55 protein-coding genes (2 of these 55 only partly in view) are annotated in these 56,125 nt (G+C 64.0%); 27 read left to right on the top strand and 28 right to left on the bottom strand.

Translation table 11 applies throughout. From position 1 onward, the window contains the following. From F0185_RS19140 to F0185_RS19120, 5 genes are all read right to left on the bottom strand, one after another. Positions 1-14, bottom strand: the start of a protein-coding gene (locus F0185_RS19140) for a hypothetical protein (protein WP_167227068.1). 391 nt of this gene lie to the left of the window's left edge; only the first 14 of its 405 coding nucleotides appear in the window; the start codon lies at positions 12-14; its stop codon lies off the left edge, out of view. Positions 15-123: 109 nt separating this feature from the next. Then, positions 124-477, bottom strand: coding sequence for a hypothetical protein (locus tag F0185_RS19135; protein ID WP_167227066.1), 354 nt, complete (start codon positions 475-477; stop codon positions 124-126). Positions 478-722: 245 nt separating this feature from the next. Next, positions 723-878, bottom strand: a complete 156-nt coding sequence (locus F0185_RS19130) for a hypothetical protein (RefSeq protein ID WP_167227064.1) — start codon at positions 876-878, stop codon at positions 723-725. Between the two features lie 161 nt (positions 879-1,039). After that, entirely contained in the window at positions 1,040-3,061 is a 2,022-nt protein-coding gene (locus tag F0185_RS19125; protein WP_167227062.1) for a hypothetical protein, read from the bottom strand. Between the two features lie 148 nt (positions 3,062-3,209). Continuing rightward, positions 3,210-5,195 (bottom strand): hypothetical protein, encoded by a 1,986-nt coding sequence (locus F0185_RS19120; RefSeq protein WP_167227060.1) that lies wholly within the window; start codon positions 5,193-5,195, stop codon positions 3,210-3,212. 157 nt (positions 5,196-5,352) lie between these two features. Here F0185_RS19120 and F0185_RS19115 point away from each other — a divergent pair, with 157 nt between their 5' ends. Beyond that, a complete protein-coding gene (locus F0185_RS19115; protein ID WP_167227058.1) occupies positions 5,353-6,033 on the top strand; it encodes a hypothetical protein in 681 nt (226 codons plus the stop codon). Here F0185_RS19115 and F0185_RS19110 read toward each other — a convergent pair. The 6 genes from F0185_RS19110 to F0185_RS19085 all read right to left on the bottom strand — a co-directional run bounded on the left by F0185_RS19110 (position 6,002) and on the right by F0185_RS19085 (position 15,020). Next, on the bottom strand, positions 6,002-6,688 hold the full coding sequence (locus tag F0185_RS19110; protein ID WP_167227056.1) for a hypothetical protein: 687 nt from the start codon (positions 6,686-6,688) through the stop codon (positions 6,002-6,004). The two genes, F0185_RS19115 and F0185_RS19110, sit on opposite strands and share 32 nt — an antisense overlap. Next, positions 6,685-7,893 carry a GAF domain-containing sensor histidine kinase gene (locus tag F0185_RS19105; protein WP_167227054.1) on the bottom strand — a complete coding sequence of 403 codons (1,209 nt, stop codon included), beginning with the start codon at positions 7,891-7,893 and terminating at the stop codon, positions 6,685-6,687. Before F0185_RS19105 ends, F0185_RS19110 begins: the two co-directional genes overlap by 4 nt. Before the next feature lie 69 nt (positions 7,894-7,962). After that, complete coding sequence (locus F0185_RS19100; protein WP_167227052.1) at positions 7,963-11,646, bottom strand: EAL domain-containing protein; 3,684 nt, start codon at positions 11,644-11,646, stop codon at positions 7,963-7,965. A 271-nt stretch (positions 11,647-11,917) separates the two neighbouring features. Further along, positions 11,918-12,868 carry an esterase/lipase family protein gene (locus tag F0185_RS19095; RefSeq protein WP_167227050.1) on the bottom strand — a complete coding sequence of 317 codons (951 nt, stop codon included), beginning with the start codon at positions 12,866-12,868 and terminating at the stop codon, positions 11,918-11,920. Next, positions 12,865-14,502, bottom strand: coding sequence for a GMC family oxidoreductase N-terminal domain-containing protein (locus F0185_RS19090; RefSeq protein ID WP_167227048.1), 1,638 nt, complete (start codon positions 14,500-14,502; stop codon positions 12,865-12,867). Before F0185_RS19090 ends, F0185_RS19095 begins: the two co-directional genes overlap by 4 nt. Continuing rightward, positions 14,499-15,020, bottom strand: coding sequence for a hypothetical protein (locus F0185_RS19085; RefSeq protein WP_167227046.1), 522 nt, complete (start codon positions 15,018-15,020; stop codon positions 14,499-14,501). The genes F0185_RS19090 and F0185_RS19085 overlap by 4 nt, the downstream gene beginning before the upstream one ends. A gap of 322 nt (positions 15,021-15,342) precedes the next feature. On the opposite strand from F0185_RS19085, the gene F0185_RS19080 reads away from it, so the two are divergent. The 6 genes from F0185_RS19080 to F0185_RS19055 all read left to right on the top strand — a co-directional run bounded on the left by F0185_RS19080 (position 15,343) and on the right by F0185_RS19055 (position 20,585). After that, positions 15,343-15,942, top strand: coding sequence for a CDP-alcohol phosphatidyltransferase family protein (locus tag F0185_RS19080; protein ID WP_167227044.1), 600 nt, complete (start codon positions 15,343-15,345; stop codon positions 15,940-15,942). Positions 15,943-16,014: 72 nt separating this feature from the next. Then, complete coding sequence (locus F0185_RS19075; RefSeq protein ID WP_167227042.1) at positions 16,015-17,793, top strand: bifunctional alpha/beta hydrolase/class I SAM-dependent methyltransferase; 1,779 nt, start codon at positions 16,015-16,017, stop codon at positions 17,791-17,793. Beyond that, positions 17,794-19,113: a phosphatase PAP2/dual specificity phosphatase family protein gene (locus F0185_RS19070; RefSeq protein WP_167227040.1), complete on the top strand. Its 1,320-nt coding sequence runs from the start codon at positions 17,794-17,796 to the stop codon at positions 19,111-19,113. Beyond that, positions 19,106-19,525, top strand: coding sequence for a hypothetical protein (locus tag F0185_RS19065; RefSeq protein ID WP_167227038.1), 420 nt, complete (start codon positions 19,106-19,108; stop codon positions 19,523-19,525). The genes F0185_RS19070 and F0185_RS19065 overlap by 8 nt, the downstream gene beginning before the upstream one ends. A 38-nt stretch (positions 19,526-19,563) precedes the next feature. Continuing rightward, positions 19,564-20,262, top strand: a complete 699-nt coding sequence (locus F0185_RS19060) for a DUF8198 family protein (RefSeq protein WP_167227036.1) — start codon at positions 19,564-19,566, stop codon at positions 20,260-20,262. 98 nt (positions 20,263-20,360) lie between these two features. Continuing rightward, on the top strand, positions 20,361-20,585 hold the full coding sequence (locus F0185_RS19055; RefSeq protein ID WP_167227034.1) for a hypothetical protein: 225 nt from the start codon (positions 20,361-20,363) through the stop codon (positions 20,583-20,585). A 44-nt stretch (positions 20,586-20,629) separates the two neighbouring features. Here F0185_RS19055 and F0185_RS19050 read toward each other — a convergent pair whose 3' ends face one another. The 4 genes from F0185_RS19050 to F0185_RS19035 form a co-directional block, all read right to left on the bottom strand. Then, positions 20,630-21,958 carry a hypothetical protein gene (locus tag F0185_RS19050; RefSeq protein ID WP_167227032.1) on the bottom strand — a complete coding sequence of 443 codons (1,329 nt, stop codon included), beginning with the start codon at positions 21,956-21,958 and terminating at the stop codon, positions 20,630-20,632. Between the two features lie 113 nt (positions 21,959-22,071). After that, positions 22,072-23,484 carry a hypothetical protein gene (locus tag F0185_RS19045; RefSeq protein WP_167227030.1) on the bottom strand — a complete coding sequence of 471 codons (1,413 nt, stop codon included), beginning with the start codon at positions 23,482-23,484 and terminating at the stop codon, positions 22,072-22,074. A gap of 287 nt (positions 23,485-23,771) precedes the next feature. Further along, a complete protein-coding gene (locus F0185_RS19040) occupies positions 23,772-24,491 on the bottom strand; it encodes a hypothetical protein (RefSeq protein WP_167227028.1) in 720 nt (239 codons plus the stop codon). Positions 24,492-24,711: 220 nt separating this feature from the next. Next, complete coding sequence (locus F0185_RS19035; RefSeq protein WP_167227026.1) at positions 24,712-25,467, bottom strand: RNA methyltransferase; 756 nt, start codon at positions 25,465-25,467, stop codon at positions 24,712-24,714. 178 nt (positions 25,468-25,645) lie between these two features. Here F0185_RS19035 and F0185_RS19030 point away from each other — a divergent pair, with 178 nt between their 5' ends. Continuing rightward, positions 25,646-26,425: an inositol monophosphatase family protein gene (locus F0185_RS19030; RefSeq protein WP_167227123.1), complete on the top strand. Its 780-nt coding sequence runs from the start codon at positions 25,646-25,648 to the stop codon at positions 26,423-26,425. A 245-nt stretch (positions 26,426-26,670) separates the two neighbouring features. Further along, positions 26,671-28,050 carry a DEAD/DEAH box helicase gene (locus F0185_RS19025; protein ID WP_167227024.1) on the top strand — a complete coding sequence of 460 codons (1,380 nt, stop codon included), beginning with the start codon at positions 26,671-26,673 and terminating at the stop codon, positions 28,048-28,050. A gap of 239 nt (positions 28,051-28,289) precedes the next feature. Here F0185_RS19025 and F0185_RS19020 read toward each other — a convergent pair whose 3' ends face one another. Then, positions 28,290-28,874, bottom strand: a complete 585-nt coding sequence (locus tag F0185_RS19020) for a hypothetical protein (RefSeq protein ID WP_167227022.1) — start codon at positions 28,872-28,874, stop codon at positions 28,290-28,292. A 179-nt stretch (positions 28,875-29,053) separates the two neighbouring features. Between F0185_RS19020 and F0185_RS19015 the strand changes: the two genes are divergently transcribed. Then, entirely contained in the window at positions 29,054-29,500 is a 447-nt protein-coding gene (locus F0185_RS19015; RefSeq protein WP_167227020.1) for a MarR family winged helix-turn-helix transcriptional regulator, read from the top strand. A gap of 4 nt (positions 29,501-29,504) precedes the next feature. Further along, positions 29,505-30,794 (top strand): MFS transporter, encoded by a 1,290-nt coding sequence (locus tag F0185_RS19010; RefSeq protein ID WP_167227018.1) that lies wholly within the window; start codon positions 29,505-29,507, stop codon positions 30,792-30,794. Between the two features lie 26 nt (positions 30,795-30,820). On the opposite strand, the gene F0185_RS19005 is transcribed toward F0185_RS19010, so the two are convergent. Then, positions 30,821-31,246: a DUF2442 domain-containing protein gene (locus F0185_RS19005; protein ID WP_167227016.1), complete on the bottom strand. Its 426-nt coding sequence runs from the start codon at positions 31,244-31,246 to the stop codon at positions 30,821-30,823. Continuing rightward, positions 31,233-31,481: a DUF4160 domain-containing protein gene (locus F0185_RS19000; protein WP_167227014.1), complete on the bottom strand. Its 249-nt coding sequence runs from the start codon at positions 31,479-31,481 to the stop codon at positions 31,233-31,235. Before F0185_RS19000 ends, F0185_RS19005 begins: the two co-directional genes overlap by 14 nt. Positions 31,482-31,567: 86 nt before the next feature. Here F0185_RS19000 and otnI point away from each other — a divergent pair, with 86 nt between their 5' ends. The 4 genes from otnI (at position 31,568) to F0185_RS18980 (ending at position 34,324) form a co-directional block, all read left to right on the top strand. Then, the gene (gene otnI / locus F0185_RS18995; RefSeq protein WP_167227012.1) at positions 31,568-32,344 is read left to right on the top strand and encodes a 2-oxo-tetronate isomerase; all 777 of its coding nucleotides are present in this window, start codon (positions 31,568-31,570) and stop codon (positions 32,342-32,344) included. Between the two features lie 147 nt (positions 32,345-32,491). Next, positions 32,492-33,346 carry a hypothetical protein gene (locus tag F0185_RS18990; protein ID WP_167227010.1) on the top strand — a complete coding sequence of 285 codons (855 nt, stop codon included), beginning with the start codon at positions 32,492-32,494 and terminating at the stop codon, positions 33,344-33,346. An 18-nt stretch (positions 33,347-33,364) separates the two neighbouring features. Then, the gene (locus tag F0185_RS18985) at positions 33,365-33,808 is read left to right on the top strand and encodes a hypothetical protein (protein WP_167227008.1); all 444 of its coding nucleotides are present in this window, start codon (positions 33,365-33,367) and stop codon (positions 33,806-33,808) included. A gap of 153 nt (positions 33,809-33,961) precedes the next feature. Continuing rightward, positions 33,962-34,324, top strand: coding sequence for a TraR/DksA family transcriptional regulator (locus F0185_RS18980; RefSeq protein ID WP_167227006.1), 363 nt, complete (start codon positions 33,962-33,964; stop codon positions 34,322-34,324). 68 nt (positions 34,325-34,392) lie between these two features. On the opposite strand, the gene phbB is transcribed toward F0185_RS18980, so the two are convergent. Beyond that, on the bottom strand, positions 34,393-35,139 hold the full coding sequence (gene phbB / locus F0185_RS18975; protein ID WP_187362589.1) for an acetoacetyl-CoA reductase: 747 nt from the start codon (positions 35,137-35,139) through the stop codon (positions 34,393-34,395). 136 nt (positions 35,140-35,275) lie between these two features. Between phbB and F0185_RS18970 the strand changes: the two genes are divergently transcribed. The 3 genes from F0185_RS18970 (at position 35,276) to F0185_RS18960 (ending at position 37,408) form a co-directional block, all read left to right on the top strand. After that, the gene (locus F0185_RS18970; RefSeq protein ID WP_167227004.1) at positions 35,276-36,121 is read left to right on the top strand and encodes a universal stress protein; all 846 of its coding nucleotides are present in this window, start codon (positions 35,276-35,278) and stop codon (positions 36,119-36,121) included. A gap of 442 nt (positions 36,122-36,563) precedes the next feature. Further along, positions 36,564-36,938, top strand: a complete 375-nt coding sequence (locus F0185_RS18965) for a Rap1a/Tai family immunity protein (protein ID WP_167227002.1) — start codon at positions 36,564-36,566, stop codon at positions 36,936-36,938. After that, positions 36,935-37,408 carry a T6SS effector amidase Tae4 family protein gene (locus F0185_RS18960; RefSeq protein ID WP_167227000.1) on the top strand — a complete coding sequence of 158 codons (474 nt, stop codon included), beginning with the start codon at positions 36,935-36,937 and terminating at the stop codon, positions 37,406-37,408. The genes F0185_RS18965 and F0185_RS18960 overlap by 4 nt, the downstream gene beginning before the upstream one ends. A gap of 89 nt (positions 37,409-37,497) precedes the next feature. Here F0185_RS18960 and F0185_RS18955 read toward each other — a convergent pair whose 3' ends face one another. Together F0185_RS18955 and F0185_RS18950 are read right to left on the bottom strand one after the other, a co-directional pair. Beyond that, positions 37,498-37,887 carry a hypothetical protein gene (locus tag F0185_RS18955; RefSeq protein ID WP_167226998.1) on the bottom strand — a complete coding sequence of 130 codons (390 nt, stop codon included), beginning with the start codon at positions 37,885-37,887 and terminating at the stop codon, positions 37,498-37,500. 231 nt (positions 37,888-38,118) lie between these two features. Then, the gene (locus tag F0185_RS18950; protein WP_167226996.1) at positions 38,119-38,676 is read right to left on the bottom strand and encodes a hypothetical protein; all 558 of its coding nucleotides are present in this window, start codon (positions 38,674-38,676) and stop codon (positions 38,119-38,121) included. A 209-nt stretch (positions 38,677-38,885) separates the two neighbouring features. On the opposite strand from F0185_RS18950, the gene F0185_RS18945 reads away from it, so the two are divergent. The 6 genes from F0185_RS18945 to F0185_RS18920 are packed head-to-tail and all read left to right on the top strand — an operon-like array spanning position 38,886 to position 45,995. Continuing rightward, positions 38,886-41,441, top strand: a complete 2,556-nt coding sequence (locus tag F0185_RS18945; protein WP_167226994.1) for an EAL domain-containing protein — start codon at positions 38,886-38,888, stop codon at positions 41,439-41,441. Next, positions 41,438-41,794, top strand: coding sequence for a hypothetical protein (locus tag F0185_RS18940; RefSeq protein ID WP_167226992.1), 357 nt, complete (start codon positions 41,438-41,440; stop codon positions 41,792-41,794). The genes F0185_RS18945 and F0185_RS18940 overlap by 4 nt, the downstream gene beginning before the upstream one ends. Then, on the top strand, positions 41,791-42,642 hold the full coding sequence (locus tag F0185_RS18935) for an HDOD domain-containing protein (protein WP_167226990.1): 852 nt from the start codon (positions 41,791-41,793) through the stop codon (positions 42,640-42,642). The genes F0185_RS18940 and F0185_RS18935 overlap by 4 nt, the downstream gene beginning before the upstream one ends. Positions 42,643-42,671: 29 nt before the next feature. Next, a complete protein-coding gene (locus tag F0185_RS18930) occupies positions 42,672-44,138 on the top strand; it encodes a PAS domain-containing sensor histidine kinase (protein ID WP_167226988.1) in 1,467 nt (488 codons plus the stop codon). After that, the gene (gene nosR / locus F0185_RS18925; RefSeq protein ID WP_167226986.1) at positions 44,135-45,466 is read left to right on the top strand and encodes a response regulator c-di-GMP phosphodiesterase, NosR family; all 1,332 of its coding nucleotides are present in this window, start codon (positions 44,135-44,137) and stop codon (positions 45,464-45,466) included. Before F0185_RS18930 ends, nosR begins: the two co-directional genes overlap by 4 nt. A gap of 1 nt (position 45,467) precedes the next feature. After that, positions 45,468-45,995 (top strand): response regulator, encoded by a 528-nt coding sequence (locus F0185_RS18920; protein ID WP_167226984.1) that lies wholly within the window; start codon positions 45,468-45,470, stop codon positions 45,993-45,995. Positions 45,996-46,081: 86 nt separating this feature from the next. On the opposite strand, the gene F0185_RS18915 is transcribed toward F0185_RS18920, so the two are convergent. From F0185_RS18915 to F0185_RS18900, 4 genes are all read right to left on the bottom strand, one after another. Beyond that, a complete protein-coding gene (locus F0185_RS18915; RefSeq protein WP_167227119.1) occupies positions 46,082-47,404 on the bottom strand; it encodes an ATP-binding protein in 1,323 nt (440 codons plus the stop codon). Positions 47,405-47,474: 70 nt separating this feature from the next. Then, complete coding sequence (locus F0185_RS18910) at positions 47,475-48,377, bottom strand: M90 family metallopeptidase (protein ID WP_167226982.1); 903 nt, start codon at positions 48,375-48,377, stop codon at positions 47,475-47,477. A gap of 96 nt (positions 48,378-48,473) precedes the next feature. Beyond that, positions 48,474-49,226 carry a glutathione peroxidase gene (locus F0185_RS18905; RefSeq protein WP_167226980.1) on the bottom strand — a complete coding sequence of 251 codons (753 nt, stop codon included), beginning with the start codon at positions 49,224-49,226 and terminating at the stop codon, positions 48,474-48,476. A 304-nt stretch (positions 49,227-49,530) separates the two neighbouring features. Next, positions 49,531-50,142 carry a winged helix-turn-helix domain-containing protein gene (locus tag F0185_RS18900; RefSeq protein ID WP_229421934.1) on the bottom strand — a complete coding sequence of 204 codons (612 nt, stop codon included), beginning with the start codon at positions 50,140-50,142 and terminating at the stop codon, positions 49,531-49,533. Between the two features lie 338 nt (positions 50,143-50,480). Between F0185_RS18900 and F0185_RS18895 the strand changes: the two genes are divergently transcribed. The 3 genes from F0185_RS18895 to F0185_RS18885 all read left to right on the top strand — a co-directional run bounded on the left by F0185_RS18895 (position 50,481) and on the right by F0185_RS18885 (position 53,048). Further along, positions 50,481-50,789 carry a collagen-like protein gene (locus tag F0185_RS18895; RefSeq protein ID WP_167226979.1) on the top strand — a complete coding sequence of 103 codons (309 nt, stop codon included), beginning with the start codon at positions 50,481-50,483 and terminating at the stop codon, positions 50,787-50,789. Positions 50,790-51,018: 229 nt separating this feature from the next. Further along, positions 51,019-52,050: an OmpA family protein gene (locus tag F0185_RS18890; RefSeq protein WP_167226977.1), complete on the top strand. Its 1,032-nt coding sequence runs from the start codon at positions 51,019-51,021 to the stop codon at positions 52,048-52,050. Positions 52,051-52,115: 65 nt separating this feature from the next. Further along, positions 52,116-53,048, top strand: coding sequence for a YihY/virulence factor BrkB family protein (locus F0185_RS18885; protein WP_167226975.1), 933 nt, complete (start codon positions 52,116-52,118; stop codon positions 53,046-53,048). A gap of 141 nt (positions 53,049-53,189) precedes the next feature. Here the strand turns inward: F0185_RS18885 and F0185_RS18880 are convergent, their stop codons facing one another. The 3 genes from F0185_RS18880 to F0185_RS18870 all read right to left on the bottom strand — a co-directional run. After that, a complete protein-coding gene (locus F0185_RS18880; RefSeq protein ID WP_167226973.1) occupies positions 53,190-54,530 on the bottom strand; it encodes a hypothetical protein in 1,341 nt (446 codons plus the stop codon). Between the two features lie 227 nt (positions 54,531-54,757). After that, positions 54,758-56,017 carry a lipoprotein-releasing ABC transporter permease subunit gene (locus F0185_RS18875; RefSeq protein ID WP_167226971.1) on the bottom strand — a complete coding sequence of 420 codons (1,260 nt, stop codon included), beginning with the start codon at positions 56,015-56,017 and terminating at the stop codon, positions 54,758-54,760. Positions 56,018-56,023: 6 nt separating this feature from the next. Beyond that, positions 56,024-56,125 carry the 3' end of a polysaccharide deacetylase family protein gene (locus F0185_RS18870; RefSeq protein WP_167226969.1) on the bottom strand. Its footprint extends 846 nt past the window's final position, so 102 of the gene's 948 nt are visible here — the last part of the coding sequence; its start codon lies off the right edge, out of view — the gene reads right to left on this strand; its stop codon occupies positions 56,024-56,026.

Genomic DNA, 56,125 nt, shown 5'->3' with positions numbered 1-56,125 from the left:
CCGATTTTCTTCATGTTATCCATCGTCCAAAAATTCAATTTTGTCGAGGCGCCAGCATGCCAGGGCATGTTTTCCAAAGCGCCGCTCGCATCGCTATTGCCTGTTGCCGCTCTCCCAGTCGCTCTAGGAAGGACGGTATACATTCCGAAGAATTTCCAGGCGCGTCTTGGCGATTCCGGGCGCCGTCGCCGCGAGCAGGTCTTCGATTTCCTTGAACCGCGCCGCGCGCAGGCTGCGGTCCTGGTTGCGAATCCTGGAAAGCAGCGTGACCGCCTGGGAGCCCAGCTTGTCTTCGTAACAACGCGAAGGTCCAGTCAACGGCTGACGAAGAAGCTGCTCCAGACGCGCCGGCGTGAGGTTGGCAAAGGCGCTCCCGCACCCCTCTTGCACGGCCGATGGCTCGCCATGGGCAGCGAGAGGAAACAACGCAAGCATTGCGATGCCGGACGAACGTCGTATATCTTGGGCGAATGTCATTGCGTCGCTTTCTGCGGTAAATAGGAGGACTGGCCGTACCGGGTCGACTTGCCGGCGAGATTTCCCGTAAGCATCGATTATATCCGGCCAACACGAGCCGGTCGGTCCGGTCAGCGTGCCGGCGCCCTGTCGAAGGGGGGCCGGGCGTCAATATCCTCCGGCAACAGCGGCACAATCCGGCGGGCGCGCCGGCCTGCTTTATCACGACCGGCCAGCGTGCCTGGCCGCGATCAGGGTCATTGTCGTCATTCTGCGCAGCGCGAGAATGTTCCCGCGCCGAGGTTGGCGTAACGTAGCGCAAACGCGCCATCGTTATCGCTGCCGGGGCCGACCTCCACAGTGACGGTTTGCAGGTTCATGCGCGCCGGGGCGTGGGCATCGGGCACCGGCCATGGCGTCATGATACAGGTTCAGGCGGGTCTACTTTTCCTGACGGACTTGCATGGCCCGCGTGCGGGCGCATCAGCCAGGTCGTGACCTCGGGCGCCGCCAGCGACGCACCGCGCAAAAATCGATTTCTCATCGGGGTGACATGCGCTTGCGGGCGGCGGAAAAGCAGAAATCAGTCTTCCATCATGATCGGCGGCGCCATCTCGTTCATGCTCCTTTCGTACCCGGTCCAGTCAAACAGGCGCCGCAGTCGCTCCAGGCGCTTGCGCGTCAGGCCGGGTGGCGTGTTCGCCAGCAGCGCATCGACTTGCCTCACACGCATGGGGCGCTTTCCGTACTCCTGGTTTCGCAACGCCTCAAGCGCCTCCCTCGCCCGCATATGGGCACGCACGCACGGCCCCGCATAGACCCGCATCAGCCAGGTCGTGACCTCGGGCGTGGTCAGTCCGAGCGTGTCGACGCGCTTGACCACCAGCGCAAGTCGGGCGCAGGCGGGCGTGTCGCTCGCCACTTGCGTCTCGTCCAGGCCGGCCCGGTCCTGGTCGACCGACTCCGTCCATGGCAAGGTCAGCAAGCCCGGCACCACCCGCGCGCGGTATTGCGCCAGGAACTCGCTCGCTTGCGGCACGCGCAGGAGCGATTCGACCACATCGCGCCGTTCATCGCGCAAGCCATCGATCTCGCGCCGTATCGTTGGCAAGAGCAGTCCCACATTGTTCTTCAGCGGCTGCATCAGCATGCGACGCTCCTCCTCGGATCTTTTCGAAAATAGTTGCTCGTAGAGGAACTCGACAGCGGAACGGCTCCCGCTGTTGGCGATGATGTCGCCCACCGCGCGAACGCAAGCGGGAGCGTCCGTACCGGCCGTGTCGGCATAGGCGCGCTTGAGCATGGGCAGATACGCGGGCCCCAGCGGCGCCGCCTGCGCCAGGACCGCCCCCGGCAAACATGTGCCGCGCCCGGCGCTGCCCAGCTTCGTGCGGCGGTTGAGCGCCAGATCATGTTGCAGTCCGGCCAGCAGAAACGGTTGGGGAATCGTCGCTTGCCCGTCGGTCGCGCTGAGCGCTTGGAGCAGTAAATCGCGCCGCGCCAGATCATCCTTGCCGCTTGCCAGCAGTAATGCCACCAGGCGCGGGTGGGCTTGCGGCGCGGGTCGCCGCAGGCTGATGAAGATGCGCAAGGTACTGTCGACCTCGGACGGGATGTCCAACCTGGTGGCCAGGTACTCCATGGTGCGCCGGGAATGGATGCCTGTTTTTTCCATCAACTCGAGCACGGTCGGCAGCATGGCCGGGTTGTGCGCGGCCGCGCTCAGTTGCCAGTCCATCTCGGGCAGCGACTCGCGCTCCCGCAACTGCGACTCGATCGCGCGACGCATGGCCGAATCTTTGGCCGCGTCCGCATACAACCGCAACACGTGGGGGATGCCGGCCGCCGCGCCTTGCACGACCAGATACGGACTGACCATCTCATGACCGCGCGGCATCAGCAAGCTTGCCCGCAGCTGCGGCAGGGCGCCCGTGGTGTCGATCCTGGCGAAAAACAAGAAAGAAGCAACCTGGGACCGCATGTCCGGGAACGTCGTCTCGTCGGCCAGCAATACCGGCGTCATGCGCAGGCGAATGGGCTCGGGCGTATCCCAATCCCACACATGGATCGCACTGGCGCGGCGCACATCGAGGGTGCTGCCCGGGTCGAAAAACACGCTTTCCAGATACGGCGCCACAGAAGCGTCGACGGTTTGCAAACCGCCGATTGCCCGGCTCAGGCCTCGCATCAGCAACAGGGTTTCTTGATCGACGCCGTCGCTGCCATGCGCGGCTTCTTGCCGGGCCAGGTCGGCAACAAGGCGCCGGTGGTGCGCGATCAAGGCGGGCAAGGCGGCTGCGCCGGCCTCGCGCAACTCGGCAATGCCATAGGCGGCGCCGCTCCGGACCGGATGGCGCTCATCCTGCAGCAGGCGCAGCAGCATGGGAACGGCCTGCGCGCCGCGTTTCTTGAGCGCCTCCGGATAACAGTATGGCCGGGCATTCGGGTCCTCGCTCATGAGTTTCTCCAGCTGCGCCAGGCTCGCATCCACGATGGCGGCGGGACAGGGAGGGAGCACCACCACGGGGGAATACGAGATGGCTGCGGCGGGAAGATGGGCAAGCAGCGCCATCAGCATGGCGGTGCGCAGGAACGTGAGGGTCATGCTCGATACTTTCAGTTGCGGGCGAGCAGCGGTGGCGCCGGCTGCGGCGGATTATTTAATTTCTTAAAAGCATTAATCGTAACGCCTTGCGCACTGCGGCCCCAAAAAGCGCATCGCCTGTTGCGCTCCCGCTGTCGCGCCGGCGCCGCTATTGCACGGGCGAGCGGTCGTGGTCGCGACGCGAGTATGCATAGACCCGCTCGAGCGTCGCCAGGCGACGCTGCGCGGGACCGAGGGGCGTTTCCACGAGCAACTGCCCGATTTGCCTGAAACAGGCCGCGCGCAAGCCGCGCTGTTCGTCACGAATGTTTTGGAGCAATAACATGGCCTGCTTCGCTGCATCCTCGTTGGATCCGGCCACCAGCCGCAACAGCAAGCTCACCAGCTCGGGCGTCCTCGGGGCGATGCGGTCCATGCGCAGCACCGCCAGCCCACCCCTGGTGGCAGGCGTGTCCGTCGAGCGCATGCCGGGGCTGATGCCGAACGAGGCCTGGTATTCCGAATATGGTGCGAGCAGCAATCGATGCGCATCGGCCTTGAATGGCAAGGCCAGCAGGCCGGGCAGGATGCGCGCCCGATAAGCGGCCAGCACCTCCTCGCCCCCGGGCGCGAGCAGCATCGACTCGACCATCACAAGCCGGGCGCCACGCAGGCGGCCGATGCTCGCTTCGAGGCGCGGCGCCAGCGGCGCGATATTGCGCATCAAGGCGCGCTGCAGATCCTGCATGTGCTGCTCGTCGTTGCTGGCCAGGAAACGCTCGTACAGAAATTCCAGGGCCGGACGCGAGGCGAGGCTGGCAATCAGGTCGACGGTTTCGGACAGGCAAGCGTGCGCGCCCGACTGCGCGGCGTCGCGGTAGGCGCGCTTGAGCATCGGCAAGTCGGACGGCGACAGCAATCCGGCCTTCCAAAGGATCGTGGCCGGCAGGCAGGCGACCTGTGGACCTTGCGGCGCCTGCCGCCGCGCCAGCCGCAGATCGCTGCGCAAGCCATCGACCAGCAAGCTGCGCGGAATCTGCGCGACCGGACCGGTGACGTCCATCGCCCGGAGGAAAAGATCGCGCCGCAGCGGATCCCGATTGCCGGCGGCCAGCAGGGACGCCAGCAATTTCTCATTGGCCTGCGGAAATTTCCGATTGATCGTGATGAAGGCCGCAGCAGCGCTGTCGGCCGTCGATGGATCGCCCAGCTTGTCGATCAGGTGCGCAATCGCGCCTGGCGAATCGATGTTCCGTGCCAGCACGGTGATGGCGGCGGAGCGCGATGACGCCTGCCTGATGGCGTCGGCCACATAGCGGTCGGCCAGCGGGCCTCGTTTTTTCAACGGATCGACAACCATGCCGGCTGACTGGAACAGGTAAGGAATGCCAACCTCGTCTCCCTGCACGGCAAGATAGGCCTCGATCAGGCTGCCACCAGACTTGTGCAAGCTTGCCCGCAGCGCGGGCAGGAGCGGACTGGCCCGGCTACCCATCCGGATCAGGGACGGCGCAATCATTTCAGCTTCCTCATTCGTCAGCGTTTCCTTTGCCAGCAGCCCGGCAACCAGCGCCAGCCGCGCCGTGTCACTTGCCTCGGCCATCGCCCAGAGATACTGAAGGAGCATGTAGCGCGACGGATAGGGGAAGTCCGGCCTGCCGTACAGCGCCAACAGCTCCGGGATCGCCGCCTGGGCGGCGGGACCGACACTGGTGATCGCGTGCGCCGTCAGTTGCACCATGTGCTGCGCATGCTCCTGCGCCTGTCCGGCGCCGCCCTGCGCTTGCAGCGTGTCCAACTGCGCAACCTTGCTGCGGAGCAGTGTCATCAGGTCGGGCAAGGTTGCCACCGCCGTCGATCCGAGCTTCTTGACGACCTGCATCGCACTGACCTGCGACGCCTCGCGCTCATCGCGCAGCAGGCGAACCAGCACCGGCACCGCCTGCGCTTGCGCGCGCACCAGGGCATCTTGGTAGCATGACTGGTCGCGGTCCAGCCCCTGAGGGATCAGTCTCTCCACCTGCTCGGGCGTGATGTGGAGTAACTCCTGCGGGCACACAGGCGAGAAAGCAACCATCGAGGCCTGCGCCGCAGCAACGACAACGGAAAGCGCCGCGCTCAGCACCGCATGCGCTATTGTCGTCTTCAATCTCATTGCGATCGCTTTCTGTTGTGACAACGGCCACCCAACGCGGCTGGTCGTCATCCGATTAAATTTCTTCAGTACATTAATTATATACTGTCAACTTAGGTTCTTGATCAGTGCCGCCTGCGCGCGGCAGTTACCGGCCCTGGCGCCAGGAAGTAGGAATGTGAACAAGAACAAGATGGCGTGGGCCGCCGCGGCCCTGGCGCTGGGCGGATTGCATGGGCTGGCAAGCGCCACGTCAGTGCCGATGCCAGAGGAACCCATTTTCTCCGACAAAATGAGTTGCACCATCGATGGCGCGACCACCTTCAGCGCCAGCGGCGCCCAGGTCAATATCAAGCGCCTGAGTGCGACCGAAGGCCGGGTCGTCATGAGCCTGGGACTGGGCATGACGGTTGCCAGCAACGGCCAGACGCACGAGATCGCGACCGGGGCCTTCGAACTGCCCGCCGAGGAAGGCAGCTACCGCTTTCCCAAGGCCGGCAGCGCGGGCGCCTGGTCGAGCGTGTACCGGATCAGGGATGGCGAGCAGCGGCTGGTCGAGGACTATACCGGCAGCGCCTGGTGGCAACTGCATGGCGGCGCGGGACCGGGACAGGAACCGGAACCGGAACCGGGACCGGAACCGGGACCGGAACCGCAAGCGAGCCTGATGCTCGATATCACCGAGCTCGAGATCCTGAGAATGGCCAGGCGTCCCGAGCGCACCATGCGTTTCAACGTCGGCGGCACGTTTCGCTTCAACGCGGCCCGGGCCGGCAGTGTCAAGGGTGCGCCGCCGCCAGCGCGCGAGCACCTCATCGAGTGCGCTTTCAAGGTCTATCTTGAGTTGCCCAGGGCTTGATCGACCTGCCGCATGCGGCGCTCCACGGATCGTAGCCGGCGCCGTTGCGGCGCGCCCAGATGGTGGCGTCGGCGTCGGGCGCGGTGCGGTAGTTCAGCGCCACCATTTCCTCGCTGCTTGATCCGCTGGCGCCGACATCGATCGCGTGCAGCACGAACGGCAGCGAACGATAGCGCGCACAATCGCTGTTCCCGGCCATCAGCAAGCGCGCCTTGTCCAGCAATGCGGCCTGCTGCGCCAGCACGGCCGTCAACTCCGTGTCGGGCATGCGCTGCATGAGTTCCACCGGTGTGGCCGGGATCGCGCAGCCGCTGGCGCGGTCGAGCCAGACGAACTGGCGAATCTGCTGGTCGGCGCTCCACTGGCCGCTGGCGTAAGCGAATGCGATGCGCTGCATGCGGCACAGCAGTTTGAGCCCGCGCCGCGGCGCCATGTCGACCCTGGCCGTGACCTCCCACGGCATGCCGCTGTGCCCGCGCGTGACCTCGAACGCCGGCTGCGCACTGTGATTATCCGGAAAACGCTTCTGGTAATAGGCATGGAAGGCTTTCACCTCGGCCTCGGTCGGCGCCCGGGTTTGAAGGGGGATGATGGTTTCGCCCGCCGCCTGCGCGCCCGCCGCCAGCAGCAGCGCCGCCAACAACAGGCGCCTCATGCGCGTGCCAGCATGCGCCGCTCGACCGATGCGCCGGCGCGCATGCCGAACGTGAAGCAGGTGGCGCCATCTTCGGACACCACGTCCAGCGTGGCGCCGTGCGAACGGGCGATTTCGGACGCGATGAACAGGCCCAATCCCAGGCCCTCGCTGGCGACCTGGCTGGAGGCCCGCCAGAACGGCTTGAACAGCTGCCCGATCCTGGCCGGCGCGATGGCCGGCCCGCCATTGGTCACGCTGATCTCGAACTGGTCGTCGCGCGCGCGGGCGCTCACTTGCACCGGCTCGCTGCGCGCGCCGTGCACCAGCGCATTCTTGAGCAGGTTCGACAGCAACTGCTGGATGCGCGCCGGGTCGCAATACACGGTCTCGGGCAGGTCGATCTCGAGCCCGATGCGCTGTTCCGGATAGGCGCCCTGCAGCTCGGCCACCACCTGTTCGAGCGACTGCTGCAAGCCGCTCTCGTTGCGCAGGTCGAGCGCGATACCGCCACCCATGCGCCCGCGCGTAAAATCCATGACGTCGTTGACCAGCGCCGAAATGCGCAGCGCACTGCGTCGCATGCGCTCGATCACGCCCTCGGCCTGCGCGCTCAGGTGCTCGCGCCGCAGCAGCTCGGTGCCGAGCATGATCGACGACAGCGGCGTGCGCACGTCGTGCCCCAGCACGGCGATGAACTGCTCGCGCAACTCCGACGTATCGCGCTCGCCCAGCAGGGCCAACTGCGATTCGGTCAGTTTCAGTTCGGTTTCGAGGTGCTTGGAGATGAGCTGGGCGAACAGCGTCATGCTCGAGACGGTGGCCGTGTTCGACAACTGCGCCGGCAAGGGATCGAGCCCGCACAGGGTGCCGAAATAGGAGCCGTCCGGACGGTGGATCGGCAGCGAGATGTAGCTCTGGAAGCCGTAGATGCGCGGAGTGTGGTGGTGGCGGTAGCGCGTATCTTCGCTCACATTGTCGATGATGACGGGCCGCTTGGTGTCGCGCACTTCCTCGCACAAGGTGGTGGCCACATCGAGGCCGTCGCCGACCTTCAGGCCGAATCCGAGTTCGTCGCGCACGGCGCAGGTGGTCCACGAATCTTGCGTCACGCGCGCGATGCAGACGAAGCGCAGCCCCGTGATCGCGGCCACCGCTTCGAGGATGGTTGGCACTGATGAAATCGCCTCGATGGCGGCGATATCGGCAGCTATATCTGTTTGCATCAATCTCTCTTGCGCGAAAACCCGGTTGGACGAAGCGCAATCGTATCATGCGGCCCGGATGGCGGAGATTTAGGCTGCCTGGCGCCCGTGCATCTGGCGGTGCAGGCGGAAGCCCTCGCGGATATTCTCGCGCAGGACCGCGCCCTTCCACGGCTTGGTGTAAAAGCGGTCGATCGCCCCGTGGTTGATCGCCGCCATGATGGGCGTGAGGTCCGAATACGCCGACAGCATGATGCGGAAGGTATCCGGGCACAGGTTCTTGACCCGCTCCATGAATTCGGTCCCGCTCATGAGCGGCATGCACTGGTCGCACAGGATCACCTGCACCTTGTGGCGCGCCAGGATATCGAAGCCTTCGGCCGCCGTCTGCGCGGTCAGGATGCGGTAGCCGTCCTGCGCCAGGAAGTCCGACAGCACGTCGAGCATGAAGGCGTCGTCGTCGACGATGAGCAGGGTTTGCTGGTTCAGCAGCGACTCGTCGAGCGGCGGCATCAGGTACTTGCCTTCGCCGAGCATCTGTTCGAATTCGTCTTCCGGCAGCGGGCGGCTGAAGTAGTAGCCCTGCATCTCGTCGCAGCCGTGGCGGCGCAGGTAGGCCAGTTGCGCATCCTTTTCCACGCCTTCGGCGATCACCTGCAGTTTCAGGCTGTGCGCCATGTTGATGATGGCCAGCACGATGGCCGCGTCGTCCGGGTTGCTGGTCACTTCGCGCACGAACGCGATGTCGATCTTCAGTTTGTCGATCGGGAAGCGCTTCAGGTACGCCAGGCTCGAATAGCCGGTGCCGAAATCGTCGATCGAAATCTGGATGCCGAGCGCCTTCAGGTTGCGCAGCACGGTAATCGTGTCTTCCGCGTTCGACATGAGCGAACTTTCGGTCAGTTCGAGCTCCAGCAGTTCGGGCGCGATGTCGTGCACCTTGATCGCGTTGAGCACTTCCTGTTCCAGGCCGCCGACGAAAAACTGGATGCCGGAGACGTTCACCGACAGGTGCACCGGCCCGATCTTGCTCTTGCCCCAGTCGCTGATCTTGCGGCACGCTTCATTGAGCACCCAGGTGCCGACCCGCACGATCAGGCCCGTCTCTTCCAGGATCGGGATGAACAGGCCCGGGGACACCATGCCGTGGCCCGGCCGCTTCCAGCGGATCAGCGCTTCGGCGCCGCTGATGCGGCCCGACCCGATATGCACCTTGGGCTGGTAGTACAGCACGAATTCGCCATGGTCGATGGCGCGCCGCAGCGCGTTTTCCAGGTCCAGCCGGGCCAGCGACTGCGCGTTCATCTCGGCCGTGAAAAAGCGGAACGCATCGCGCCCGGCTTCCTTGGCGCGGTACATGGCCGTGTCGGCGTACTTGATCAGGGTGTCGGCGTCGAGCCCGTCGTCGGGGTAGACGGTGATGCCGATGCTGGCCGTGACGGTCACTTCGTGCCCTTCCAGGTCGAACGGGCGGCGCAGGGTTTCGCGGATCTTGTCGACCACGGCGATCGCCGTCTGCGGGCCTTCGGGCAGCATCAGGATGGCGGCGAATTCGTCGCCGCCGAAGCGGCCGATGGTGTCGCGCACGCGCAGGCAGTCGACCAGGCGGCCGGCGAACTGGCGCAGCAGCTCGTCGCCGATCGGATGGCCGAGCGTGTCGTTGACGGTCTTGAAGCGGTCCACGTCGAGAAACAGCACGCCCACCGCCCAGCGGTGTTCCCCGGCCTGTTCCAGCGCGCGCGTGAGCGACGAATAGAACTGGCTGCGATTGGGCAGCCCGGTCAGGGTGTCGAAGTGGGCCAGTTTGAGCAGGCGCAGTTCGGCTTCCTTGCGCTCGGTGATATCGCGCGCCACCGCCACCAGGATCCAGCTCGAACCGGAGCGCAAGGTGCGGCGCTGCACTTCGACCGACAGCGGCGAGCCATCCTTGCGCTGCAGGAGCAGTTCGGCCATGGCGCCCGACTGGTCGCCCGAGAGCAGCTTGTCGTACAGCTCTTTCAGGCGCAGCTTGTCGTTCTCGTCCTCGCCCGGCCGGGCCGGCGCCGACAGCGCCAGGAAGTCGTCGCGAAAAAAACCGAGCATGCGGCAGGCGGTGGCGTTGACGTCGACAAACGCCATGCCCGAGCGGTCGATCAGGAAAATGGCGTCGGCGGTGGCGTCCATCGCCGTGCGAAAGCGCCGCAAGTCTTCGTCGAGGCGAATGCGCGCCGTCATGTCGGCCGTCAGCTGCGAGTGGTGGCGCTTGATCTCTTCGTACAGCAGCAGGTTTTCGTAGGCCACCGCGATCTGCGCGCTGACCGTCACCGCAACGCGCTCGTCGACTTCCGAAAAGCCGTCGGCGCCGAGTTTGTCGACCAGGTACAGCCAGCCGTGCACGCGCTCGCGCGAGGCAATCGGCACGCCGAGGAAGGAATGCACGGCCGGGTGGCCCTGCGGCAGGCCGACCGAGCGCGGGTCGCCGTCGATGCCGTCCATGCGCACCGGGATTTTGTCGTCGAGCAGTTTGGCCAGCACCCCGGCGCGCGGGGTGGCCGCCACCACGCGCGCCTGGCGGTTTTCGCCGCACGAGGAAAAATAGCTCAGTTCATCGGCGCCTTCATCGAGCACGCCGATGCAGGCGTATTTGGAGACGCAGATGTTCTGCGCCACGCGGCAGCCGATGGCCAGCAGCGCGGTCGGATCGCGCTCGGCCCCGAGTTCGATCCCGAGTTCGATCAGGGCCGTCAGGCGCAGGCTCACCGCCTGCAGGCTCGATAAGGAACTCGAGAGCCGGTCGGTCATCTGCGACAGGTCGTACGAGGGCTCGGGCAGGCCGTGGCTGGCGATGCGCGAAAGTACCTGGCTGCTGCTCGACTCGACTTCGACCAGGTATTCGGCCACCGTGTTATCGATCGAGAACATACGGCTCGGCTCGGCCGGCGGCGCCGTAAACGACGGCAGCATGACCGGGTCGGTGATCCCGAGCGCCTCGTGCACGGTGCGCAGGATCACATCCGGGTCGGACGGTTTCGGCAGCACCCATTGCACCCCGCAGGCTTGCGCCATCTTGTTCGCTTCGCGTTCGCGGTAGGTGGCGGTGTAGAAGATCACCGGCAGGTCGGCCGTGGCCGGATCGCTGTGCAGGCGCGTGACGAATTCGTAGCCATCCATGTTCGGCATGAGGATGTCCGAGATGACCAGGTCGGGCCGCTCGGCGTGCACCATCTTCAGGCCTTCGACGCCGTTGGCCGCTTCCACCAGGCGGTGGCCGCCGTAGCCGAGCAGGGTCATCAAGAATTCGCGGTTCAGTACATGGTCGTCGACGATCAGGATGGTGGCCTGCTTGTCGGCGCGGCCCTCCCCCGCCGGCGCGACGGTCGGCACGGCCACGCTTTCCTCGATAGTGTTGACCAGCGCGGACGGCGCCTGCAACGGCAAGAAGCTCTCCAGCTGGGCCACGAAGGTATCGGGCTCGATCGGTTTGCCGATGTAGCCGTCGAAGCCGGCGTCGAGCAGGCGTTCGCGGTCGCCCACCATGGCCAGCGCGGTCACCGCCAGCACCGGGATCGCGGCCAGCGCGGCATCGCCCTTGAGCGCGGCCACCACGCCGTAGCCGTCCAGCCTGGGCAGGTGCACATCGCAGATGATCAGGTCGGGCAGCGTCTCGCGGGCGGTGTCGACGCCGCTCACGCCGTCGTACGCCGTCAATGGGGTATAGCCGAATGCCTTCAGCAGGTACACCATCAACTCCATGTTGGTGGCGTTGTCTTCGATTATGAGGATGCGTGCGGACACTGTTGCGCTCCTGGGTTATGCCTGTACTCGTGCAACTGGTGGGATCGCATTCTGAACTCGTCCGTTGCATCCTGACACATCCATGCGCAGAAACGCAATTGCGCACGACGCAATCAACGGGACAGAGGCCAAAGCAGTCGCTATTCGGCGACAAATCCCGCTTCGGCAATGATGACCAGACAATAATCTCACCAATAATCACAAGAAGAAAATCGGATTGTCCATGACAATCAATTTCCTAATGAATGTATCACGGGTCCAGCAGGTGTTGCTAAAGATTATCTTCGCGTGTGGACAGCTTGGCAATTTCCAGCATCAGGCGCGCCAGCACGCGCCGGTTGCGTCCCAGCGCCACGTGGCCGACGCCGCCGAAAGCGATATTCTGGGCGCCTTCGAGCACGCTCGATGTTTGCGGGGCGACGATGTTGTCGTGATGGGTGAAGAGGGAGGTGATCAGCGCGCGCGTGTGCGCGCTTTCGCTGGCGGCCAGTTGGCGCAGCCAGGCGCCGGCGGAGGCGTCGCCGCCCTCGTCGTACTGCATCTGGACCGCGTTCAGGCCGGGGCCCTTGCTGGCCAGGCTGGTGCCGTGGTGCGGCGTACCGATGGTAAATACATGCGCCACCTGCGCGCTGCCATGGGCGCGCAGATACGCGCGCGCCACCAGCCCGCCCATGCTGTGGCCGACGATGATCACGCGCGGCGCGGCGCTGGCGGCGCACAGGGCCTCGACGGCGCGCCGCACCGCCGGCACGAAGTCGTCGATCCCGGCCAGCATCGGTTCCAGGTCGAGCGTGGCGTGGCTGATGCGCGCCGCGTCCAGCTCGCGCACCAGGTGGGCCCAGTAGCCGCTGTTGCAGCCGTACCCGTGCAGCAGCAGCAGCGGCGGCGCCGTGCTGCCCGCGTGGATGCGCTGGTGCGCCAGCGCGTGCGCCATGAACCAAGAGGAATGCGTCAGGGTCGCGATGAATTCTTCGGCAAACAGGCGCAGCATGGCCCCCGCGCCGATCCTGAACGGCGCCGGGGTCGCGCTGGAAAAGCGCGCCGTGGCCCTGAAGTTGTTCGCCGTGAGCAGCATCCGGGCCAGCAGCACGCAGGCCAGGCCGCAGGCCAGCGCCAGCCAGGTTGAAGCCAGCGCGCCGTAGCGCAGCGCGCCATACGCGATGGCGCCGGCCAGCGCCAGCTGCGCCAGCAGCACCCAGCGCAGCATGGCGCGCGCGCTCATGCCGCCGGCGCCAGCGGCGCGGTGGGGCGCCCGGTCAGCGCCTGCGCCAGCTCGCTCGCCAGGCGCGCCGTGATGCCGTACACCGACAGTTGCGGATTGGCGCCGATGGCGGTCGGGAACAGCGAACCGTCGTGCACCGACAGGTTACTCACCCCGTGGTAGCGGCCATTGGCCCCGACTACGCCGCGCCGCTGGTCGTCGCTCATGGTGCAGCCGCCCATCACGTGGGCCGACACCACGCGCGTGATGTGCTCCTTGAGCGGCAGCGCCCCGATGCCTTTTCTGGCGGCCTCCCAGCTGGTGTAGCGCGCGGCCAGTTCATGCACCGGCTGCACGCTGGCGGCGCCGGCGGCGAACTGGATTTCGGCCATCGACAAAAAGGCGCGCCGCACGCCGTCCCACAAAAAGTCGCCGAGCGGGTAGTCGAGCAGCGCCGCGCCCTCGCGGGTGAGGCCCACGCTGCCGCCGGGCGACTCGTCATGGAAGCCGTCGCGCAGCAGCGCCAGCAAGCCATGCACATGCGGGAACTGGCGCATGGTGTCGGCGTGCGCCTGGCCGTAGCCGGCCATGGTGGTCGAGAGCAGCAAGGGATGCAGGGGCGGCGCTTCGAGCTTGTAGCCGATCGGGCCGTCGATCGGGCCATTCTGCAAAAAATGGTCGGAATAGATGGTCTGCGGCGCGCCGGCAAAGCCGTCCACGCGCTGCGCGAAAATCGCCGCCGAGATCACGGTCGGGTGCAGAAAGGTGCGCCGCCCCAGCAAGCCATGCGGATCGGGGGCGCGTGAACGCAGCAGCAGCGCCGGCGAATTGATCGCCCCGCCGGCCACGATGAAGTGCCTGGCGCGCAAGGTGAGCGTGCGCCCGCTGGCGGTCATGCCGTCCGCGCCCAGGGCCTCGCACAGCAGGTGCTCGACCGCGTCGCCTTTGAATACCAGGCGCTGGGCGCGCGCATGCGTGACCAGGGTGGCGCCGTGGCTGAGCGCCGACGGAATCGTCGTCACCAGCATCGACTGCTTGGCGTTGGTGGGGCAGCCCATGCCGCAGTAGCCGAGGTTCCAGCAGCCTTTGACGTTGCGCTTGATCGCGCCCGAGGAAATGCCGAGCCGTTCGGCGCCGCGCCGCAGCAAGTCGTTGTTTTCGTTGGGCGGGGTTGGCCAGGCGCCGATCGACAGGCGCGCTTCCATCATTGCGAACCACGGGGCCAGCGCCGCGCCGGTGTAGGTCGACAGGCCGAAGTTTTTCTGCCAGTAGGCCAGGGTCGCATCCGGCGTGCGAAAGCTCGACGTCCAGTTGACGGTGGTCGAGCCGCCCACGGTGCGGCCCTGCAGGATGTTGATCGCCTTGTCGCGCGTCTTGCGCGCGGCCGACTCCTGGTACAGGGCCGGATAGGCGTGCGCTTCGCGCATCTTGAAGTCGCTCGAGGACTTGAGCGCGCCCTCTTCCACGATGATCACCTTCAGGCCGGCCAGCGTCAGGATTTCGGCGGAAACGCCGCCGCCGGCGCCACTGCCGATAATGACGACATCTGCCTCGATGACGCGGTCCGCTTGCAGGGTGGCGCCGTCGATCACCTTCCAGCCGGCGGCGATGCCAGCCTGGACCGGGTCGGGAATCACGGGAGATGCGGCGCTCATGCCAGTTCCTTCATCGGTCCGGGATAGCCAATCGCGGCCCAGCTCGACGGATCGGCATACCAGGAGCCGATGATCAGGTCGTGCAGCGCGTGGTAGGCGCTTTGCAGCATGCCCAGGCGGTGAAAGCGCCAGTCGTGCAGGAACACGGCGACCTGCTCGACGCTGGCGCCGGCCCAGCCGCCCGGGACGCCCGCCAGCAGGCGCCGCGCGGGCGCCAGCGACAGCAAGCCGAACAAGTCCTGGACTTCCTTTTGCGCCGCCAGCGGCAAGCCAAGAATGGCCTGGTGCACGCGCGCGGTGGTGGCCGCCACGGCCGCGCCGCGCGCGCCCGGATCGGCCGGCAAGGCCCCGGCCAGCATGGCCGGCACGATGGCGTCGATGACCGCCTTCGCTTCGCCGTCGAGCGCGAAGCGCCCCAGCGGCGAAGGGTGGGTGTAACGGTAAATCCCGCCGCCCGCCGCCAGGGCCAGCGCCGAAAGGGCGCCGACCTTGAGGAAGGTTCTGCGTTTTGTCTCCATGTCGTTGTTTTCCATACTATTTTTTGGGCTAGTGTACGCCAAAGCGGGGTGCGCGAAATCGCACAAACTAGAGTCATCCATCTAGTAGTTTCTGGTACAAGGATGCGCCCGGGTTAACTTTAAACGTATAGTTATTACTATGTTTTATTACTTTGAGGAACCGTAATTTCGTGTAATAATAGAATGTATTACTATAGAGAATCTGTTTTTTCGCCGGATTCATCAGGACAGGCGCTGCGGTCGAACCCGGGCGCCATCGATCCGCGCCTGCGCGCGCGTTCCTCTTTTCACCCACTTTGCCCGCTACTTTTCTTGCCCGACGATGACGATATACGATCTCAAGCCACGCTTCCAGGCTCTCCTGCGCCCGTTCACCACGTGGCTGTTCCGGCGCGCCGTCACGGCCAATATGGTCACCGTGGCGGCCATGCTGGCCTCGGTGGCGTACGGCGCGTGGATGTTGTTGGCCGCCTCGACCCTGCCCTACCTGCTGCTGCCGCTGTTCATGTTCGCGCGCATGGCCCTGAACGCGGTCGACGGCATGCTGGCGCGCGAGCACGGGCAACAGAGCAAACTGGGCGCCGTGCTCAATGAAGTGGGCGACCTGATCGCCGACGCCGCCCTGCTGGTGCCGTTCGCCACGCTGGCCGGGGTCAGCCCGCAACTGGTGTACGCGGTCGTGTACCTGTCGGCCCTGACCGAATTTGTCGGCGTCATGGGACAGGTGACCGGCGCCGGACGGCGTTACGACGGCCCGTCCGGCAAAAGCGACCGCGCCTTCCTCTTCGGCCTGCTGGGCCTGTTGATCGGCCTCGGCGTGCCGGTCCTGCCTTACCTCAATCCGGTGCTGATCCTCCTGCTGGTCTTGCTGGCGCTCACTTGCTGGAACCGCGCGCGGCGCGCGGCCGCCGGCGCAGCCTGACGGCACGGCCTGACGGCGCGGCCTGACCGACCTCCTCCCCTACACGCTCCCTCACCCCCAGGACCTTGACCGATGACCACTGACAACAACACGCAACGCACATGCCAGGAATGCGGCTTCGACAGCTTCGACGGTACGCGCCTGTTTTACCGCTACTGGCCCGGCGCGGCAACGAGCGGCCAGCGCGCCGTCGTGCTGTTTCACCGGGGGCATGAACACGGGGGCCGCGTGGCGCACCTGGTCGACGAGCTGAAACTGCCCGACTTTGCCTTCTTCGCCTGGGATGCACGCGGCCTGGGCCGATCAAGCGGCGAACGCGGCTACGCCGAGAGCATGGCCACCCTGATCAAGGACATGGACGCCTTCATCGCCCACATCGGCGCCACCTACGCCATCGCCCCGGCCGAGCTGGCGGTGATTGCGCAAAGCGTGGGCGCGGTGGTGGCGTCGGCTTGGGTGCACGACTACGCGCCGGCGATCCGCGCCCTGGTGCTCGCTTCGCCCGCCTTCAAGGTCAAGCTGTACGTGCCGCTGGCGCGCCCCAGCTTAAAACTCATGCAAGCCTTGCGCGGCAAGTTCTTTGTCAATTCCTACGTCAAGGCCAAGTTCCTGACCCACGATCCGGCCCGCATCGCCTCCTACAACGCCGACCCGCTGATCACCCGCCCGATCGCCGTCAACATCCTGCTCGGCCTGTACGACACGGGCGAGCGCGTGGTGGCCGACGCCGGCGCCATCACGGTGCCAACCCAGTTGCTGATCTCAGGCGCCGACTGGGTGGTGCATCACGGTCCGCAGCACGCCTTTTTCGATCGCCTGGGCAGCCCGGTCAAGGAAAAGCACGTGCTCGACGGCTTTTATCACGACACCTTGGGCGAACTCGACCGGGCCAAGGCGGTCGACCTGGCGCGCGCCTTCATCGTGCGCCAGTTCGCCGCGCCAGCGTCCGTGCCGAGCCTGCTGGACGCCGACAAGCACGGCTTGACCAAGGCCGAATTCGACCGCATCAGCCTGCCGCCTTCCTCGGCCGCCGCCAGCGCCTACTGGGCCATGTCGCGCTTCTGGATCGGGGTTGGCGCCAAGCTCTCGCAAGGCCTGCGCATCGGCGCCGACACCGGCTTCGACTCCGGCACCACGCTCGACTATGTGTACCGCAACAAGGCCACCGGCGTGCCCCTGCTGGGCACCCTGGTCGACCGGATTTACCTCGACAGCGTCGGCTGGCGCGGCATCCGCGTGCGCAAGACCCACCTGGAACGCCTGATCGCCAGCGCCATCACGCGCCTGGAAGCGGCGCACACGCCGGTGCGCATCGTCGACATCGCCGCCGGCCACGGCCGCTACATCCTGGAAGCGCTGGCGCCGCAACAGCAACGGGTCGAGCAGATCCTGCTGCGCGACTACAGCCAGCTCAATGTCGATGGCGGCTCGCGCCTGATCGAATCGATGGGCCTGGCCGGGCGCGCCCGCTTCGTGCTCGGCGACGCTTTTGACCGCGCCTCGCTGGCCACGCTCACGCCGCGCCCGACCCTGGCGGTGGTGTCGGGCCTGTACGAACTGTTCCCCGACAACGCCCTGATCCGCGCTTCGCTGGCGGGCCTGGCCGAAGCGGTCGAGCAAGGCGGCTACCTGGTCTACACCGGCCAGCCGTGGCATCCGCAGCTCGAACTGATCGCCCGTTCGCTGACCAGTCACCGCCAGGGCCAGGCCTGGGTCATGCGCCGCCGCACCCAGGGCGAGATGGACCAGCTGGTGGCCGACGCCGGCTTCGAGAAAATCGACCAGTTCACCGACGAATGGGGCATTTTCACCGTTTCGCTGGCACGCCGCACCGGCGCGGCCGTGCGTTAAATGGAGGCGCTCGCGACGCCGCTGGATTCGCCAGCGGCAGCCGGGCGGCCATGGCGCCGCGCCTGCGCCTGGCTGGCCTTCCTCGGCCCCTTCTTCTTCCTCACCTACGGGCTGGCCAACTGGTGGAGCGCCAGCCTGCCGCACGTGGGCAGCCTGGCCTTCGAATGGGAACGGCATATCCCGTTCTGGGACTGGACCATCCTGCCGTACATGTCGATCGACGCCTTTTATGCCGTCTCGCTGTTCATGTGCGTCACCAAGACCGAGCTCGACACCCACGCCAAGCGCCTCTTGATGGCCACCTGCGTCTCGGTGCTCTTCTTTTTCCTGTTCCCGCTGCGCTTTTCCTTCGACCGGCCCGAGACCGCCGGCTTTAACGGCGCGCTGTTTACGGCGCTGGCCGGGTTCGACAAGCCGTTCAACCAGGCGCCCTCGCTGCATATCAGCCTGCTGGTCGTGCTGTGGCTGGTGTACGCGCGCCACTTGCGCGGGCTGGCGCGGTGGCTGCTGCACATCTGGTTCTTCCTGATCGGCGTATCGGTCCTGACCACCTTCCAGCACCACGCGATCGACATCGTCGGCGGCCTGCTGGTGGCGGTGGCCTGCGTGTATGTGTTTCCCGACGCCCCGCACGGCTGGCGGCGCGCCGAAGCGCCTAGCGCACGCGGCAAGCCGCTGGCGCTGTTCTACGGCCTTGCCGGCGCGCTCCTGTGGGCGGCGGCGGCGCTGCTGGGCGGCTGGGCCTGGCTGCTGACATGGCCCGGCACCGCCTTGCTGCTGGTGGCGCTGGCCTACAGCCACTTCGGCGTCAGTGTGTTCCAGAAACACGGCGGGCGCACCAGCTGGGCCGCGCGCACCCTGCTGCTGCCCTACCAGATGGGCGCCTGGACCTCGTCGCGCTGGTTCACGCGCGCGATTGCCGCGCGCGCCGAAGTGGCGCCGGGCGTCTGGATCGGGCGCGTGCCCGGTCGCGAGGCGCTGGCCGGCATGGCGGTGCTCGACCTGACCGCCGAATTCCACGCCGCGCCGCACAAGCGCGCGCATTACGAGAGCGTGCCGATGCTCGACCTGCGCGCGCCCTCGCGGGCCCAGCTCGACGCCGCCATCGACGCCCTCGAGCGCCTGCGCGCGCACGGACCGGTGCTGGTGCACTGCGCCCTCGGTTACTCGCGCAGCGCGCTGGTGATCGCCGGCTGGCTGCTGCGCCGTGGCCTGGCGGCCGACGCCGCGCAGGCGCTGGCCATGCTGCGCCAGGCGCGCCCCCAGGTGGTGCTGAACCATGCTCAATTAACTCTGCTGGAAACGCGCGCCCATGGCTGAGCCAATCCTGCGCGAACAAGCCACAGCCGCCGGCGTGATGGCGTCCTTCCTGCGCGTGGGCGCGCCGATCGACCACGCCTCGTCCCTGCTGCTGGCGCTGGGCGTGGTGTGCGCGCTGCTCGGCTCCTCAAGTCCGGTGGCGCCGGCGCTGGCTTTATTGCTCGGCCTGGCCGAGAAATACTTCGCCTGGCGCGCCGCGCTCGACGCCGACCTGTTCGCCCTGCTGGCGCGCGACCCCGGGCACGAGGCCGCCTTCGACGCCGCCCTCGGCGCCTGCATGGGCCGCAGCACGCCATTGCTCCAGCGCACCCTGGCGCAGCGCTGGCAAGGCGCGCGCCGCTTCCTGCTGTGGCAAATCGGACTGGTGTTGGCGCAGGCCCTGCTGCTGGCCGCCGTGCTGTTTTTGGGGTAGTGTACGGACTTCCCCTGCCTGTTTCCGGTGCAAGAAACATGAACAAAGACACCTTGGTCATCGAACTGGAACGCCATCTGCGCGCGCTGGCCGCCGAACGCGAGGCGGCGCGCCGCGATCCGGCGCTGCAGGCGGCGCGCACGGCCGTCAAGCGCTACCAGGCGGCGCGCCTGGCGGCCACCCATCCGGACCTGCTGGCCGCGCCCGACACGCGCGAGGCGGCCGCGTTCTTTCTTAACGATATCTACGGCGCGCACGACCTGGGCCAGCGCGAAGCCGACCTCGAACGCATCGTGCCCAGCCTGCAACGACTGCTGCCGCTCGAATCGCTGCACACCATCACCGGCGCCATCGCGCTCGATGCGCTGACCGAAAAGCTCGATACCGGCATGGCGCGCGTGCTCGGCGCCGAGGTCGATGAAGCGGCCTACCTGATGGCTTACCGCAGCGCCAGCGCGCCGGAAGATCGCGCACGCCAGCTCGACCTGGTGCAGCAACTGGGCGACTCGCTGTGCTCGCTGGTGCGCATTCCGCTCTTGTCGCTGACCCTGTCGGTGATGCGCGGGCCGGCCAAACTGGCCGGCGTGAGCGAGCTGCACCAATTCCTCGATCGTGGCTTCTCCAGCTTCAAGAAGATGAAAAAGCCGGCCCATTTCGTGGACACCATCGTCGGGCGCGAACGGCGCGCCATGGGCCACATCTACGCCGGGCGCAAAGAACCGTTCGACGTGTTTTAGTATCGCCGACAGGAAGAAGATGAAAATTTACCATTGGACGAGTTACTCCATAACTATCCCCGGCGGCAATCGTGCCGCCGGGGTGAATGGAGAAATTCATGAAAAATCTGTCACGCGCACTTCGGCGTCATCATTCCGCTCGCCTCAAGCGAGCACGCCGTTTCTATTCAGGCATCGATAACCGTAGCGATCCGCGCCGCCTCGGGATACTGCTGCACACCTCCACCCTCTGCAGCTGCTGGATGTGCGGAAATGCGAGGCATTTCCTTGGCCCGACCATCCCCGAACAGCTTCATTTGGTGAAACTGGCTGAGGAAAGCTGATCGCCCCAGCCGAACAGCGCGCGCCGCCTTGTTGGCGGCGGCGCTCAGTGAGGCGCTGCGGCGCGCGGGGCCGCAATGGCCGACTGGTATTCCGACTTGAAGTATTCGCCAACCGTCCAGACCCCGTCATACCCGCCCGGCACGAAGGTGAACTCGCCCTCATGCAAGGTGGGACGAGCGCCCACGCCCATGCGCAGCGGGTCGTTACGTTCGATCAGCAGGCGGCAGCTGTAGCGCTTGTTCACCACCAGCGCACGGCACGGCGCGACCGGTTCGATGTCGGCGATTTCGCCGCGCCGTTCGCGGGCCGATAATTCCCATCGGTAGCCCATCTTTTTGCGTGCCAGCCGCTCCCGCAGTTCGGCGTCGAGCAGCTCGGCCTGCGTTTTGGACGACGCCACCGCGTAGCGCAAGGCACTTTCGAGCATCCTGCGCTTGATCGGGTAAGTCAGGTCGGGGGCCTCGCCATCGGCGTCGAGGCGGCCGAAGCGCGCCTCGACAATCGCCGGATCGGCCTGGACCACCAGCAAGTCGCCCTCTTTCTCGTCCTTGGCGACGGTGTAGGCGAACGCAAAGGCCTTGCCGTCGATATGGACCGTGGCGCCGCAGCCGCGCACCCCGGCCTGTTTGATATAGCCGACCTCGCGCATGCCGCCGGACGTGGCGCCCACGCCGCGCGGCAGCATGCTGTCGATCTTGTTGCGCACCGACCAGCCATCGCAGGCGGGCAGCGCGGTAAACAGCCGCATGACGCCGGCGATGGCGAACACCAGCAACACCGGTCCGAGCAACAACAGCGCGAGTTGGAACCAGATCCACATTCCCTTCGGTGGCGCGATTGGTTTGAGGTCCTTGCGTTGTTGCGCAGAGGTAAACAAAAAATCGGCAAAATCGAGGATGGCGGCGCGCCTGGCGCTGCCGCCGATGACGCCATGCAAGGCGTCGAAACGCGCGCGCGTCATCAAACCGCAGTTCACCATCTGGAACAGCACCTCGCCGGGCAAGGTGAGCACCTTTTCGAACCCGATGCGTTCCAGCACGCCGTCGCGCTCGTCCGCCCGCAGCAAGCCTTCGCGCACCATCAGGTCTATGCAGACGGCGCTGCCCTCGATGCAAAACAACTCGTATCGTTCCAGCGCCTGATCGAACATGTCCTGGTCGCTGGCCAGCTCAAGGTGATCGAAGGCGGCGACCAGCTCGTCCGCCGACACCATCCCTTTGCGCATCAGCCATGCCAGGGGCTCGACCAGGGAGGGACTGGCCGCCAGCGCTTGCCCCTCGGGGTCCGCCAGGGCAAGCCGGCATCGCTTGGCGCTCAGCAGGTCGATGTACCGCAGGTAAGCAAAAGCACAGGATGGCGGTGTGTCGGTCATCGGGAGCGGGAAGAAGACGAAGGAGGCGAAGAAGGCGAAGAAGGCCCGGCGCCTGTCATGCGGGAACCGGGCCGGACTGGAATCAGGAGCTCACGCCCATGACATGGCGCATATCATTTGGGCGCATCTGCCCGCGCGGCGGCGAGCGCTTTCTTGCGCGCCGCGTCGATGGCGCCCTGGTACTCCTGGGTGAAACTGTCGGCCATGGCCCAGCCGTCCCCCTGGCGCACGAAGCTGAAATCGGCCTCGAACACGCTCGCCGATGCGCCGCCGAACAGCGCCAGCATGGGATCCTTGCGCTCGACCAGCAGGCGGCAACTGTAGGTGCCGCCTGGCGTGATTTCGCGGCATGGCGCCAGCGGCTCGATCTCGGGAATGTCGCGCGTGCGCTCCGGCGCGCCCTGGCTGGTGCGAGCGCCGAGGCGCGGCGTGCCGGCCACGCTCTCCATCATCTTTGCCAGGCGCTCGTCGCCGGCATCCGCCTTGAACTTGTCGGCCGCGGCGCGAAACGCCTTGTCGATATTGGCGCGCCCGACCGGCGCGCCCTTGCTGTCGGCGCTGGCGGGGCCAGCGCCCTTGCCGAAGCGCGCTTGCACGATGTCAGGATCGGCGCCGGTGACGCTGTAGCCGCCTTCCTTGCCGCGCGCCACCGTAAAGGCGTACGGCCGTTCGATCGGGCCCATGGTCAAGGTGCCGATGCAGCCGCGCACCCGGCCGACCTCGTCGAAACCGACTTCGCGGATGCCGTCGACCGAGGCGCGCGGCGCGCGCTCGCCGCCGGGGCGCAGGTAAGCGTTGACGCCTTCGTCCACGTTCAGGCGGAACATGATCGACGCGACGGTGGAGGTGACCTCGCGGTCGGTGCACTCCGGGATCGGGTCCGGCCGCACCAGCGACCACACAATGTAGCCGACGAAGGCCAGCGCGGCGCCGATCCACAGCCACAAGGGGCCGGGAAAAATGCCTCGGATGACGGTGCTGCGCGCTGCGGAAGAAATCTTGCCGAACATCTCTTGCACTTCTGCCAGGATGGCGGCGCGTCCGGCGCTGCCGCCGGTGACCGCGCGGATCTCGTCGAGCCGTTCGTGGGTGATCACCTGGGCATACACCATCCAGACGAAGGCCGCCGCCGCCGAGGCCAGCATCTCGTCGCCCGGCAGCGCCTCGAGGGCACGCGTGCGCTCCTCGTCGGTGATGATGCTCTCGGCGACCAGGGTGTCGAACCAGTCGCGGTTCAAGCCTTCGCGCACGCCATGAATCTTCAGCAAGGCGATGTCGATCGCGCGCCGGTGCTGTTCGCGGTCCTCGCCGCTGTAGGTGCTCAGGAAGCGCTGGTATTTTTGCTCGAGATCGTCTTCTTCGAGAATGTCGCGCAGGACCAGCCACACCAGATGGTCGGCCAGCTGCGGATAGTCGGCCAGCTCGCCCGCCTGGGGATGGGCCAGCGCGCGCTGGACCTGGTTGCGCGTGATCAGGCCGATCTGCTGGAGGACGGAAAAGTGGCTTGCGCTGGATTGGTCGGACATGGAAAGCTCGGCTGGTTCGCAATTGCCGATTTTACAACATTAACTTTTACCCAGGGGAATTATTTTTTCCTTAACCTTACCAAGTGTTGCGTCCGCGCCCCCGCGCTGGCGGTTCATTGCTGGCCGCGCGCCTCGGACAACAGACCGCGCTGCACCAGTCACCTCAGCCTTGACGAGCGGCGCTGCCACATGCAGCGGCATACGAGCCAGCGCCTGGGGCCAAAGGACGCGCTCAGCGCAGTCAGCACTGCCTGCATAAGCACTTTTGTGCGCCGAGCACGTTTGCATCATCCTCCACTGGCTTTGCGCCGGTGGTGGTCGATCGCCGCCACCAGCGAGGCCAGTCCGACCCCGTAGCTGATGGTGGGGTGGTAATAATCGGCGTCCATTAAGTTGCGGCAAAACGCGACCTGGCGCATGAAGGCCTTGTGTTTGCCGGGCGGCACGGCGATTGTCTCGGGCGAGTCCAGCCACAGGAAGATCGCCGGATTGCCGCCGTACTCCCCGCCTTCCACCGCGCTGATGCGCTCCCACGGCAAAACGATCGGCAAGCCACGGCCTGCCAACGCCAAACCGTCGGCGCGCAAAGTGATCTGCCCGACCGGCAGGAGGCGCGCCAGCACCGCCGCCAGCATTCCCACGCCACCGGCCACCAGCAACCACGCGCCGCCCCGAATGATCGGCGTGAGCGTTGTCATCGTGATCAGGGGCATGGCGCCGATTGCCAGCATGCCGATCGCCACGGTCATGGCCTTGCTGCGGGACGGGCGCAGCGGCACGCCGAACGGCACCTTGGTGATATCGGCCACTTCATTGGCGGTGCGGTAGAGCCGGATCAGGCGCCATACCGACGTCCCGGCTGCCAAGAAGCATACCAAGAGGATACCGAGGGACTGGCCACGCGCCGCTTCGCTGGTCTGCGCCAGCGTGTTCGACAGCGCTGCAATGGCAAGCGCAACGCAGATAATCGTGCTGGACCAAATGATGAAACCGGGTTTGGAATGCATGGATCCCTCTGGACTGGTGAATGGCGGCTGGTGTTTGGCGGGGACAAAACGCTCAATGATACCAAAAACTTAATATCAATTTTGCAATGGATGCATTGATGTTATCGCCGGCAGCGCTATCGCCTCTCCGGCGGCCTCGACCGCCTGATTCGGCCCGGTAATAGTACGCATGTTCTGCGCCGGACTGCAACAAGGTGATCGATGGACGCTTGCGCTTCAATCAAGGGCGCGCCTTGAGGATGTGACGCGCGATGCCGCGCAGGATGTTGACTTCCTCGGTCTCGAGCTGGGTGCGCGCAAACAGGCGCTTTAAGCGCGGCATGAGTTTCTTGGGATTGTCGGCGTCGAGAAAATCGATCGCCACCAGCGCCTGTTCCAGGTGCGCATACATGCCCTCGACCTGGTCCAGGCTGGCGGAGTCGCCATGAAAGCCGATCGCGCTCGGCGCCGGCGCATCGGTGTCGCCGGCCACCCGGCATTCGTAGGCCAGCACCTGGGCCGCCTGCGCCAGGTTGAGCGAGGAATAATCGGGATTGGCGGGGATATTGATCAGCACATTGCACTGCTCGACGATCTGGTTCGGCAAACCAAAGCGCTCGTTGCCGAAAATGAGCGCGGCCGACAAGTCGCCCTGCCCCGCCACATGGCCGGCGAACGCGCGCGGAGTGAGCACCGGCGGCGAGAATTCGCGCAGGCGGGCCGACACCGCCGCGGCGAAATTGCACCCTTCCAGGGCCTCGCCGATGCTGCCGACGATGCGCGCGCCTTGCAGCACATCCTGGGCGCCGCTGGCGAACGCCACCGCTTCCGGGTCTTGCAAGGCATCGGGGAAGCGCGGGTTGACCAGCACCAGGTCGGAAAATCCCATGGTTTTGATGGCGCGCGCGACCGCGCCGATATTGCCGGCGCGGCTGGTCTCGACCAGGACAAATCGCAGGCGTTTGAAAACAGACGTGTTGATTTCGGGCGTGTTCATTTAAAATAGCGCTATCGCGCAGTGGCGGATGATTAAAAACAGGGCTGACCAGCCCGCGATTTTAACCAGTTCGCCGCCGCACCGCTCTTTAATTCATTCTTGTTCTCTACCGTACGCTGCGCCCAAGGGGGCGCCGTGGGCGTTAGCGTTCTTTTAACGGAAGCTCCACATGCACCCAATGCTCAATACGGCGATCAAGGCAGCTCGCCGCGCCGCCACCGTGATCCAGCGCGCGTCCTTCGACGTCGACCGGATCAGTGTTACTGAAAAACAACACAACGATTTCGTCACCGATGTCGACCAGGCGGCCGAACAGGCGATCATCGAGACCTTGCTCAAAGCCTATCCCGACCATGCGATCCTGGCCGAGGAATCGGGTGCATCCGCCAACCTGAACGACGAGAGTGAATTCGCCTGGATCATCGACCCGATCGATGGCACCACCAATTTCATGCACGGCTATCCCAACTATTGCGTCTCGATCGCGCTGACCCAGCGCGGCATCGTCACGCAGGCCGTGATCTACGATCCGGTGCGTAACGACCTGTACACCGCCAGCAAAGGCGCCGGCGCCTACCTGAACGACAAGCGTATCCGCGTCACCAAACACGACCGCCTGGCCAACACCCTGCTGTGCTCCGGCCACGCCGCCGGCCCGCGCGCGCTGGCTGAATACATGAAAATGTACGGCGTCGTCGCCGAACGTTGCCAGGCCGTGCGCAGCGCCGGCTCGGCCGCGCTGGAACTGGCCAACGTGGCCGCCGGCCGCAGCGACGGCTTCTACGAAAAGGGCCTCAAAGCCTGGGATATCGCCGCCGGCTCGCTGCTGGTGACGGAAGCGGGCGGCATCGTCGGCGAGTTCAACGGCGAGTCCGACTACCTGCACAAGGGCGATATCATCGCCGCCAGCCCGAAGGTGTTTGGCCAGATGGTCACGCTGCTCGCGCCTTTCGCGTAAAATACGCCGTGACGCTGTACCGGAGGCCGTGTAAGGCCTCCGCTTTCCCTCCGCCAGGCTTCACAAGCCGCACGTGAAATTTCCACAGCGAAACTGATTTCTGTTAAATTTAGCATCGCTGTGTATGCCGCAATGTCGGGTGGCACCGTTTCCAGTGCCTTTGCCACCACGATTTTCTAATATTGATTGCCTGCGACTGGCGCTTATTGCATGAGCGACGGGCCGATCTCCACCATAAAGTTATCATGTCATTTTCTAAACTCGGCCTGTCCGATGCTATCGTTCGTGCCGTAACCGAACACGGTTACACCGTCCCGACCCCGATCCAGACCCAGGCGATCCCCGCCGTGCTGAACGGCGGCGACCTGCTGGCGGGCGCACAGACCGGCACCGGCAAGACCGCCGGTTTTACCCTGCCGATCCTGAACCGCCTCTCGACCGATGCGGTCGGCGCGGCCCAGGGCAGCAAAACCTCGCCGCGCTCGGTGCGCGCGCTGATCCTGACCCCGACCCGCGAACTGGCGGCCCAGGTCGAGGAAAGCGTACGCGTGTACGGCAAGTACACCAATTTGAACTCGGCCGTGATCTTCGGCGGCGTTGGCATCAATCCGCAGATCAAGCAGCTCAAGCACGGCGTCGACATCCTGGTGGCAACGCCAGGCCGCCTGCTCGACCACATGGAACAGCGCACGGTCGACCTGTCGAAGGTCGAAATCCTGATCCTGGACGAAGCCGACCGCATGCTCGACATGGGTTTCATCCGCGACATCAAGAAAGTGCTGGCCGCCCTGCCGCCGAAGCGCCAGAACCTGCTGTTCTCGGCCACCTTCTCGGAAGAGATCAAGGCCCTGGCCGATGGCTTGCTGAACAAGCCGGCCATGATCGAAGTGGCGCGCCGCAATTCGACGGTCGAAGTCATCTCGCAGAAGATCCACCCGGTCGACCGCGACAAGAAGCATCCGATGCTGTCGCACCTGATCAAGTCGAACAAATGGACCCAGGTGCTGGTATTTACCCGCACCAAGCACGGCGCCAACAAGCTGGTCGAGCAACTTGGCGCCGATGGCATCGGCGCCATGGCGATCCACGGCAACAAGAGCCAGTCGGCGCGCACCAAGGCGCTGTCGGAATTCAAGGATGGCGCGCTGCAAGTGCTGGTTGCGACCGACATCGCCGCGCGCGGTATCGATATCGACCAATTGCCGCACGTGGTCAACTACGACCTGCCGAACATTCCTGAAGACTATGTGCACCGGATCGGCCGTACCGGCCGCGCCGGCGCCACCGGCGAAGCCGTGTCGCTGGTCTGCGTGGACGAGCACGACATGCTCAAGGATATCGAAAAGCTGATCAAGCAAACCCTGCCGCGCCAGATCATCGCCGGTTTCGAGCCGGACCCGACCGCACGCGCACAGCCTGTGCAACTGCGTAGCGGCGCGCCAGGCCATGGCGGCCGTGGTGGTCGTTCCGGCGGCGGGCAAGTGGTCAAGGTTGGCGGCGGCGGTGGCCGTGCTCCGGCCAAGCCACGCAGCGCTGGTGGTGGCGGCGGCGGCGGTGGCGGTACGGCTGGCGCGCGCGGTCCGCGTCCGGCGGCGCCGCATCGTTCGGGTGGCCGTGGCCGCTAAGTAAGCAGCTAGTCCGGCGCTCTGTCGCCGGACGCACGCCTTCGCGCGTGGTTACGTGTTCGCCATCTGCAACGATGAGCGGGCATGAATCCACGCGCTTTTCAAGTACTCATGCTTGCGTACTCAAACATCTGTACCGCATCACTTCAGGGAGCGTGCGCCGGATACAGAGATGGCGCTTGCTGCGCAGCCCAGGACAAGCCAGGCAGGAAGCGCAGCCAAAGCATACATTGGCAGCCCTATTTTTTCTTCGTGCATTCAAGACGTTGGCCATATAATTCCAGCCTTGAAGACAGCACTCTGCTTCGCAAATTGGCCGCGCTACTCAGCGACCCCTTCCGTTCTTCAATGTGAGACAGCGTCAGCTTCATTCCCGTGTCATCAATGACATCCTGACTGTGATACGCGTTACCCACGATGCCAATTCCCCGATCGAGCAAGGTAATTGCAGTTACATAATTGCCGTCGTCAATGAGCTTATCCGCCTGTTTGGACAGGGTGACAGCAGCGGCGTGTTCCGATTCCATAATACATTTCCCCGCAACGTTAGCGGCAGTTCGCGCATCCGCACCACTTGCAAAAGCGCATGAAATTCCACATGCCAGCGCTATACTCGCTTTACGGACCCACCCGCTTGAATACATCATTTTTCCCTTCGTAATATGCCAATCCCATCTTCTGGGCATTTTCCCTCGCAGCTTGCTTGCCGCGCTAAAACTCATACCCGAATCCACGACCAGTGCGCTATTTCCAGCATTCGTTGCTCGATTCATAGCGGCGCTGTCGACTGGGTGGGCGTAGCGTCGGTCAGTCTTGAGCATCATGCACTGTTCGTCGCCACTTTGAGCAAATGAAATTTTCCTTTTGGATCGTTGACAAGATTGCCAGCGTCGCCCGGACGCGATGCGATGCGATGCGATGCGCAGATTTCCTCCCACGCCTTGAAAAACCATATATACTTGCGTACTCAAACATCTATACCGCATCACTAAAGGAGATCGCAATGAATGAACTCAATTCCCACGCCGAACTGTGCCTGCGCATGGCGCGCGCCAACGCGGCCCTGCTGCGCCGCTTCGACAATTCCCTGGGCGGACACCACGGCATCAGCTTTTCCGACTTCCAGATCCTCAACCACCTGAGCCGCGCACCGGGCGGCCGCCTGCGCCGGGTCGACCTGGCCGAGCGGCTGGGACTGACCGCCTCCGGCATCACGCGCAGCCTGCTGCCGCTGGAAAAGATCGGCCTGGTCACGCGCGAAGCCGACCCGCGCGACGCCCGCGTCGGCTTTGCCGTCATCACCGCCAGCGGGCAGGAACTGGCGCTCAACGCCAGCGATGTCGTCGACCTGATCAGCCGCGAAGCGCTGCGTCCCTTCCCACCGGACCAGCTCGAAGCGATGTCGGCCATCCTGGGCCAGATCGCCGGCATCAACCTGAGCAACAGCTAAGCCCATGGACGAGCAAAAACAAGCGCGCGCGGCCCTGCTGGGCGAGCCGAATTTCCGCTGGATGATGGGCGGCGCCATCATCTCGGCCATGGGCGACCAGTTCACCATGATCGCCCTGCCCTGGCTGGTGCTGGTAAGCACCGGCGACCCGCTCAAGATGGGCCTGGTGATTGCCCTGATGAGCGTGCCGCGCGCCGTTTTCATCTTGCTCGGCGGCGCCCTGGTCGACCGCTACTCGCCCAAGTCGATGCTGATGATCAGCAAGTACGTGAATACCGTCTTGCTGGGTTTGCTGGCAGCGATGGTCTTGACCGGCCACATGCAATTGTTGCTGATCAGCGCGCTGGCGCTGGCGATCGGTTTCGCCTCGGCCTTCAGCATCCCGGCCGGCACCTCGATGCTGCCGAACGTGGTGGCGCCGGCGCAACTGCCGCTGGCCAACGGCGTGATGATGGGGATCCGCCAGGTGACCATGCTGGCCGGTCCGCTGCTGGCCGGCATGCTGATCGCGCTGTTCGGCGACGGCAGCCGCGCCGGCGGCGCCGCTAACGCGAACGGCATCGGCATCGCCTTCGCGCTCGACAGCGCCAGCTTCTTGCTGTCGGCCTGGACCTTGTCCAAGGTGCGCCTGCTGCATGCGGCGCCGAAAACGGCGCCGGAACCGGTGCTGCGCGCGGTTGGCGCCGGCGTCAAGATGGTGTGGAACGACATGGCGCTGCGCACCAGCATGCTGTACTGGGGCCTGTGCGCGTTTGTCGTGGGCGGCGCGATGCAGGTGGCGCTGCCGGTGCTGGCCAACACGGTGCTGCACGGCGCCTCGGCGCTGGGCGTGATCATGGGCGTGCACGGGGCCGGCAGCCTGGCCGGGATGGCGCTCAGCGGCGTGCTGGGCAAGTTCCGGGTCCGCAATTTCGGCACCACGGTGCTGCTGGTCGATGTGCTGGTCGGGATGCTGCTCATTCCGCTGGGGCTGGTGGCGGCGACCTGGCAGGCGGCGGCCCTGCTGCTGGCGATCGGTGTGCTGGGCGGCTTCGTGCAGGTGGCCGTGTTCAGCTGGCTGCAGCAACGCGTGCCGCGCGCCATGCTGGGGCGGGCCATGAGCATCTTCATGTTCATCTTCATGGGCGTGGCGCCACTGTCGGCGGCGCTGACCGGCTGGCTGCTGCAATACATGACCCTGGCGCAGCTGTTCGGTGGCGCCGGATTGTTCCTGGTGGGGGCGGCGCTGCTGGCCTGGCTGCTCACGCCGATGGGGACGATTGCGGATGGGGCAATGCCTTCGACCGAACGATGAGGCCGAAGGAGTGCGTTCTGACTTGCTCAGGTGCCAGCCACATCCCTGGTTTTCTTTGGACGGCCACCAAGCTTGCCGCTTTCACGCGCGGTGGCCGTCTTGGCATCGCTCGCTGGCGCGCCGCCCACCTTGCCCATCTGTGCAGCCATCCAGCGCCTGGAACCGAGAAAGCCCTCCAGCAGCGTGGGGAGATACAGGTCGGCATCGAGTTTGGGGAAATGCACGCCCAACCCGGAAGGGCTGATCTGAGCATCGACCAGGTCTGCCGGATGGGCGTTTTCGAAACCTTGTACATCACGGGGCGCAAAAGCAATTTGCAAGCCGGATGCCAGCGAAATCACGATGCGTGAAATGCGACGGTCGTAACGTACCGCCACCGCCGCCGGAAAAGTCATTTTCTTTGCTGCTCCGCGGCGGTTCGCGGCCTCAAATGTTGAATCAGAAATATCCATGGATTCCCCTCCATTGAGCACATAGCAGCGCCAGATTTTTGACAAGCGCAGCTGCAATCTTTCCAAGTTCCCTTTGCGAAAAACCGTAGTTCTCGCGCAACTGAGGAGGCCCGTCCGGGCAATTCAGATGGAACACTGCTTCATATCCCTTACCTTGAACGTGAACATGAGCAGGTCGGTGATCGTTTGGGTAGATGACCACGCGCAGGCCAAACATCGTCAGTACAGTTGGCATTGTATCCCTGACTCGCCTGCCCCGAATCCGCGCCACGACCAACAATGTGGTTTACGATAGCGCCTTGCCAACGTCCAGGTCTTCCGATGCCCAAATTCTGCGCCAACCTCAGCCTGATGTTCACCGAAGTGAGCTTCCTCGACCGCTTCGCCGCCGCGCGCGCCAATGGTTTCGACGGCGTCGAGTTCCTGTTCCCTTACGCTTTCGACGCGGACCAGATCGCCGAGCGCCTGGCGCGCTGCGGCGTGCAACTGGTGCTGCACAACCTGCCGCCGGGCGACTGGAACGCGGGCGAGCGCGGCCTGGCCTGCGACCCGCGCCGCATCGGTCAATTCCAGGACAGCGTGGCGCTGGCCCTCGACTACGCCGTCGCGCTCGGCGTGCGCCGCCTGCACTGCCTGGCCGGCATCGCGCCGCCCGGCCTCGCGCCCGAACACGCGCACCAGACCTACATCGCCAACCTGCGTTTCGCCGCCGCCCAACTGGCCGCGCATGGCATCGACCTCATGATCGAGCCGATCAACACCTACGACATGCCCGGCTACTTCCTCACCGGCAGCGCCCAGGCCGCGGCGGTGATCGCCGAGTGCGCCGCGCCAAACCTGTTCATGCAATACGACATCTATCACATGCAGCGCATGGAAGGCGAACTGGCCAATACTATCCGCGCGCACCTGCCCCTGATCGGCCACATCCAGGCGGCCGACAACCCGGGCCGCCACGAACCGGGTACCGGCGAAATCCATTACCGTTACCTGTTCGCCCTGCTCGACGAACTCGGCTACAAAGGCTGGGTCGGCTGCGAATACCACCCGCGCGGCGAGACCATCGCCGGCCTGCATTGGCGTAGCGTATTTACTTAATTCATGACAAAATGAACAACATGATCGAAGGCATATTTCGCCGATGGAAACATTAGCGAAGTTTGACTTTAAGCAAACCCGATTCAAATCAACGGCGCAAGAATGGGAACTTCTGGCCAGCCTTCCCGCGCCCGCCTGAAAGGATGTATGAACGCCCTTCGCACCCTCTTCACCTCCGCCCTCCTCGCCGCCAGCCTGCTGCTGGGCGGCTGCGCCAGCAACCGGGTCAACCTGGAGGAGGTGCGCGAATTCGCCGACGCCTCGGCCCGGCTGGGCGGCTACGCCGAACTGTCCACGCGCTACCGCGACACCTATCTGCGCGAGCAACCCTACCTGCCGCCCGCCGCCGAGAAGCTCGCCAAGGAAAACGACGGCAGGCGGCACGCCGCCTACAACGACTTCGTGACCATCCAGAAAGCCGTGGTGCTGTACATGCAGACCTTGAGCCAGCTGGCGGGCCAGGGGCGCTACGATTTCACGCCGCAGATCGACACCTTTAGCGTGGGCCTGAGCGGCATGACCGACACCACGCTCGGCCAGAAGCAGGTGGCCGCCTACACCGGCCTGGCGCGCCTGTTGACGCGCGCGATCACCTCGCACTTCCAGAAAGAAAGCGTGGAAACCATGGTGCGCGAAGGCGACGCCGATGTGCGCGTGCTGCTCGAAGCGATGATCAGCCTGACCGACATCTACGCCAGCGCCCACGAAAATGAAAAGAAAACCGTGCTCGGCTTTTTCGAAGTGGCCCTGCCCATGGCCGACCGGCCGCAGGACCGCCTGCTGTACACCCTGGCGCGCGCCCATGTGCAAGCCAAGACCAGCGAGTACCGCCTGGTCGACCGCCGCATCGACCTGGCGCGCCAGGGCCTGGCCAAGGTGGCGCAGGGACACCAGCAGTTGCGCGAGAACCTGGCCACCATGTCCTCGTCCGAGATGCGCCACATGCTCTCCGACGTGGTGCGCGACCTGCGCCTGATTCGCGCCGGCCTGGCAACCGACTAAACCGACCCGAGGTATGCTATGAAGACCGATCAAGACGGACTGGCCAGTGTGGAAGACATCATGGCGCTGGCCGCACAATTATCAGGCGTCGCCAGCGCCATCCATGAACGCGCGCTGGTGGCCATCCGCGCGCCGGGCGACGCCAGGCTGGGCGAGGACGAGCGCAACGGCGCCTTCGCCCTGCTCGACGAGGAACTGCTGTTGCGCCAGCACGTGCACGCCCTGTACCTGGACGCGGCGCGCGCCGTGGTCAAGGGCCTGGGCCAGCCGCAACAGCACGTGCTGGCCCTGACCGCCGACGCCGCCGAAAAAATCCGCAAGATCAGCGTCATCGCCAACGTCACCGGGCTGGTGGCGGCGGTGGTCGGACTGGCCGGCGCGGCGGCCAGCGGCGTGCCCGGCACCGTCTCGCTCGCGCTCAAGGATGTGCGCGACCGTATCAAGGCGATCAAGGCCCAATAGCCCCAACAGGCCCTATCTGGCCAGATAGCCATCGCCGCCGGCGCGCGTGCGCCGGTATTCAGCGCCGCGCGAACGCGCTACACTCATCTCAATGCGCGCGCGCCCACCCGGGCCGCTACGCCAACACAACATCAACTTTCCCGAGCCTCGATCATGAACGGACTGGAACCTGGGCAGCTTGCGCTCCTCAAAGCCGTCCTCGAACAGCGGCTGGCCGAACTGGCCCGCCACGACGAGGCCGAGGTGGCGGCCGGCCCGCGCGACCTGGCGGTGCAGGAGGTCGAAACCTCACCGGCCGACAAAGCCACCGTGCGCCTGCTCAACGACCTGGCGCTGGAAGCGGCCGGCCACCACGTGGCGCAACAGCGCACCATCCGCCAGGCGCTGGCGCGCATCGAGGACGGCGGTTACGGCGAATGCGAGGAATGCGGCAATCCGATCGGCTTTTCGCGCCTGCAGGCACGCCCGGAAGCGCGCCTGTGCATCGCCTGCCAGACCCGCGCCGAGAAGCGCTGACGCGACCATCGGGCGCGCCAGGCAATCGCGGCACATGCACAGCGAAGGGCTGCGCACGCGCGGGCGTTTCAGCTCATGTGCTGTCCGCCATTGATGGCGATGTTGGCGCCCGTCACGAACGCCGCCTCGTCCGACGACAGGTAGGCGACCAGGCCCGCCACTTCCTCCGGCTCGCCCAGCCGTCCGACCGGAATCTGCGGCAGGATGCGGCTGCTCATCACCTGGTCCGGCACCGCCATCACCATGTTGGTGCGCAGGTAGCCCGGCGAGACGGTGTTGACGGTCACGTTATGGCGCGCCATTTCGAGCGCCAGCGCCTTGGTGAAACCGTGCATGCCGGCCTTGGCGGCGGCATAGTTGGTCTGCCCGAAAGCGCCCTTCTGCCCGTTCACCGACGAGATATTGATGATCCGCCCCCAGCCTTGCGCGATCATTGGTTCGATCGCCTGCTTGGACAGGTTGAACACGCTGTCGAGATTGGTGCGCATGACGTCAACCCAGTCGTCGTGCTGCATCTTGGCCAGGCTGCGGTCGCGCGTGATGCCGGCGTTATTGACCAGCACATCCAGGCGCCCCTGTTCGGACAACAGTTTTTGCACCATCCATTCGCTGTCGGCAAAGTCGCCCACATCGACCTTGTACGCCGAAAAGCGAAAACCCTCGTCGCGCTGCGCCGCCAGCCAGCCCTCGGGTGAACTGTTGTGCGGCGAATAGGTGGCCGCCACGCTGAACCCTGCCCGGTGCAAACGCTGGCAAATTGCCGTACCCAAACCTCCCATGCCCCCGGTTACGAGTGCCACTCTTTTGATTTCCATCATGCTTTCCTGTCATCGTGGTGAAGTCCGAACCCAAGTCTAGGGTGGTTACCGTGCGCAACATTGAGCAATATCAAAGCTTGGGGAAAGATGGTTTAAGATGATGCATATCACGTCCATCGACACAGGAGCATGCATGGCGTACCAGACTATCCTCGTTCACGTTGACGACAATCCATCGGTTTCCGGGCGCCTCGGCGTGGCCATCGCGCTGGCCAGGCAGGGCGGGCACCTGGTCGGGGTGGCGCCGACCGGCGTGGCGCGCGCGCTCCATCCGAGCCTGCCGCCCGGTCAGGGCGACCCCACCCTGGCGCTGCACCTGGGCTTTTTGCGCGAACAGGCGCAGGCCGCGCTGGCGACGTTTACCGCGCGCTGCGCGGCGGCCGGGCTGACCTCGTACGAAGGGCGCGTGATCGACGACGACGCCGCCGGCGGCCTGTGCCTGCATGGCCGGGTGGCCGATGTGATCGTGCTCAGCCAATCCGATCCCGATCAGGGCGGGCCGGGCCTGCTGGCCGACCTGCCCGCCGACGTGGTGCTGCACGCCGGCACCCCGGTGCTGATCGCGCCGTTCTCGGGCGAGCGCGCCAGCGTCGGGCAGCGCGTGCTGGTGTCGTGGGACGCCAGCCGCGAAGCGGCCATCGCGCTGCGCCTGGCGCTGCCGCTGCTGCGCCACGCGGGCAGCGTCGACCTGGCCGTGTTCGATACCGGGCCGGGCAGTCACACGGTGGCCGAAGCGCAGGCGGCCGATCCGCGTGCCTGGCTGGCGCGGCACGGGGTGCGCGCCAGTTTCGCGATCCACCCGCTGGCCCACAAGCGCCAGCACGTGGGCGAGGCTCTGCTGGCGCTGGTCGCGCAGAAAAATGCCGACCTGCTGGTGATGGGCGCCTACGGCCACTCGCGCGTGCGCGAAACCATCCTGGGCGGGGTCACCCGCACCTTGTTCGAATCGATGAGCGTGCCGGTGCTGATGGCGCACTAAAAAACATCTCGCCAGATCGGCGCCGCTACTGGCGCGCATGCCAGACAGGGCAGCGTTGTTCGTCGTTGCATGGCAAGCCACGCAAGCTCCCCGCGCCTTGTCCGTGCTGACCATGCATTGCCTAGGCCCATGTCCGCAACGTTTCCCCGGATCTAACGAGGCGGGCTCTGGAAACAGCGACAGAATAAATCGGCCGAAAAGGCTGGTGATTGATGGCATTGCGATATCATTGAATTTACTGCAATTTCAACCCTAGTTACGGAGATGAAATGACAAGCAAGGACTATCCTCGATTTCAACGCATAGTCGCAATATTAATCGGCTATGAGAAGTTAAAGCAGCGTACTTGCTTTCTGCCCACTCGTCCGACCTCACCAGCGGCACTGACGCTGCTGGCATCGGGCGCCTATCAAGACAGGCTGGCCGGTCAGAAGGCGGCGACATGAAGACAATCTTCCTGATCACGGCGCTTTCGCTTCCTTTGATGTCCCATGGAGCGCCGCTCAGCACCGCTATCAGCGGTGACAAGCTGATCCGACAATACCTTGGCGACCCATCGCAGCGTCATACCACGCCAAAAGGCGACGCCTACGTCGATCGGGAAACGGCCAGGGGCTATATGGATGGCGTCAAGGATTTGACGGAAGGCGAGCGTTGGTGCGATCCGCGCAATGCGCCACCGCACGAAATTCATATCGACGTCGTCCAAGCCATCGCTCAATTAAGCGCTGATCGACGAAGGACGAACGCTGCCGTCCTGGTGCTGGAAACCCTGTCCCGTCTCTATCCTTGTAAGCCGAACGGAGGCAAGTCATGAAGCCAAGTTTCGCCGCTGTACAAAGCGGTTATCCGCGCCAAAGCGAATTTGTTCGCGACAATCTGTACGAGCAACTGGGCTGGCCTGACTTAAAGAACAATCCCGCGTTTATGGATACGTGCGCGATACGCATGAGTGTCGGATTGGCGGGCGCAAACGTCGTCATTCCAGGCCGGCTGACCATCAAAAGTGGACCACTGAGGGGCAAGTCGGTCGAGCCAGGACAAGCCAAGCTTTCGCACATCCTTAAACGTTTGTGGGGTGCCCCGGAGGTCTACAAAAACCGGGACGCTGCGCGCCACGGCATCGCCAATCGCAGCGGAGTAGTCTCGTTTTTCAGAATCCACGGTGCGGGCGGAGCGAATGGCGGCCACATCGATTTGATTGAGCCAGATGGCCACGGCTTCCATGTTTGCGCGATGAGCTGCTATCTGGACGCTGTCGAAATCTGGTTCTGGCCCCTGCTTTAAGAATCAGTCCCAGTGCATAGCAGGAGCCGGTTATTCAAGTATGGCGCGGGCCGCATACCGCAACAGGTGCCAGGCGCCCGGACAGCGTCTCAATGCCAGTCAAGTTCGCGGATGCGCGAGACCTGGCGGCGCGCCATCAAGGCCCACAGTTGCTGGGCCAGGGGCAGGTCGGCGCTCATCCGGCGCGGCGGCGCGAGCGCCAGTTCGCAGTCGCGGTCGGACCATTCTTCGAAACGGATATGGCCGCCGCTGCTCACTTCGATCACATACATGAGGCCATCGTCGTAGCCGAAGCGCAAAGCCGCGCTGGCCGGTTCGGGCGCGGCAGCGGGCGCGCTACTGGCCTTGCCTTTGCCTTTGCCCTTTACCTGGCGCAGCGGCGCGTACAGCTCGGCGAGGACCGCGGCCAGCTGCGCCTCGGTGGGCGCGGCGATGTCGCGTCCGTCCATGCTCGTCAGGGTGAGCCAGGCTTGAGTCATGGTCGCGTCCTCCCGGAGGCACGCAGTCACCGGCGCGGATGCCCCGGCTGGACTGGTACGTGGATGCACTATGTAAAGAGCATAATACCCAAAAAGCCGCTCATGCGAAGCGATATCTGAGGGTTGTTGCAGGCGCGATGAAACAGGTATCAAAACGCAAACGCGCCGCCCGGCGCAAAGGCGAGGGCGGCGCGTGAAGGACGCTGCATCGGGCGTCGCCGGGCAAGCAGTTTACTGCACCAGCACCGGAATACTGAGCGGATCGAAATCGGTCCAGTCGCCACCTTCGATGGTGCCCTTGGCGCGCTCGATATGGTGCGAGCCCAAACCGCGCAGCACCTCGATGGCGCGCGTTTCGTCGTCCGGCTGGTCGGCCGCCACCGCAATCAACATGCCCGACAGGCGCGGCTCGTAGCGGTTGGCATTGCTGCCCTCTTCCTTCTCGCCGGCATCCTTCATCTTCGACAAGCTGAACAGCGAACCCACGTGCGCCCCGACCAGGCCGCCGACAATCGGGCCGGCCGGACCGGTCACGACCGAGGTGGCCGCGCCGATCGCCACACCGATGGCGCCGCCGGTGGCCGCGCCCGCCACCACGCCCTCCGGGGTTTCCTTGGCGCCCGGCGACTGCATATTGTCGCCGCCGATCGCGGTCTGGTCATGCTGGCCCGGCTGGTTCAGGAAAAAGGCCGAGATGCGGTCCTCTGGAAAACCGGCGCGTACCAGCTCGCGACGCGCGTTGTCAACTTCGTCCTGAAGCTGAAAGTGACCTGCAACGATTGTAGACATGCTAACTCCTCCTGCATTAATGATGCCCCAGCATGCACCGTCTATTCTTTTTGCTCTGTACGCAAACGCACCTAAGGCCACGGAGCAACAAAAAGAAATCTTCCCTTCCGTTCTATAAATATTTCTCCGTATAATAAATCGAAGGCCTGCCGCTTGCGCGGCGGCGCCGGCACGGCCAGCACAATCGCATTCTTTATTGAAAGACGCTGATGGAATTGGATACCGCGCATCCCCCCCGACCGCTTCCCGGCGCCGCTGCGGCAGCCTGGGACGCCTGCGCCAACGGCGTGCTGCTGGTCGGCGCCGGCGAGGCCGCGTTCCCCATCCTCGCCGTCAACCCGGCCTTTTGCCGCCTGCAGCGCCGCACCGACGCCGAGTTGATCGGCACCAGCGCGCTGGCGCTTGGCGACGCGCTTGGCGACGCGCCAGGCGACGCCCGGCCCGACAATCCCCTGGCCGCCGCCCTGCATGCGGTGGCCGGCGCGGGCGCGAGCCACACCCTGCTGCTGCGCGCCAGCGCCAGCGCGCCGTGGTGCCGCTGGACCATCAGCGTGGCGCCGGCGGCGGGGGCCGCTGTTGCGCCCCAACTGCTCTGCATCGTCGAGGATGTCACCGAGCTGCAAGAGCAGCAAGCCCTGCTGGCTCACCTGTCGAGCCACGACGCCCTGACCGGCCTGGCCAACCGTGCCCTGTTCAACGAGCGCCTGCAAGCGGCCATGACGCAGGCGCACGGCCGCGCCGGCGGGGTCGCCGTGCTGTGCCTGGCCCTCGATGGCTTCAACCTGGTCAATGAGAGCCTGGGCTACGTGGCCGGCGACCAGCTCCTGATCAGCGTGGCGATGCGGGTGCAAGGCTGCATGCGCGCGCAGGACACCCTGTCGCGCCACGGCGGCAACGAGTTCGTGCTGGTGCTGGCCGACGTGACCGACAGCGCCCAGGTGCATGCCGTGTGCGAGCACATCGTGCGCGTGATCGGCGCGCCCTTCCCGGTGATCGGCCAGAGCCTGCACGCCGGGTGCAGCATCGGCATCGCCCGTTATCCGCAAGATGCCGACGATGGCGTGACCCTGTTGCGCTACGCCGACATGGCGCTGTCGCACGCGCGCGGTCTGGGCGGCAACCAGTTGCAATTTTTCGCGCCCGAGATGAACCAGCGCACCACCGAGCGCGCCCAGATGGAAGCGGCGCTGCGCGTGGCCCTGACCGATGGCCAGCTGCAACTGCAATACCAGCCCATGGCCGACCTGCAGCGGGGCGCCATCTGCGCGCTGGAGGCGCTGGTGCGCTGGCAGCACCCGGTGATGGGCTTGATTCCCGCCGGGCGCTTCATCCCGCTGGCCGAAGCGACCGGGCTGACCGTCGCGCTCGGCTACTGGAGCCTGCGCCGCGCGGTCGAGGACATGGTGGCCTGGCGCGCGGCCGGCCTGCCGCCGGTGCGGGTGGCGATCAACATCTCGCCCAAGCAATTTCGCGACGCCGCCCTGCCCCAGGCGGTGGCCGACGCGCTGGCGCAATCGGGCCTGCCGCCGCTCCAGATCTCGCTCGAAATCACCGAGGCGGCCCTGATGCAGGACCAGCAGGCCAGCGACGCCACCCTGGCCCAGCTCAAAGCGCTGGGGGTCGGCCTGACCCTGGACGACTTCGGCACTGGCTACTCCTCGCTGAACCACCTCAAGCGCTTCCCGCTCGACCTGGTCAAGATCGACTGCGGCCTGACCGGCAATATCGTCACCGGCGCCGACGATGCCGCCCTGGTCAAGACCATCATTTCGATGGCGCACCACCTGGGCATCGAAGTGGCGGCCGAAGGCGTGGAAACGGAAGCCCAGTGCGATTTTTTACGGCGCAATATGTGCGACCAGATCCAGGGCTATTTTTTTGGCAAGCCGTGCGACCGCGACCAGGTCGCCAGCCTGCTGGCCGTCGGCCACGCGGTGCCGCCGCACCTGCTGCGCATCCAGAAGCTGCCGCGCACCCTGCTGCTGGTCGACGACGAGCAGAATATCGTCTCGGCCCTGAAACGCCTGCTGCGGCGCGACGGCTACCAGATCCTGTCGGCCAACAGCGGCCAGGAAGGACTCGATGTGCTGGCCGCCAACGCGGTCGACGTGATCGTATCGGACCAGCGCATGCCGGGCATGATCGGCGCCGATTTTTTGCGCGCGGCCAAGAACCTGTATCCGGACACGATCCGCATCATGCTCTCCGGTTACACCGAGCTGCAATCGGTGACCGACGCCGTCAACGAGGGCGCGATCTTCAAGTTCCTGACCAAGCCCTGGGATGACGAGCAACTGCGCACCCACATCGCCGAGGCCTTCCGCCTGAAGGAAATCGCCGACGACAACGATCGCCTGAACCTGGAATTGCGCACCGCCAACCACGAACTGGCGGCGGCCAACCGGCGCATGGAAGACGTGCTGCGCCAGAAGCAGCAACAGATCACGCGCGACGAAATCAGCCTGAACGTGGCGCGCGAACTGCTGCAGTTCGTGCCGCTGGCGGTCATCGGCCTGGACGACGAGGGCATGGTGGCGTTTGTCAACACCGCTGCCGAGCGCGTGTTCCGCCAGAATGGTGCGATACTCGGCAATGAGGCGCAGATTGTGCTGCCTGAACTGTTTCCCGACGGCCTGGCTCCAAGCGGCAGCCACCAGGTCCACATCGACGGGCGCTGCTTCCAGGTGGTGGCCCATCCCATGGGCGCGAACTCGCAGTCGCGCGGTAGCCTGATCACCATTAGCGCGTGCGAGGAGACGGTATGAGCACTGCAACAACGCCAGTTCAAGACACCATCGGGATCGACGACGCCATCGAAGGCATGGTGCTGGCGTGCGACCTGCGCGACGCCGGCGGCGCCGTGCTGCTGCCGGCCGGCGCCACCCTGGGCGCGGCGGCGCTGACGTCGCTGCGGCGGCGCGGCATCGAACAGCTGCAGGTGGTCGGCAGCGTGAACGCGGCCGACGCGGCGCTCGACGCGGCCGCCTTGCAGGCCGAACGCGAACGCCAGTGCGCGCGCCTCGAGCACCTGTTCCGGCGCTGCCTGAACAGTGCGGCCGGGAGCGCCAGCGCGATGCTGCTCGAACGCCTGCTGGCCTACCGCAGGAGCGCAGGATGATCACGGCGCTGAACGCCTCGATCGACGACGTCGTCAAGCGCATCCGCGACCTGCCCTCGCTGTCGGCGGTGGTGGTCGAACTGCTCTCCTCGATGGACCAGGAAGACATCGATGTGCACGTCCTGGGTGGCAAGATCGCCCTCGACCAGTCACTGACGGCCAAGACCTTGCGCCTGGCGAACTCCTCGTTCTACGGCATGTCGTCCAAGGTCACCACCATCCACCAGGCCATCGCGGTGCTCGGCTTTCACAGCATCCGCACCCTGGTGACGGCATGCGCGGTGACCGGCAGCTTCCCGTCGAACGCGGCCGGCGGCGTCAATTTCCAGGCCTTCTGGCGCCATTCGGTGGCCACCGCCGTGTGCGCCAAGCTGCTGGCGGTGCACCTGAAACTCAATCCCGACACCGCCTTCACGGCCGGCCTGCTGCACGATATCGGCACCCTGGTGCTGGCCACCCGCTTCCCGGCCGAATACGCCGCCATGCTGGCCTACCGCAAGGAGCACGATTGCTACATCATCGACGCCGAGCGCGCCGTGATCGGGATCGACCACGCCGCCGCCGGCGCCGCCCTGGCCGCGTACTGGAAGTTCCCGGCCGACATGCAGGAAGCGGTGGCCAAGCACCACCAGATCGACGCCGGCGGCAAGCCGACGCTGGCGCTGCTGGTGCACGCCGCCAATATCATCGCCACCGCGCTGGACCTGACCGGCGAGGAAGACGACCTGGCGCCGCCGATGTCGCAGGCGCTGTGGGTGACCCTGGCGCTGAGCGAAGCGGACTGCGCCAAGCTGTTCCGCGATACCGAGTCGACCTTTGTCGACATGTGCAAAATTCTCGTCAGCTAAACCGACGAACGCCATGGAGACCGATCCAGATGCACAACCGCGAACAAGCGTTCTCTAACTGCCCTCCCGGCGCCGACGACGGCAGCGCCATCGCCCTGTCGGAACTGCTCGACGGGCACCCGGTGGCCACCTTCGTGATCGACCGCGATCACACCATCACGCACTGGAACAAGGCCTGCGAGCACCTGCTCGGCTGGAGCACGGAAGCGATGATCGGCACGCGCAATCACGGCGTGGCGTTTTACGCCCACGAGCGGCAGATGCTGTCGGACATGATCGTCTCGGGCGACGGCGATGGGCTCGGCGCGCACCGCCAGTCGGCCCTGATTCCCGGCGCGTACGAGACCGAAGGCTTTTTCGAAAACCTGGGCGTCGGCGGGCACTGGCTGCACTTCACCGCCGCGCCCCTGCGCGACGCCTCCGGCCAGGTGGTCGGCGCGATCGAAACCATGCGCGACGTGACCGAGCGGCGGGTCGCCGAAAACGCCCTGCGGCGCGCCCACGACAACCTCGAACACCTGATCGAAAAGCGCACCGCGCAGCTGGCCGAAGCGAACGAACGGCTCGAAGACGACCTGCGCCAGCGCCAGATCGCCGACGCCGAACTGCGCGCCAAGCACCTGGCCCTGACCGAACTGAACGCCAAACTGTCGATGGCCCAGGAACAGCTGGTGCAGTCGGAAAAACTGGCCTCGATCGGGCAACTGGCGGCCGGCGTGGCGCACGAAATCAACAACCCGATCGGCTATATCTTCTCCAATTTCGGCACCCTGCAAAGCTACCTCGACCAGTTGTTCGACATGTTGCACGTGTATCAGGAGGCGGAAAGCCAGGCCAGCCCGGAAACGGCGGCCCGCCTGGCCGCCATGCGCAAGACGCTCGACCTCGATTTTTTGCGCGAAGACATTCCGGTGCTGATGAGCGAATCGAAAGAAGGCATCGTGCGCGTGCGCCACATCGTGCAGGACCTCAAGGATTTTTCCCGGGTCGACGCCAACCAGGACTGGGTCTGGGCCAATGTGCACGGCGGCATCGATTCGACCCTGAACATCGTCTCCAACGAGGTCAAGTACAAGGCCGACGTGGTCAAGCAGTATGGCGCCATTCCCGACATCGAATGCCTGCCGTCCCAGATCAACCAGGTCATCATGAACCTGGTGGTCAACGCGGCGCACGCGATGAGCGAGCGGCGCGGCACGATTACGCTGCGCAGCGGCACCCTGGGCGAATCGGGCGCCGACGGCGAACAAGTGTGGATCGAGATTGCCGATGACGGCAGCGGCATCCCACGCGAAAACCTGTCGCGCATCTTCGACCCCTTTTTCACCACCAAGGCGGTGGGCAAGGGAACCGGCCTGGGCCTGTCCCTGGCCTATGGCATCATCCAAAAACACCGTGGCAGCATCGATGTCGACAGCGAGATCGGGCGTGGCACCACGTTCCGCATCGTGCTGCCGGTGCACCAGAGAAGCACAAGCGAGGAGAGCAGCCCATGACAGACAGCCTGACCGACGATACCGCCCCACCCCCGGCCACCGTGCTGTGCGTTGACGACGAACCGAACATCCTGTCGGCGCTGCGCCGGCTGTTCCGCCCGGAGGGCTACCGGGTGCTGGTGGCCGAGAGCGGCGCGGCCGGCCTGGCCATCCTGGAACAGGAAAAAGTCGACCTGGTCATTTCCGACATGCGCATGCCCGAAATGGACGGCGCCCGCTTCCTGGAACACGTGCGCGAACGCTGGCCCGGCACCTTGCGCCTGCTGCTGACCGGCTATTCGGACGTGTCCTCGATCCTGGCGGCGATCAACCGCGGCGAAATCTACCGCTACATCACCAAGCCGTGGGACGACACCGATATCTTGCTGGTGGTGCGCCACGCGCTCGAACGCCATGCGCTGGAGCAGGAAAAAGAGCGCCTGGAAGTGTTGACCGCGCGCCAGAACGAGGAATTGAAAACCCTCAACCAGAGCCTGGAAGCGAAGGTCGAGATCCGCACCGAAGAGTTGCGCAACTCGCGCGACACCATCCTCGAGACCAACAAAAAGCTCAAGAGCAATTTCATCACGACGATCAAGATCCTGTCGAGCATGATCGAAATGCGCGGCGGCAACCTGGCCGGGCATTCGCGCCGCGTGGCGGACCTGGCGCGGCGCCTCGCCGTCAAGCTCGGGCTCGATGCGAACGCGACCCAGGAAGTGTTCATCGCCGCGCTGCTGCACGATATCGGCAAGATCGGCTTTACGGACGACTTGCTGGCCACGCCGGTCAATTTGCTGGCGGGCGACATGCTGGGCGTGTTCCGCAAGCATCCGCTGCGCGCCGAGCAACTCTTGATGCCGCTCGACGACTTGCAGGGCGTGGCGTCCTTGTTGCGCGCGCAGATGGAGCGCTTCGACGGCGCCGGTTTTCCGGACGGCGTGGCCGGCCCCTTGATTCCGCTCGGCGCGCGCATCCTGGCGCTGGCGTCGGACTACGACAATTTGCAGATCGGCGCGCTGATCCAGCGCCGCGTGCTGGCGCCCGACGCCAAGCAGATCATCTACGACGCCGTGGGCAAGCGCTACGATCCGAACGTGGTGGCGGCGTTCCGCGCGCTGATGGATGGCGACAAGATTGAAAAAATCAAAGACCTGGCCACCATGGCCAAGTACCTGGCGCCGGGCATGACCTTGTCGCGCGACCTGGTCAGCCCGGAGGGCTTGATGCTGCTCTCGGCCGACCACGTGTTAGACGAGCGCCTGATCCAGCAAGTCCAGGATTTTGAAAACAAGAACGAGGTCCGCCTGAATATCTGGGTGTGGCCTGTGCCGGTGAAGGAGGCTTGACATGCGCCGCATTCTTTTGGTTGACGATGAAATCAACGTGCTCAATGCGCTGGTGCGGGCGATGCGCCAGCACATCGAGATTCCCGACTTGCAGATCGAGACCTTCACCGATCCGTTCGATGCGCTCACGCGCTGCGCCGAGGTCACGTTCGACCTGGTCATTTCGGATTACAGGATGCCGCAAATGACGGGCGTGGAGTTTTTGCACGCGATCATGGAAGTGGCGCCCGACACGGTGCGCATGATTTTGTCGGCCTCGACCGAGTTCGAGACGGTGATGAGCGCGATTAACGAGGCGCAGGTGTTCCGCTTCATTCCGAAGCCGTGGCAGGTGGGCGATTTGCGCGAGAATATCCGGCTCGCGCTGGAATACCGCGATACGCTGCACGAACAGCATCAGCTGGCGGACCGGCAACGGGTGCAGGACGGGTCCATGAGCCGCGAAGAACTGGCGATCCGCAAGATGGAGGAAGAGGAACCGGGGCTGCTGAAGGTGAACTGGGGGCCGAACGGCGAGATTATCATGTAGGTGGCGAGGTCCCCCCGCATCGCTCGTTGCCGGCCCCGGCGGCCCGCTGGCGGGAACGACGGCGCAACGGTCAGCGCGCATTGCCGCTACCCCTTCGCGCCCGCCCCCGGCGGCAGCACCGGCAAGCGCACCGTAAACGTGGTCCCCTGCCCCGGCGTGGACGCCACGTCGATGCGCCCCCCGTGCTTGTTCACAATCCCGTACGACAGCGACAAGCCCAGCCCGGTCCCGCTGCCAACCGGCTTGGTGGTAAAAAACGGCTCGAAGATCCGGTTCAAGTGTTCCTGCGCGATGCCGCAACCGGTGTCGCTAATGGCCACCCACACCCAGCCATCTTCGGCCCCGGTGCGGATCGTGATCACGCCTTTTTCCTTGATCGCGTGCCCGGCATTGACCAGCAGATTCATGAACACCTGATTCAGCTGCGACGCCAGGCAAGTGACCTGCGGAATTTGCCCGTACTGCTTGTCCACCGTGGCCTTGTACTTGATCTCGTTCGACACGATATTCAAGGTGCTGTCGAGCCCATGATGCAGGTCGGCTACCTGCCACTCGTTCTCGCCCACATGCGAAAAATCCTTGAGCGCCTGCACGATATCCTTGACCCGCTTGAGGCCGTCCATCGACTCGCGGATCAGGTCGGTCGCATCATCCTGCAGGAAGGTCAGGTCCGCGCTTTTGCCGATCTGGGCAATGCGGCTGCTCAGGGCCGGCGGCGGGCTGTGCCCGGCAATCGCGGCATCGTACTCGCGCACCACCCCGAACAGGGTCGCCACGTACTTCTGCAACGTCCCCATATTCGAATTGACGAAGCCGACCGGGTTGTTGATCTCGTGCGCAATGCCGGCCGCCAACTGGCCGATCGAGGCCATTTTTTCCGATTGCAGCAACTGGTTCTGCGCTTCCTGCAAGCGCCCGATCAGCAACTGCTGTTCCTGGCCCTTGCTGTAGAGCGCCTCTTCCATGGTCTTGCGGATCGTGATATCGGTCAGCGAGCCGATCACTTCGAGCGGCGCGCCCTGCTCGTCGCGGATCAGGCGCAGGGTGTCGTGCATCCACAGGTAAGCCCCGTCGGCCGCGCGGAAGCGGTACTCATAGGCGCGCTGGCCTTCGACGAACACCAGCGCCAGGCTGGAAAAGATGGCCGGCGCGTCGTCCGGATGAATATGATCGAACCAGAAATTGGGATCGGCCACCATGTCCTCGGGCCGGTAGCCGAGCACGTTGTAGGCGTTGTTGCTGACAAAAGTCATCTTGAAGTCACCGCTGGGCACGGTGCAATAGATGATGGCCGGGGTATTGTCGATCAGGTACTGCAAGCGCACCAGCGGCGAAGCGGCATCCGCGGCTGGCGCACGCGCCGCCACCGGCGTGTCGGACGCGAAGGATTCAAATTCCTCGAACTGCATCGCCATGATCTCGATCCCGTGGGAAAGTACTTCAGGCGATTATGACCCAGTATTCATGACCGCGCCAGCATCATCGCCACTGGCCGTACACCGTGCCGTAGGAGGCGGGCGGCCCGGGGTCGTCGAAGCGCGGTTCCGGTCCCGGTTCCGGCGCCGGCGGTTCGAGCCAGGCGCGCGGGTCGACCCGGTAGTACTGCTGGAACTGCTCGTACAGCTCGGCGTGGCGTTCGGCCATCTGCCATGGCTTTTCGAAAAACGTTTCGGTGGCGACCGCGAAAAACTCGGCGGGACTGACCGCGCCATAGTGGTCGAGCACGCTTTGACGGTGGAACATGGCTTCGTGGCGCAGGTTGTTGAAGTCGCGCGAGAGCACCTCGGACCAGTTGCGGTAGCTGCCCGGATGGCCCAGGAAAGGGGCGCCGTTGTTGCTGCCCGATTCGCTGTCGAGCTGGTGCGCGAATTCGTGCAGCACCACGTTCTGGCCGTCGGTCCAGTCGCCGGCGCCGCGCTGGACGTGGTCCCACGACAACACGACGCGGCCGTCGACCCACGATTCGCCCAGAAGTTCCTGGCGCGCCGGATGCACGATGCCGGCTTCGTCGGCATGGTTGCGCGGCACCAGGAAAGCGCTCGGGTAGACCAGGATGGTGTGCAACTTGCGGTACACGCGCGTAAAGCGGTTCAGCAGCAGCAGGCAAGCCTGGCCGGCGATGGTGACGCGGATCTCGTCGTCCATCTCCAGCCCTTCGCAGCCGACGAATTTTTTCTGGAACAGGAATTGCTGCACCAGGCGCTGCAATTGCGCCTGCAGCTCGGGCTGCATGCGCTGATAAATCGGGATATTGCGTTCCAGGATAGCCAGCCAGGCGGGCGGGAACGGCTGGGCCAGCGCGCGCTTGAGGCGCCAGCCGGGATAGCCCATGCCGAGCGCGATTGCCACCACGATGGCGGTGGTCCAGAGCAGCGCTTCCATCTTAGTCCTTGTCGGGTGCGATACGAAAACGAGGGAGCCGCGCCTCGGCGAGCTCCCGCGCGGCGTTGGCGCGGGAGCGGACGGCGCCGGCGTGGCTTAGGCCGCCTTGGCGACGCCGAAGTAAGCGTCGACGGCGTCGGCGTTACCGATCAGCTTGCCGCCGATGAAGACCTGCGGCCAGGTCGACTGGCCCGACACCGCGCGCAGCACGCTGGAATTGATTTTCTGGTCCTGCGAAATCTCGTTGAACTTCAGGCCGTGCGCCTTGAGCGTGGCCTTGGCGCGCGCGCAGTGCGGGCAGCCGGGCTTGGAAAACACCACGACCGGCTCGGGAACCTGCGCGTCGGGATTGACATGGCGCAGCATGGTTTCGGCGTCCGACACCTCGAACGGGTCGCCGTCCTTGTCGGCCTCGATGAACATCTTCTGGATGACGCCATCCTTGACCAGCATGGAATAGCGCCACGAGCGCATGCCGAAGCCCAGGTTTCGCTTGTCGACCAGCATGCCCATGCCCTCGCTGAAGTCGCCATTGCCATCCGGGATCACGGTGATGTTCTCGGCATCCTGGCCGACTTTCCACTCGTTCATGACAAACGCATCGTTGACCGAGATGCAGACGATCTCGTCGACGCCGTTCTGCTTGAACACGGGCGCCAGTTCGTTATAGCGCGGCAAATGGGTGGACGAACAGGTGGGCGTGTAAGCGCCGGGCAGCGAAAACACGACGACGGTCCTGCCCTTGAACAGTTCATCGGTGGTGATGTCTTTCCACTGGTCGTTGGGCCGGGCCTTGAACGTGACATTCGGTACGGGCTTGCCTTCCAGCGATTCTGGCGTCGGTAACATGGCGTTCCTTTGAGTGAGTAAGTGGGACGAGCGAACATCCCCGCACCGCCACAAGTGGGGCTGGTTCGGGGGTTTTCAATTGGGGACGATGACAGAAAAACAGCGGACGTGCCGAAGCACACGCGTCCGGAGCGGAAAGCGTGAAGGACCAGCGGAATAACAAGCGGAACGGCAAGGCCTGAGGGCGGACCGTGCTACGCCGGTCCTGCCTGGAAGATATGACGCTATAGCGCGCGAGCGGCCCCTGCCCCGCAGTCCGTCCGGATGGCGGACGCAGGCGCAGCCGGCGCCGCTCAGCGCAGCATCACGCCTGGTCTTTGGCCGACGGCGCCGCGCCGAACAAGGCGGCGACCAGCGGATCGCGCGCCACCGGGCTGCGATTGACGCGAATGGCATAGTGGGTATCGTCCGCCAGGATGTGGAAGTGACGACCCGTGCCGGCCATGCTCTGCTCGCGCAGGCCCGGACGTTCTTTGCGCGGTGCGGCGCCTTCGCGTTTCGGCTGCACGATCGCGGCCAGGAAGGCCTTGACCCGTTCCGGGTCCGGCGAAATCTGGTACACGGCCTTGCCCAGGTAGGTGGCGGTGCCTTCGATATAGCGCGCCAGTTCGATCACGCCCGCTTCGCGCAGGTCGCGGATGTACTTACGCGCCCCGGACGGCGAAAATTTGAGGAACCAGGCGATTTCGTCGGCCAGCATTTCGTGGGTCGACAGTTCGCCAATCAGCTTTTGCATATTTTCAATGCGACGCTGGGTGGCCGAGGTCGAACGCACGCGCTCGATCGGGGCCATCGAGATCGGGGCGCGCTCTGCCGGCTGGGGCGCGACGCGCTCGATCAGCGAAGAATTGGCGTTGGTATGCAATGTGGTCATTTCGCCTTGGGCCGCATTGTGGTGCTGTGTCGTTGCATGCATGTTGAGTACTCCATGAGAAGAGATTCATTTCGTCCGGATCCGGTACATGTCGTTTGACAGCCTGACAATAATTCGGTTCCGCACAACTGAGTGCAAGATTGCCTGTGCGGACCGCGATGGTCTGTGCGCCATCGAACATTTCGCACAATTTACTTCCTATGATCATCTTTTCATCGTTGCAATTGTGCTGACAGACCCTGCTGTGTGCGTTGGCGTACAGATTCCAACTAAACAAGACCGTATTCTGGGCTCGTTCGCACAAATTCGTGTGTGCAATGACTTCACTGACGTTCAGTCTGGTTGCCGCCGGCACCGGACACATATAAAAGGAAACCACCATGAAAACGACTATCCTGGCAGCACTGCTGGCAATCGCCGGCCTGACCGCATGCGAAAAAACCACTGTTAACCCACCTGCAACGGTTGTTACCCCAACCGTTGAAGTTCCAGTCGCCGTACCTGGCCCGGCCGGCGCTGCTGGCGCAACCGGCGCGACCGGCGCTGCTGGTACCGACGGCAACTCGGGTGCCGCCGGCACCCCAGGCGCTACTGGCGCGGCTGGCACCCCAGGCGCTGACGGCGCCAAGGGCGACCAAGGCAAAACCGGCGGCGACACCGTGATCGTCGTACCGGAAAAAACCAACTAATAGCCCCCGGCTATTGATTGCGCGACATCTCGCGCCGCACCAGGTTCGCCTGGTCCGGCGCGATTTTTCTTGGTACTTGTACAAATTGTTGTATTAAAAAGACAAGACCACTATCACGGTGCGCTATCGAACGGTTGCATTGAACTCCCCCACTTAATCTCAAGTCGAACGTCACACTGCAGCATTTCAGTGATGACAAATCGACTGACCTATCGAATAGGAGTTCCCTGTGAGCAAATTGAGAAAGACGGCCTTGGCGGCGGCACTAGCGTGCGGCGCGTCACTGGCCTTAGCGCAAGACATCAACCCCTCGTGGTACATCCAGCCCAGCGCCAATGCGTTCAGGCCCGACAAGGATTTCGGCGTCGACGAGCGCGACTACGGTGGCGGCCTCAAGATCGGCAAGCCCGTTGCCGAGATGTGGGACGTGCAGATGGGCGTCACCCACGCGCGCACCAAGGAAGGCCTGGCCAACTATCGCCAGACGCTGGTGGGCGCGGACGCGCTGCTGATGCTGTCGCGCCAGAATTTCCGCCCCTTCCTGCTGATCGGCGTCGGCGCCGAGCGCGACCGGGTAGACAATCCGCTGCGCCGGGTCAGCAAGACCTCGCCGTACGCGACCGCCGGCCTCGGCTTCCAACTGGGCCTGACCGACCAATGGTCGATGCAGGCCGACCTGCGCACGGTGCGCGGGCGCCTGCGCGGCGACGAAGCCTTCGGTTTCGACCGCAGCAACAACAAATACCTGACGATCGGCTTCAACTACGCCTTCAACAAGCCGGTTCCGCCGGCGCCGCCACCAGCGCCGACGCCACCGCCAGCACCCACGCCGCCGCCGGAACCGGTCGCACCGCCGCCACCGCCGCCGCCGCCGGCCCGCTTCGAAAAAGTCACGCTGGCGGCCACCGAGTTGTTCGCCTTTAATAGCGCAACCCTCAACGCGGCCCAGACCCGCCTGGACGAGATCGCCGCCGCGCTGTTGGCCGACCCGAGCATCACCGACGTCGACATCACCGGCTACGCCGACCGGCTGGGATCGGAGAAATACAACCTCAAACTATCGGAGCGGCGCGCCAATGCGGTGCGCGACTACCTGGTGGCCAAGGGCATCGACGGCGCGCGCCTGAAAGCCTACGGCAAGGGCGAGGCCAATCCGGTGGTAACCTGCAACGACAAGCGGCGCGCCGACCTGATCAAGTGCCTGGAGCCGAACCGGCGCGTGGAAGTCGAGCAAATCACCATAGAACGACGCGTTCAATAAGAAGGCTGCGGCCTGTTTTGCGGGGGGCGCAGACTCCCCGCGCGAATTTAAGGAAAGTGACAATAATGGAAATCAAGGAATGGGCGCCGTACTCCAAACAACTGGTCAATGTGATGCGCTGCGCGGTCACCGAATGGTTCGCGCACCGCGCCGCCAGCAAGGGCGCGGCGCTGGCGTTCTACACCCTGTTTTCGATGGCGCCGATCCTGGTGCTCGTCATTGCCATCGCCGGCTTTTTCTACGGTGCCGAAGCGGCCCAGGGCCAGCTGATTAACGAACTGCGCGGACTGGTCGGCAAGCAGGGCGCCGAAGCGATCCAGCTGATCCTGGCCGGCGCGCAAAACAAGGAAAGCGGCATCTGGGCCACCGTCATCGCCACCGGCCTGCTGCTGTTCGGCGCCACCACCGTGTTTTCCGAACTCAAGGACAGCCTGGACGAGATCTGGGCAGTGCCGGCCTCGACCGATGCGACCTGGTGGGACATCCTGCGCACGCGCCTGCTGTCGTTCGGGCTGATCCTGGTGCTGGGCTTTTTGCTGATGGTGTCGCTGGTGGTCAGCGCCGCGCTGGCCGTGCTGGAAAAATACATGAACGGGTTATGGAAAGATGCCGCGGTGTTGCTGTCGTGGGTATCGTGGGCGATCAGTTTCCTGGTCATTGCCACCCTGTTCGGCGTGATCTACAAAATGCTCCCGCGCATCAAGCTCTCATGGCGCGACGTGACCATTGGCGCGCTCGGCACGGCGGCCTTGTTCAGCCTGGGGAAGTTTGCAATAGGGCTGTATATCGGCAACAGCGGCGTGGCCAACAGTTTCGGCGCGGCCGGCTCGATGATCGCGCTGCTGCTGTGGGTGTATTACTCGGCGCAGATTTTCTTTTTGGGGGCGGAATTCGCGCGGCAATATGCGCTGCAGTTGGGCAGTTTGAAGCACAAGCCCGATGAAATCACCGGTGGCGGCCAGCAGACCTCGGCGGCGAAGGTGACGCGGATTCGCTGAGCGAAAAATTATCGACATGGCCGCTTCATTTTTTCATAAAAACGGACTACTTGAAAAATTCCTGATTTACAGCATTAGGACTACAAAATCATCGAATCAACTAGTTTTTACGGAAATCGATATAACACGATATATTTGCTCTTATCTACATGCCTCAGAGAATTTTTCCGCTCGAATTTGACCGCCAATAAGATCGTCATAGCCGACATCTAAATCATAGCTCTTCAAGAGATTTTTCTCGGAATTCGAAAACGAATATTGCGTAAAATCTCCATGCAATGCGGGCGGAAGTGCTAGCTCTTCTAATGCATATGTGAAATTTCGCTTGTATGTCGTTTGGAAATTAGAGTGGCCAGCGTTAGCGATCTTTCTTATCGATCCATTAGCACTTTTAGAAAGTCGCTTTACGCACTCTTCAACTTCTTGATAAGCTGCATACCTTAGCTTCTCTCTAGTCAACCCTAAATCACGTAACGCTGCTTCAATGCCGGTCCAGAAAATTGACATTGTCCGTAGCGAGTACTGCGGCAAAAGCGTACAGATCAAAAAAAACATGGCTCCATGATTTCGGAGTTCCAAAGATCTTTTTAGTCGCATCACTTCAAGACTATCCAACGAAAGCTGCATTTTGTTGGCATATCCTTGTATGTTTTTAGTAGCGGTAATGAAGGCTATATCCGGGAAATTTAGCACCAAGCGAGTTAAAAGCCCCACCGCCATTGAAACAGTTGCAATATTTTTTTCATTTTGACAATTTGCCAATAAATGAAAGCAGACTGAATATTCCGTAAAATTAGGATTGTAAATATAGCTCAACGTTTTTTCGTTTATTATGCGCTTTTCCACCAGCGCCTCATCGCGTTGCAACCGCTGGACCAGCCTTATTCTGCACTCGATTTCGTTAGCCCTAGCCGACGCTTCCAACAACGAAACTAATGATATCGGCGATCTTGCAATTAGATTTTTTTCTGCATTCCAGAACCGAACAAATAATACAGGTCGATCTCCCACACTACCATCCGGATTAAACATTACACCACTCGTCACCTCACTACTCCACGGCTTCTCAGCATTCGAATTCTTTTCAATTACAGTATAATAATCCGGCAATCTAATCTGGCGAAGATGATCATAAGTTTTCTTTAAATTATAGAATTGGGTCTCATCATTAAGCGGCACCTTAAGACAAGCCTCTAACTTAAGCAAGTGCTGCATCCCCCAAACTGTAGAAGTGGCATCGATATAGTGCGTATACTCATGTGTTGCAAGCGTAAGCACTTTTGCATATTTTTCATATTGCTGGATGCTCAAACTTTCCGATGAGCACAATTCACTAACCGAAAGATTCGCTGTTTCTTTCGGATTCAAAGAATCTAAGCTGACTGTCAAAGTCCAAAAATCTAAGGAGCCGAGTGTATCGATTTTTGAAAGAAAGCTCCACCGGGAACGTGTTACCGCAATGTCGCAAATCGGCATTTTCAATCCCAGTTCAATTATGAATAATCAAGAAAAAAATCATATTGTCGCTGCAGCTCCGAAATCTCTAAAAGATCGGCGACATAGCTCCCCTTTACACATCAGCGCAGTGTCGAATCGGCAGTTTATGTGGCGACGATAGCGAATAATAGGTAAGAAGGATCAATTTAGTATATAGCTCATCGCTTTTATCTTCATATTAACAATGTAGCAATTCAAGGTGCTCGCGTCTACTACTCATAGCGCAAGGACTCCGCCGGATTGATCCGCGCCGCCCCATAACTCGGATACAAGGTCGCTACGAAGGCCAGCGCCACCGACACCCCGCCAATCATGACGATATCCTGCCATTGCGGGTCCGACGGCACCGAACTGAGGAAGTAAATCTCTTTCGACAGCAGCTTGCTGCCCAGCAGCTTCTCCACCACCGGCATGATCATATCGATATTCATGGCCACCAGCACGCCCGCCGCCACCCCGGCCGCAGTCCCGATCACCCCGACCAGCGCGCCCTGCATCATGAACACCGCCATGATCGAACGCGGCGAGGCGCCCAGGGTGCGCAAAATCGCAATATCGGCCTGCTTGTCGTTGACCTTCATCACCAGGGTGGACACCAGATTGAACGCCGCCACCGCAATAATGAGCACCAGGATCAGGAACATCATGCGCTTTTGCGATTGCAGGGCCGCGAACCAGACCTCGTTCTGGCGCGTCCAGTCGCGGAACATCAGCTCCGGCGGCATGCTGCTGGACAATTGCTGCGCCACTTTCGGCGCCTGGTGCAGGTCATGCAAACTCAGGCGCAATCCGGACGGCAAGGGCAATTGCTCGACCGCGCGCGCATCGTCGATATGCGCCAGCGCCACGCTCGAATCGTAATCGTTGTGCCCTACATTAAACGTCCCCGTCACCGTGAAGACTTGCCGGCGCGGCGTCCAGGCGGTAGCCGCCCCACCCTGCGGCGCCACCAGCAGCGACAATTTATCGCCCACTTTTACGCCCAGCTTGCTGGCCAGTTCGTAGCCGAGCACGATATTGAAGCGGCCCGGCTGCAAATCGTCAAGCTTGCCGTCCTTGATGCGATCGGCGATGCTCGACACGGTTTTTTCGGCCGCCGGCAAGATGCCTTGCACCGCCACCGGGCGCATGGTTTCGTCATACAGCAGCATGCCCTGCAAGGTGACGAACGGCGCGCCGCCGGACACGGCCGGATTGCCGCGCGCCTGCGCCAGCGTCTGCTCCCAATTGCGCAAGCCACCGCGCTCGTCGATGACTTCGATGTGCGGAATCATCGACAGCATGCGCGCCGCCACTTCCTTCTGGAAGCCGTTCATCACCGACAACACCACAATGAGCGCGGCCACGCCCAGCGCAATGCCGCTCACCGAAATGAGGGAAATGACCGACAGCATCGGATTGCGTTCGCTGCGGCGTTGCGCGCTGGTGTAACGCAGGGCGATCTGTAATTCGTAAGGTAAATTAGCGAGCATGTATTCCTAGTATCCTTGTGCTTTCAGGCGGCCGATGTCGGCTTCGCCATCGTCTTGCAGGCGTTTCTTCTCATCCAATTTGTCCATGCCGAGGCTGCGCGACATCGA

Source organism: Massilia rubra (assembly GCF_011682065.1).
Classification (GTDB): Bacteria; Pseudomonadota; Gammaproteobacteria; order Burkholderiales; family Burkholderiaceae_D; genus Telluria_A; species Telluria_A rubra.
The sequence above is the reverse complement of the archived record's forward strand: the minus strand, read 5'-3'. Positions and strand labels throughout refer to the sequence as shown.

Excerpts from the sequence above, each read along its gene's own strand:
- F0185_RS19095 (WP_167227050.1), bottom strand. The coding sequence starts at position 12,868 with ATGAGCGCGCGCGCCATGCTGCGCTGGGTGCTGCTGGCGCAGCTGGCG.
- F0185_RS18900 (WP_229421934.1), bottom strand. The coding sequence starts at position 50,142 with ATGCATGCAACGACACAGCACCACAATGCGGCCCAAGGCGAAATGACC.
- F0185_RS18920 (WP_167226984.1), top strand. The coding sequence starts at position 45,468 with ATGCGCCGCATTCTTTTGGTTGACGATGAAATCAACGTGCTCAATGCG.
- F0185_RS19035 (WP_167227026.1), bottom strand. The coding sequence starts at position 25,467 with ATGAACACGCCCGAAATCAACACGTCTGTTTTCAAACGCCTGCGATTT.
- F0185_RS19120 (WP_167227060.1), bottom strand. The coding sequence starts at position 5,195 with ATGAGATTGAAGACGACAATAGCGCATGCGGTGCTGAGCGCGGCGCTT.
- F0185_RS18885 (WP_167226975.1), top strand. The coding sequence starts at position 52,116 with ATGGAAATCAAGGAATGGGCGCCGTACTCCAAACAACTGGTCAATGTG.
- F0185_RS19005 (WP_167227016.1), bottom strand. The coding sequence starts at position 31,246 with ATGGATATTTCTGATTCAACATTTGAGGCCGCGAACCGCCGCGGAGCA.
- F0185_RS18980 (WP_167227006.1), top strand. The coding sequence starts at position 33,962 with ATGAACGGACTGGAACCTGGGCAGCTTGCGCTCCTCAAAGCCGTCCTC.
- F0185_RS18990 (WP_167227010.1), top strand. The coding sequence starts at position 32,492 with ATGAACGCCCTTCGCACCCTCTTCACCTCCGCCCTCCTCGCCGCCAGC.
- F0185_RS19135 (WP_167227066.1), bottom strand. The coding sequence starts at position 477 with ATGACATTCGCCCAAGATATACGACGTTCGTCCGGCATCGCAATGCTT.
- F0185_RS19130 (WP_167227064.1), bottom strand. The coding sequence starts at position 878 with ATGACGCCATGGCCGGTGCCCGATGCCCACGCCCCGGCGCGCATGAAC.
- F0185_RS18945 (WP_167226994.1), top strand. The coding sequence starts at position 38,886 with ATGGAATTGGATACCGCGCATCCCCCCCGACCGCTTCCCGGCGCCGCT.
- F0185_RS19085 (WP_167227046.1), bottom strand. The coding sequence starts at position 15,020 with ATGGAGACAAAACGCAGAACCTTCCTCAAGGTCGGCGCCCTTTCGGCG.
- F0185_RS18905 (WP_167226980.1), bottom strand. The coding sequence starts at position 49,226 with ATGTTACCGACGCCAGAATCGCTGGAAGGCAAGCCCGTACCGAATGTC.
- F0185_RS19010 (WP_167227018.1), top strand. The coding sequence starts at position 29,505 with ATGGACGAGCAAAAACAAGCGCGCGCGGCCCTGCTGGGCGAGCCGAAT.
- F0185_RS19000 (WP_167227014.1), bottom strand. The coding sequence starts at position 31,481 with ATGCCAACTGTACTGACGATGTTTGGCCTGCGCGTGGTCATCTACCCA.
- F0185_RS19040 (WP_167227028.1), bottom strand. The coding sequence starts at position 24,491 with ATGCATTCCAAACCCGGTTTCATCATTTGGTCCAGCACGATTATCTGC.
- F0185_RS19125 (WP_167227062.1), bottom strand. The coding sequence starts at position 3,061 with ATGACCCTCACGTTCCTGCGCACCGCCATGCTGATGGCGCTGCTTGCC.
- F0185_RS18955 (WP_167226998.1), bottom strand. The coding sequence starts at position 37,887 with ATGACTCAAGCCTGGCTCACCCTGACGAGCATGGACGGACGCGACATC.
- F0185_RS19045 (WP_167227030.1), bottom strand. The coding sequence starts at position 23,484 with ATGTCCGACCAATCCAGCGCAAGCCACTTTTCCGTCCTCCAGCAGATC.
- F0185_RS19055 (WP_167227034.1), top strand. The coding sequence starts at position 20,361 with ATGAAAAATCTGTCACGCGCACTTCGGCGTCATCATTCCGCTCGCCTC.
- F0185_RS19015 (WP_167227020.1), top strand. The coding sequence starts at position 29,054 with ATGAATGAACTCAATTCCCACGCCGAACTGTGCCTGCGCATGGCGCGC.
- F0185_RS18965 (WP_167227002.1), top strand. The coding sequence starts at position 36,564 with ATGAAGACAATCTTCCTGATCACGGCGCTTTCGCTTCCTTTGATGTCC.
- F0185_RS18930 (WP_167226988.1), top strand. The coding sequence starts at position 42,672 with ATGCACAACCGCGAACAAGCGTTCTCTAACTGCCCTCCCGGCGCCGAC.
- F0185_RS19030 (WP_167227123.1), top strand. The coding sequence starts at position 25,646 with ATGCTCAATACGGCGATCAAGGCAGCTCGCCGCGCCGCCACCGTGATC.
- F0185_RS18940 (WP_167226992.1), top strand. The coding sequence starts at position 41,438 with ATGAGCACTGCAACAACGCCAGTTCAAGACACCATCGGGATCGACGAC.
- F0185_RS18915 (WP_167227119.1), bottom strand. The coding sequence starts at position 47,404 with ATGCAGTTCGAGGAATTTGAATCCTTCGCGTCCGACACGCCGGTGGCG.
- F0185_RS18875 (WP_167226971.1), bottom strand. The coding sequence starts at position 56,017 with ATGCTCGCTAATTTACCTTACGAATTACAGATCGCCCTGCGTTACACC.
- F0185_RS19110 (WP_167227056.1), bottom strand. The coding sequence starts at position 6,688 with ATGAGGCGCCTGTTGTTGGCGGCGCTGCTGCTGGCGGCGGGCGCGCAG.
- F0185_RS19090 (WP_167227048.1), bottom strand. The coding sequence starts at position 14,502 with ATGAGCGCCGCATCTCCCGTGATTCCCGACCCGGTCCAGGCTGGCATC.
- phbB (WP_187362589.1), bottom strand. The coding sequence starts at position 35,139 with ATGGAAATCAAAAGAGTGGCACTCGTAACCGGGGGCATGGGAGGTTTG.
- F0185_RS19105 (WP_167227054.1), bottom strand. The coding sequence starts at position 7,893 with ATGCAAACAGATATAGCTGCCGATATCGCCGCCATCGAGGCGATTTCA.
- F0185_RS19060 (WP_167227036.1), top strand. The coding sequence starts at position 19,564 with ATGAACAAAGACACCTTGGTCATCGAACTGGAACGCCATCTGCGCGCG.
- F0185_RS19080 (WP_167227044.1), top strand. The coding sequence starts at position 15,343 with ATGACGATATACGATCTCAAGCCACGCTTCCAGGCTCTCCTGCGCCCG.
- F0185_RS18935 (WP_167226990.1), top strand. The coding sequence starts at position 41,791 with ATGATCACGGCGCTGAACGCCTCGATCGACGACGTCGTCAAGCGCATC.
- F0185_RS19070 (WP_167227040.1), top strand. The coding sequence starts at position 17,794 with ATGGAGGCGCTCGCGACGCCGCTGGATTCGCCAGCGGCAGCCGGGCGG.
- F0185_RS18960 (WP_167227000.1), top strand. The coding sequence starts at position 36,935 with ATGAAGCCAAGTTTCGCCGCTGTACAAAGCGGTTATCCGCGCCAAAGC.
- F0185_RS19020 (WP_167227022.1), bottom strand. The coding sequence starts at position 28,874 with ATGATGCTCAAGACTGACCGACGCTACGCCCACCCAGTCGACAGCGCC.
- F0185_RS18910 (WP_167226982.1), bottom strand. The coding sequence starts at position 48,377 with ATGGAAGCGCTGCTCTGGACCACCGCCATCGTGGTGGCAATCGCGCTC.
- F0185_RS18970 (WP_167227004.1), top strand. The coding sequence starts at position 35,276 with ATGGCGTACCAGACTATCCTCGTTCACGTTGACGACAATCCATCGGTT.
- F0185_RS19065 (WP_167227038.1), top strand. The coding sequence starts at position 19,106 with ATGGCTGAGCCAATCCTGCGCGAACAAGCCACAGCCGCCGGCGTGATG.
- F0185_RS19050 (WP_167227032.1), bottom strand. The coding sequence starts at position 21,958 with ATGACCGACACACCGCCATCCTGTGCTTTTGCTTACCTGCGGTACATC.
- F0185_RS18895 (WP_167226979.1), top strand. The coding sequence starts at position 50,481 with ATGAAAACGACTATCCTGGCAGCACTGCTGGCAATCGCCGGCCTGACC.
- nosR (WP_167226986.1), top strand. The coding sequence starts at position 44,135 with ATGACAGACAGCCTGACCGACGATACCGCCCCACCCCCGGCCACCGTG.
- otnI (WP_167227012.1), top strand. The coding sequence starts at position 31,568 with ATGCCCAAATTCTGCGCCAACCTCAGCCTGATGTTCACCGAAGTGAGC.
- F0185_RS18985 (WP_167227008.1), top strand. The coding sequence starts at position 33,365 with ATGAAGACCGATCAAGACGGACTGGCCAGTGTGGAAGACATCATGGCG.
- F0185_RS18950 (WP_167226996.1), bottom strand. The coding sequence starts at position 38,676 with ATGTCTACAATCGTTGCAGGTCACTTTCAGCTTCAGGACGAAGTTGAC.
- F0185_RS19075 (WP_167227042.1), top strand. The coding sequence starts at position 16,015 with ATGACCACTGACAACAACACGCAACGCACATGCCAGGAATGCGGCTTC.
- F0185_RS19025 (WP_167227024.1), top strand. The coding sequence starts at position 26,671 with ATGTCATTTTCTAAACTCGGCCTGTCCGATGCTATCGTTCGTGCCGTA.